Annotated in this window: 40 protein-coding genes and 1 tRNA gene; 18 read left to right on the forward strand and 23 right to left on the reverse strand. The window is 66.8% G+C overall.

The genetic code is table 11. The annotated features are described in order from the left end of the window. Window positions 1-43 precede the first annotated feature (43 nt). The 3 genes from JWN03_RS03800 (at window position 44) to JWN03_RS03810 (ending at window position 1,752) form a co-directional block, all read left to right on the forward strand. Window positions 44-126, forward strand: a tRNA-Leu gene (locus JWN03_RS03800). A gap of 634 nt (window positions 127-760) precedes the next feature. Next, entirely contained in the window at window positions 761-1,441 is a 681-nt protein-coding gene (locus JWN03_RS03805; RefSeq protein WP_297609738.1) for an Rpn family recombination-promoting nuclease/putative transposase, read from the forward strand. Next, window positions 1,438-1,752, forward strand: coding sequence for a hypothetical protein (locus tag JWN03_RS03810; RefSeq protein WP_297609741.1), 315 nt, complete (start codon window positions 1,438-1,440; stop codon window positions 1,750-1,752). Before JWN03_RS03805 ends, JWN03_RS03810 begins: the two co-directional genes overlap by 4 nt. A 167-nt stretch (window positions 1,753-1,919) precedes the next feature. On the opposite strand, the gene JWN03_RS03815 is transcribed toward JWN03_RS03810, so the two are convergent. The 6 genes from JWN03_RS03815 to JWN03_RS03840 all read right to left on the reverse strand — a co-directional run bounded on the left by JWN03_RS03815 (window position 1,920) and on the right by JWN03_RS03840 (window position 9,284). Beyond that, window positions 1,920-2,537 (reverse strand): TetR/AcrR family transcriptional regulator, encoded by a 618-nt coding sequence (locus JWN03_RS03815; protein ID WP_297609743.1) that lies wholly within the window; start codon window positions 2,535-2,537, stop codon window positions 1,920-1,922. A 105-nt stretch (window positions 2,538-2,642) separates the two neighbouring features. Further along, complete coding sequence (locus JWN03_RS03820) at window positions 2,643-3,383, reverse strand: ammonium transporter (RefSeq protein WP_297609746.1); 741 nt, start codon at window positions 3,381-3,383, stop codon at window positions 2,643-2,645. A gap of 26 nt (window positions 3,384-3,409) precedes the next feature. Further along, window positions 3,410-4,126: a hypothetical protein gene (locus JWN03_RS03825; RefSeq protein ID WP_297609749.1), complete on the reverse strand. Its 717-nt coding sequence runs from the start codon at window positions 4,124-4,126 to the stop codon at window positions 3,410-3,412. Window positions 4,127-4,441: 315 nt separating this feature from the next. After that, a complete protein-coding gene (locus tag JWN03_RS03830; protein WP_297609752.1) occupies window positions 4,442-6,904 on the reverse strand; it encodes a beta-glucosidase H in 2,463 nt (820 codons plus the stop codon). Between the two features lie 107 nt (window positions 6,905-7,011). After that, window positions 7,012-7,983, reverse strand: coding sequence for a formylglycine-generating enzyme family protein (locus JWN03_RS03835; protein WP_297609755.1), 972 nt, complete (start codon window positions 7,981-7,983; stop codon window positions 7,012-7,014). Window positions 7,984-8,006: 23 nt separating this feature from the next. Continuing rightward, on the reverse strand, window positions 8,007-9,284 hold the full coding sequence (locus JWN03_RS03840; RefSeq protein ID WP_297609758.1) for an MFS transporter: 1,278 nt from the start codon (window positions 9,282-9,284) through the stop codon (window positions 8,007-8,009). A gap of 138 nt (window positions 9,285-9,422) precedes the next feature. Between JWN03_RS03840 and JWN03_RS03845 the strand changes: the two genes are divergently transcribed. Together JWN03_RS03845 and JWN03_RS03850 are read left to right on the forward strand one after the other, a co-directional pair. After that, the gene (locus tag JWN03_RS03845; protein WP_297609761.1) at window positions 9,423-10,019 is read left to right on the forward strand and encodes a PadR family transcriptional regulator; all 597 of its coding nucleotides are present in this window, start codon (window positions 9,423-9,425) and stop codon (window positions 10,017-10,019) included. A 31-nt stretch (window positions 10,020-10,050) separates the two neighbouring features. Next, window positions 10,051-11,265: a glycoside hydrolase family 1 protein gene (locus JWN03_RS03850; protein ID WP_297609764.1), complete on the forward strand. Its 1,215-nt coding sequence runs from the start codon at window positions 10,051-10,053 to the stop codon at window positions 11,263-11,265. A gap of 75 nt (window positions 11,266-11,340) precedes the next feature. Here JWN03_RS03850 and JWN03_RS03855 read toward each other — a convergent pair whose 3' ends face one another. The 4 genes from JWN03_RS03855 to JWN03_RS03870 form a co-directional block, all read right to left on the reverse strand. Continuing rightward, a complete protein-coding gene (locus JWN03_RS03855; RefSeq protein ID WP_297609767.1) occupies window positions 11,341-13,104 on the reverse strand; it encodes a sulfatase in 1,764 nt (587 codons plus the stop codon). A gap of 239 nt (window positions 13,105-13,343) precedes the next feature. Beyond that, a complete protein-coding gene (locus JWN03_RS03860; RefSeq protein ID WP_297609768.1) occupies window positions 13,344-14,801 on the reverse strand; it encodes an MDR family MFS transporter in 1,458 nt (485 codons plus the stop codon). A 26-nt stretch (window positions 14,802-14,827) separates the two neighbouring features. Then, window positions 14,828-15,460 carry a hemerythrin domain-containing protein gene (locus JWN03_RS03865; protein WP_297609771.1) on the reverse strand — a complete coding sequence of 211 codons (633 nt, stop codon included), beginning with the start codon at window positions 15,458-15,460 and terminating at the stop codon, window positions 14,828-14,830. A gap of 61 nt (window positions 15,461-15,521) precedes the next feature. Further along, window positions 15,522-16,304 (reverse strand): SDR family NAD(P)-dependent oxidoreductase, encoded by a 783-nt coding sequence (locus tag JWN03_RS03870; protein ID WP_297609774.1) that lies wholly within the window; start codon window positions 16,302-16,304, stop codon window positions 15,522-15,524. Between the two features lie 96 nt (window positions 16,305-16,400). On the opposite strand from JWN03_RS03870, the gene JWN03_RS03875 reads away from it, so the two are divergent. Beyond that, window positions 16,401-17,018, forward strand: coding sequence for a TetR/AcrR family transcriptional regulator (locus JWN03_RS03875; RefSeq protein ID WP_297609776.1), 618 nt, complete (start codon window positions 16,401-16,403; stop codon window positions 17,016-17,018). Window positions 17,019-17,142: 124 nt separating this feature from the next. On the opposite strand, the gene JWN03_RS03880 is transcribed toward JWN03_RS03875, so the two are convergent. Next, entirely contained in the window at window positions 17,143-17,667 is a 525-nt protein-coding gene (locus JWN03_RS03880) for a hypothetical protein (RefSeq protein ID WP_297609778.1), read from the reverse strand. Between the two features lie 83 nt (window positions 17,668-17,750). Between JWN03_RS03880 and JWN03_RS03885 the strand changes: the two genes are divergently transcribed. From JWN03_RS03885 to JWN03_RS03895, 3 genes are all read left to right on the forward strand, one after another. Then, on the forward strand, window positions 17,751-17,951 hold the full coding sequence (locus tag JWN03_RS03885; protein WP_297609780.1) for a hypothetical protein: 201 nt from the start codon (window positions 17,751-17,753) through the stop codon (window positions 17,949-17,951). Window positions 17,952-18,015: 64 nt separating this feature from the next. After that, complete coding sequence (locus JWN03_RS03890) at window positions 18,016-19,416, forward strand: amidase (RefSeq protein WP_441342931.1); 1,401 nt, start codon at window positions 18,016-18,018, stop codon at window positions 19,414-19,416. Window positions 19,417-19,552: 136 nt separating this feature from the next. Continuing rightward, complete coding sequence (locus JWN03_RS03895) at window positions 19,553-19,753, forward strand: hypothetical protein (protein WP_297609784.1); 201 nt, start codon at window positions 19,553-19,555, stop codon at window positions 19,751-19,753. A gap of 37 nt (window positions 19,754-19,790) precedes the next feature. Here the strand turns inward: JWN03_RS03895 and JWN03_RS03900 are convergent, their stop codons facing one another. The 5 genes from JWN03_RS03900 to JWN03_RS03920 all read right to left on the reverse strand — a co-directional run bounded on the left by JWN03_RS03900 (window position 19,791) and on the right by JWN03_RS03920 (window position 24,106). Then, window positions 19,791-21,017 carry an MFS transporter gene (locus JWN03_RS03900; protein ID WP_297609786.1) on the reverse strand — a complete coding sequence of 409 codons (1,227 nt, stop codon included), beginning with the start codon at window positions 21,015-21,017 and terminating at the stop codon, window positions 19,791-19,793. Between the two features lie 66 nt (window positions 21,018-21,083). Continuing rightward, window positions 21,084-21,881, reverse strand: coding sequence for a slipin family protein (locus JWN03_RS03905; RefSeq protein WP_441342932.1), 798 nt, complete (start codon window positions 21,879-21,881; stop codon window positions 21,084-21,086). A gap of 203 nt (window positions 21,882-22,084) precedes the next feature. Next, window positions 22,085-22,642, reverse strand: coding sequence for an AAA family ATPase (locus JWN03_RS03910; RefSeq protein WP_297609792.1), 558 nt, complete (start codon window positions 22,640-22,642; stop codon window positions 22,085-22,087). 25 nt (window positions 22,643-22,667) lie between these two features. Further along, on the reverse strand, window positions 22,668-23,177 hold the full coding sequence (locus tag JWN03_RS03915; protein WP_297609793.1) for a hypothetical protein: 510 nt from the start codon (window positions 23,175-23,177) through the stop codon (window positions 22,668-22,670). 143 nt (window positions 23,178-23,320) lie between these two features. After that, a complete protein-coding gene (locus JWN03_RS03920) occupies window positions 23,321-24,106 on the reverse strand; it encodes an SDR family oxidoreductase (protein WP_297609795.1) in 786 nt (261 codons plus the stop codon). 91 nt (window positions 24,107-24,197) lie between these two features. Between JWN03_RS03920 and JWN03_RS03925 the strand changes: the two genes are divergently transcribed. Both JWN03_RS03925 and JWN03_RS03930 read left to right on the forward strand, forming a co-directional pair. After that, window positions 24,198-24,554: an ArsR/SmtB family transcription factor gene (locus JWN03_RS03925; protein WP_297609797.1), complete on the forward strand. Its 357-nt coding sequence runs from the start codon at window positions 24,198-24,200 to the stop codon at window positions 24,552-24,554. A 105-nt stretch (window positions 24,555-24,659) separates the two neighbouring features. After that, entirely contained in the window at window positions 24,660-25,775 is a 1,116-nt protein-coding gene (locus tag JWN03_RS03930) for a hypothetical protein (protein ID WP_297609800.1), read from the forward strand. 264 nt (window positions 25,776-26,039) lie between these two features. On the opposite strand, the gene JWN03_RS03935 is transcribed toward JWN03_RS03930, so the two are convergent. Next, entirely contained in the window at window positions 26,040-27,170 is a 1,131-nt protein-coding gene (locus JWN03_RS03935) for a glycosyltransferase (RefSeq protein ID WP_297609802.1), read from the reverse strand. A 197-nt stretch (window positions 27,171-27,367) separates the two neighbouring features. Here JWN03_RS03935 and JWN03_RS03940 point away from each other — a divergent pair, with 197 nt between their 5' ends. From JWN03_RS03940 to JWN03_RS03950, 3 genes are all read left to right on the forward strand, one after another. Beyond that, window positions 27,368-27,520 carry a hypothetical protein gene (locus tag JWN03_RS03940; protein WP_297609804.1) on the forward strand — a complete coding sequence of 51 codons (153 nt, stop codon included), beginning with the start codon at window positions 27,368-27,370 and terminating at the stop codon, window positions 27,518-27,520. 112 nt (window positions 27,521-27,632) lie between these two features. Then, entirely contained in the window at window positions 27,633-27,854 is a 222-nt protein-coding gene (locus tag JWN03_RS03945) for a hypothetical protein (RefSeq protein WP_297609806.1), read from the forward strand. Further along, window positions 27,851-29,074 carry a hypothetical protein gene (locus tag JWN03_RS03950; RefSeq protein WP_297609808.1) on the forward strand — a complete coding sequence of 408 codons (1,224 nt, stop codon included), beginning with the start codon at window positions 27,851-27,853 and terminating at the stop codon, window positions 29,072-29,074. Before JWN03_RS03945 ends, JWN03_RS03950 begins: the two co-directional genes overlap by 4 nt. 118 nt (window positions 29,075-29,192) lie before the next feature. On the opposite strand, the gene JWN03_RS03955 is transcribed toward JWN03_RS03950, so the two are convergent. The 3 genes from JWN03_RS03955 to JWN03_RS03965 form a co-directional block, all read right to left on the reverse strand. Then, the gene (locus JWN03_RS03955; RefSeq protein WP_297609811.1) at window positions 29,193-30,026 is read right to left on the reverse strand and encodes an FAD-dependent oxidoreductase; all 834 of its coding nucleotides are present in this window, start codon (window positions 30,024-30,026) and stop codon (window positions 29,193-29,195) included. Window positions 30,027-30,109: 83 nt separating this feature from the next. After that, on the reverse strand, window positions 30,110-31,642 hold the full coding sequence (locus tag JWN03_RS03960; RefSeq protein WP_297609814.1) for an FAD-dependent oxidoreductase: 1,533 nt from the start codon (window positions 31,640-31,642) through the stop codon (window positions 30,110-30,112). A gap of 130 nt (window positions 31,643-31,772) precedes the next feature. Then, the gene (locus JWN03_RS03965) at window positions 31,773-32,702 is read right to left on the reverse strand and encodes a phospholipid scramblase-related protein (RefSeq protein WP_297609817.1); all 930 of its coding nucleotides are present in this window, start codon (window positions 32,700-32,702) and stop codon (window positions 31,773-31,775) included. Between the two features lie 177 nt (window positions 32,703-32,879). Between JWN03_RS03965 and JWN03_RS03970 the strand changes: the two genes are divergently transcribed. The 3 genes from JWN03_RS03970 (at window position 32,880) to JWN03_RS03980 (ending at window position 36,223) form a co-directional block, all read left to right on the forward strand. Beyond that, a complete protein-coding gene (locus JWN03_RS03970) occupies window positions 32,880-34,097 on the forward strand; it encodes a hypothetical protein (protein WP_297609820.1) in 1,218 nt (405 codons plus the stop codon). 212 nt (window positions 34,098-34,309) lie between these two features. Further along, the gene (locus JWN03_RS03975) at window positions 34,310-35,659 is read left to right on the forward strand and encodes a M20/M25/M40 family metallo-hydrolase (protein WP_297609823.1); all 1,350 of its coding nucleotides are present in this window, start codon (window positions 34,310-34,312) and stop codon (window positions 35,657-35,659) included. Window positions 35,660-35,686: 27 nt separating this feature from the next. Then, window positions 35,687-36,223 (forward strand): YbhB/YbcL family Raf kinase inhibitor-like protein, encoded by a 537-nt coding sequence (locus tag JWN03_RS03980; RefSeq protein ID WP_297609826.1) that lies wholly within the window; start codon window positions 35,687-35,689, stop codon window positions 36,221-36,223. 108 nt (window positions 36,224-36,331) lie between these two features. Here the strand turns inward: JWN03_RS03980 and JWN03_RS03985 are convergent, their stop codons facing one another. Continuing rightward, the gene (locus tag JWN03_RS03985) at window positions 36,332-38,161 is read right to left on the reverse strand and encodes an AMP-dependent synthetase/ligase (protein WP_297609829.1); all 1,830 of its coding nucleotides are present in this window, start codon (window positions 38,159-38,161) and stop codon (window positions 36,332-36,334) included. A 304-nt stretch (window positions 38,162-38,465) separates the two neighbouring features. On the opposite strand from JWN03_RS03985, the gene ribA reads away from it, so the two are divergent. Continuing rightward, window positions 38,466-39,326, forward strand: coding sequence for a GTP cyclohydrolase II RibA (gene ribA, locus JWN03_RS03990; RefSeq protein ID WP_297609830.1), 861 nt, complete (start codon window positions 38,466-38,468; stop codon window positions 39,324-39,326). A gap of 5 nt (window positions 39,327-39,331) precedes the next feature. Here the strand turns inward: ribA and JWN03_RS03995 are convergent, their stop codons facing one another. Next, window positions 39,332-40,105: a GTP cyclohydrolase II gene (locus JWN03_RS03995; RefSeq protein ID WP_297609833.1), complete on the reverse strand. Its 774-nt coding sequence runs from the start codon at window positions 40,103-40,105 to the stop codon at window positions 39,332-39,334. A 70-nt stretch (window positions 40,106-40,175) separates the two neighbouring features. Then, on the reverse strand, window positions 40,176-41,717 hold the full coding sequence (locus JWN03_RS04000; protein ID WP_297609835.1) for a carbohydrate kinase family protein: 1,542 nt from the start codon (window positions 41,715-41,717) through the stop codon (window positions 40,176-40,178). Between the last annotated feature and the right edge of the window lie 616 nt (window positions 41,718-42,333).

The raw sequence follows: 42,333 nt of genomic DNA on the forward strand, positions 1-42,333 counted from the left end.
CCGGTTTCGGCGAGCGCTCGGCTAATCTTGTCGAGGTTCACCGGTCGGGGTGGCGGAATGGCAGACGCGCTAGCTTGAGGTGCTAGTGTCCTTAGGGACGTGGGGGTTCAAGTCCCCCTCTCGACACGGCAAGACCCCAATCCCTTTGCATTGCAAAGGGATTGGGGTCTTTGGTTTTCGAAGCCGTATCGACCCCTACAAGGGTTCGCGAATCGGTCGTAACTCGGCGAAGTGCCTAGAGTTCGACCGGTCCTGCCAGTGCGACCATCCGTCGGCGATGCTCGTGTGCGAGCCTCGGCATTGCGGTTTGGGTCCTTTGAGTCGAAGCCGTTCCGGGACATACTCTGCGGGGTCTGCCGGCAACCCGCCCGGCACCAGCCACACTTGAGCCTGGGCTGCCCACACCGAACGCACGAAGCGTCAATCCCTGACCGGGCGCCAGGATTCAGGCAGATCGAGCAGTTCGTACGCTGACGTCGCGCCGCCACTGATGCCGCCCGGAACGCGTTGGCGCAAACCAGCACCGCGCCAACGACTTCACCGACGACCGTCGAGGATTCGTGGGACGACGACTTCGATCACTACGGCACCAGGTCATCTATCGCTGCCGACTGACTCCAGCCAGCTCAGGTCCAAGAAATCAACGGGCCGAACCATCCAGGGTGAACAACGCCCCTGCATGGCCAGCACTCGCGCCGCTGTACCCCGAAGCAGCGAAAATCTGCGTGTCGCAGCCATTTTGGAGGTATTTTGCCCAGTCATGGGTGACTCGCCGTCTAATCCGCACGACGCCTACTTCCGTCAGGTGCTTGCCCGGCCCGCCGACGTCGCCGGTGAGTTGCGGGTGGTACTACCCAATGCGGTGGCGGCACGGGTGGATTGGGACACGCTGGTGCTGCAGCCTTGCAGCTTCGTATCCCAGCACCTGCGCTCCCGCTACAGCGACCTACTCTTCCGCACCCGCCTGGACGGGCACGACGCGTTCGTCTACCTGCTCATCGAGCACCAGAGCCGACCGGACCCGTTGATGGCGATGCGGATGCTGGAATACATGGTCGGCATCTGGAACCGGTACGTGCGCGAGCACCCGGATACCCACATCTTGCCCGCGATCATCCCGCTGGTCGTACACGCGAGCCCGCAGGGCCGGCGCTGGAACACCCCGACCGAGCTGGCCGAGCTGATCGACATCGACCCCGCCACCCGGGACGCACTCGGTGAGTACCTGCCACACTTCCGGTTCCTGCTCGACGATCTCACTGCGCACGAGGTGCCCGCGCTGTGCGCGCGTGAGCTGACGCCCGCCGCGCGGGTGATGCTGGTGCTACTGAAGATCGCCACCGGCAACCGGCACCTCGACACCGAGCTGCTACCGCTGCTGGAAGATCTGCGGGCACTGCTGGCCGCGCCGGTGGTACAGATGACCTCGAGTGCGTGGTGACGTACATTCTTACTGTCGGTGAAACCAGCGATAACGACCTGGGGCCTGTCATCGACCGGCTCGGTCCCCACGCCAAGGAGGTCATCGTGACAACAGCGGAACGACTCCGCGCCGAAGGCGAAGCACGCGGCCAAGCACGCGGCGAAACCCGAGGACGCGCCGAGACCGTACTCGAACTATTGGCACTGAAGTTCGGCCGACTGCCGGCCGGGATCACTGCCACCGTTCACGCTGCGGATGCGGCGCAGCTGCGACTGTGGGCCGCCCGGGTGCTCACCGCCGGCAGCCTCGACGAGGTCTTCCAGCAATAGCCCGCAGGCCTGATCCCACATCTATTGCGACTAATAGTCGGGCCCTGCTACATCTACTGCGCGGTGCCGCTATTGCCCGATGACCAGCAGTTTCCTCTGGTGGAATGCGTGGGCGTAGTGGCCGTGTCCCCGACAGGAACTACGAGCCTCGAACGAAATCCGGCCGGTCAGGAAGCGACAGGGCGGAGCTGTGCGGCGAGCAGGCGAGTGAAGGCACGCATACCTCCCACCATGTCGAAAGATTCGTCGACCAGCCACTGGTGTTCCAGGCCCAGGAAGGTGGCGGTGATCAGCGAGGCCGCGGCGTCTGTCTCGGCGCCGTCCGGGATTTCACCCCGGGCGCGGGCCTGAGCGACGAAGGCGAGGATGTCCGCGCGCAATCGTTCCAGCCGGGCCCTGGCCCAATCCACGGCCACCTCGGTCCCATCGTCGGCGGCGAGCGCGCACAGATGGGCCAGGCGGATGACATCGCGATGGGCGAGATTGCGCTCGGTAATGCGGATCAGCAGTTCGAGAGCCGCGTCCAGGTCGAGATCTGCGAATTCGACTGCACGCTCACCGGTTTCGAGATCCTTCTGACCGTGCGTTTCGAGAACGGCGGCCAGCAGCGCGCATTTATCGGGGAAATGGTGCAGCAGGCCGGGGCCGGACAGGCCCGCGCGTTTGGCCACCGCGGTCAATGAGGTTCCGGCGTAACCGCGTTCGGCGAAGGCTTCCAGGGCGGCGCGCAGGATACGTTCTCGGGTGGCGCGTCCGGCCTGGTCCGCCACAAGTGTTCGAGCCACGTCGCCTCCTCTCACCGATGCCCGCGGCCGGTCACTGGAGGCGACTGTAGCGTAGTGCTTGCGCCGCGACGGCCGGGGCCGCAGCGCAAACGCGCTATCGAGTGGTCAGTGGTGGCCGGACCCGCTAGCGGAACCGGTGATCAGCGGTTTGAGGGGAAGTGGCGGTATCCGCAGGTTGGCGTTGGGGACGCCGGTGCCGTTCGGATCGAGCAAGCCGTCTTTGTCGGCGTAGGAACTCTCGCCGGGCGCGGCCTGCACGGTGGTGAGGTATTTCCATAACCCGTTGACCAAGGCTGCCCCACCCAGGCCCATGGTGCCTACGAGCATGCCGCCGCCCGCGAACGCCATGATGGCGGCAGGGGTGGTGGCCAGGCACCCGGGGCCGACCACCAGACACGACCCCAGTCCGATCGCGGCGCCGACGAGTGCGCCCACCACGAATCCGCCGATTGTGCCGACCAGCGTGCCCGTGCTCATATTCGCAGCGAATTCATCGAGTGCGCGCTGATTCTCCATGGGAGAGGCGACCGGCCGCAGCCCGGTATCGGGTGTCAAGGCAAGGGTCCGCCCGTCGTCGCTGATCTGCTGGAGGATCGGGTGCCGGGCTCCGTCGAGCTCGAAAGTCAATGGCAGCGTGAGGATGTCGCGGCCATCGATGTCGCGCACGGACACCGACTGCGAGTCGGGCCCGACGGTGAAAGTGGCATTGTCGAGCACAGTCACCACCGAGTCGCCGACCAGGCCGGCGCGGTACTGTGCGTCCGGCGCGGCATGCGCGGGCACGGCGGCGATGGTCATCGCTCCCGCGGCGGTGAGTGCCGCGAAAGCCGTTGTGCGGAAATTCATTCCGGTCTCCCTGCTGGTCGTGGCGGTCAGTTCGCGTGCGCGGGCGAAGTAGCGTCCGTCGTGCCCGGGACGTACGGCGCGTACTTGCTCGTGCCGGGTGCGGCGTGCAGGGTGCTCCAGTAGTCGAAGGCAGCCGCGGCGGCGGTGGGCCCGCCCGCCAGGATCAGCCCGCTGAGCCCGCCCGCGGCGGCGACCAAGCTGACGATCGGCAGTACCGCGACCACACAACCGAGACTGAGCACCAGGCAGGACGCCCCGGCCAGGGCGAGGCCGACTCCGATACCGGCGACCGCACCGATCGTGGTGCCGATCAGGCTCCCGATCGAGGTGCCCAGGCTCACCGCATTGATGAGATCGTTCATGGCGAGCTGGTTCTCCAGCGGCGACGCAACGGGTTTCAACGCGGCGCGGTCCAGTCCGGTGAGGTCGGGGACCAGCCGGAGCGTGTGGCCGTCGGCAGCGATCTGCTGGCGCAGCGGCAGGTGCTGGCCGTCGAGGGTGAACGACAGCGGCACGGTGTCGACCGTCTGCCCGGCGTCATCGTGGACCGTGACCGATTCCTGATCGCCCGAGAGCGCGAAGGCCCCGTTCGTCAGTGTGGTGACTACGGCGTCACCGGCCAGGTCGGCGTGGTAGCTCACGGCCGGGGCCGCGCTGTCGGGGGACGCGGTGGCGGTGGCGGCGCTGCCGACGACACTGGCGGCCATCACAGCCGCAATCAGGGTTGCTGAATGAATGTTCATGCGTGTCTTCCTCATCTCGCACTCCGATCGGCGGACAGCACTGGGTGACCGCCGGTCGGTGACTTGTCCCGCAACTGCGGGCAATCGGCTACGAAGCGGAGAACGCGGATGCGGTGCTGCGGACACGGATTCGCGTGAGTCATGCGCGTTCTGCCGTCTTCGTGATGCAGGACACTAGCTTACTTAACTATCAGTAGGCCAGCTTTTCGCGCAGTGAAATCTCATCGAACTCGGAGTCGGAAATGCGCACAACGCAGACCACCCGCCGACGTCTAATGCGTTCGGCGGGTAAGTCTTTCGTGCTACTTGTTTGGCCTAGGCGATGCCGATAATGGTGAATGCCCTCAGGTCGGTACTACTGCGGCCGGTGTGAATCTCATAGCGCCCGGGCACGAACTCCCATGCGTGGCGGACCTCATCCCAGATCTGGAAAGCGCGCTGTGGCAGCGTCAACCGGAGTTCGGCCGCTGTTCCCGGTTCGGCGGTGGCCACCGCGAATCCCGCGAGCCAATGGCGTGGCCGCCGGACATCGGCTTCGCAGGGCGCCACATAAACCTGAACGATCTCCCGTCCCCATCGAGTACCGGTGTTACGCACTAGAATCCGCACCTCCCGATCGGATGCCTCGATCTCTTCGTAGCACCAATCCGTATATCCGAGCCCGTGCCCGAATGGATAGGCGGGCACGACATCATGTCGCTGCCAGGCCCGGTATCCGATGAAAATGTCTTCGTCGTAGCGCAATACGCCGTCTACCGGGTTCACCGCGGACACCGGTGCGTCGGCGAGCCGGACCGGCCAGGTGGTGGGCAGCCGTCCGCCGGGCTCGGTGCGGCCGAGCAGCACATCCGCCAGGGCGGCGCCGCCCTCCTGGCCTGGGAACCAGCTCAGCAGGATCGCGGAAACCTGGTCGTGCCACGGCATCTCGACCGGTGAGCCGCTGTTCACCACCACCACGGTGCGCGGGTTCACGGCGGCGACCCGGGCGACGAGTTCGTCCTGTCGACCGGGCAGCCGCAGATCGGCGCGGTCGAAACCCTCGCTCTCCTGCGCGGCGGTGGTCGCCACCACGACGACGGCGATCTCGGCTGCTGCTGCCGCGGCGACGGCGTCCGCGATCAGGGTGTCGTCGTCCAGGCGCGGTTCCCGCATCGCCAGCGCGAAGCTGATGCCCCGGATAGGCCCGATCGCACCCTGCGGTGTGGTGTCCAACAGGCTGACCGGCACCGACTCGCCCACGGCGAGGTCGATGGCGCCGTGCGGTGTGGGCGGGCCGGTGAGCGCTTCGAAAGGATCAGCGTGCTCGGGCAATTCGTGCTCACCGTCGAACAACAATTGATCGGCGACGGTGAGCCGGAACCCGCCGAGCCCGCCGATGCCGAACTCGTGCGGACCGGTTGCGCGCGGAGTGAAGGTGCCGGTGATCTCCACCGAGGCCACCGTGTCGTAGTCGGCGTCGCCGGGTAGGGCATTGTCGACCCAGCGCACCCGGCCGAGGCTGAGCGGCTGCTCGGCGAGAATCCGGCCGTTGCCGTCGCGGAGCACCGCGCGCAGGTCGAACCCCTCGGAGACCAGTACGAGTCCCTCGCTGGGGTCCGCGCCGACCGTATAGCTGAGCGCCACACCCTCGGGTAGCGCCGCCCGCAGTCCCTCGAGTGGCGAGATGACGCGTGCCGGGAACACTGTCGCCGACCCGCCGCCGAGCACCCGCGCGTCGCGGGCGGCGCTGCCGGTGAGCGCGATCGAGCCGATCTGTTCGGGAGACAGTGGCAGAGTTTGATTCTCGTTGCGCAACAACACCATTGATCGGGAGGCGAGTTCCCGGGCGGTCTCGATACCGTCGGGCGGGATGGGGCGCGCGGCGGCGGGCACCAGAGGCTCGGCGCCGTCGAGAAGACCCAGCCGTGCGGCCAGCGACAGTACGCGCCGGACGGCGTCGTCGACGGTCGTTTCGGCGACCCGGCACTCGCGCACTGCCTGCGCGAGTGCGGGGCCGAACACTGTGTGCGGCCCCGGCATGGCGATATCGGTGCCGCCCTCGATCGCGCGCACCGTGTCACGGGCGGCGAGCCAGTCGGAGACCACGACCCCGTCGTATCCCCATTCCGCCCGTAGCACGCCCACCTGCAGGTCGCGGTTTTCGGTCATGGTGGCGCCGTTGACCGAGTTGTACGCCGACATGAGCGCCCACGGCCGCGCGGTCGTGATGATCTCCTCGAACGGCGCGAGATACAGTTCGCGCAGTGCTCTTTCGGAGACATCGTTGTTCACGGTGAAGCGCTGGGTTTCCGCGTCGTTGGCCACGAAATGCTTGATGGTGGCCGCGACGCCGCACTCCTGCACTCCCGTGACGTAGGCCGCGCCGATGGCGGCGGTGAGCAGCGGATCCTCCGAGTACGCCTCGAAGTGCCTGCCGCTCAACGGGGATCGGTGCAGGTTGATCGTCGGTGCGAGGAGCATGTGCACGCCCTTGCGGTGCGCCTCCGCGGCCAGGACCTGCCCGGCCCGGCGCGCCAACTCCGGATCCCAAGTCGCGGCGAGCGCGGTCGGGCTCGGCAGTGTCAGTGCGGGATCGTCGGCGCTCCAGCCGCCGCCGCGCACGCCGACCGGCCCGTCGGACATCACCAGCGATCGCAGTCCGATCGAGGGCAGGGCGCACAGCGACCACACATCCTGACCCGACAACAGTGCGGCCTTGTCATCCAGATTCAGTGCGGCCAGCGCGGATTCGACAGCCGAACGCCTGCCGGTCGAACAGTCGATCTCGGAGAGTGTCATACGAGTGCTTTCTGGTCGGGGCGGAAAGAAACGAAATAGGGGCAACAGGTCATGGGCTCTCCTGGCGTTCGATTGGACGGCCTGCCGCGGCGGTCTCGTGCGCGGTGTCAGGTTCCAGGTGTCAGCGCGCATCGGAAGCCCGTATGCCCGGCGGAACTGTCCGGGGAGTTGGAGGAGCGTGCGGCGACGCGGTAGCGGAAGCAGTAGGAGTCGTGGCACATATGAGAGCCACCGCGGATCACCCGGTTCGGACCGGTTCGTGGCCCGGCCGGATCGACCGGCGTACCTGCCTCGTGGTGGGTGCCCCAACGGTCGGCGCACCATTCCCAGACGTTGCCGCAGGTATTGTAGAGACCGAATCCGTTGGGCGGGAAGGCATTCACGGGTGCGGTGCCGCGATATCCGTCCGCGGCGGTGTTTTTACCCGGAAAGCTGCCGCGCCAGATATTGCACAGGTATTCGCCGCCGGGATCGAGTTCGTCGCCCCAGGGATAGCGGGCCTGGACCAGGCCGCCCCGAGCGGCGTATTCCCACTCCGCCTCCGTCGGCAGCCGCTTTCCGATCCAATCGCAGTAGGCGCGGGCGTCATTCCACGACACGTGCACGACCGGATGATCGCCGCGTCCGTCCAGTTCGCTGCCCGGACCCTCGGGGTGGCGCCAGATGGCTCCGGCCACACCACACCACCAGGGTGTGCGCTCCGGGCGCGGGGCAGAGCGGCGCAGTGCGGCCGGCAGGAATCCCGCGAAGACATAGGACCATTCCAGCCGCTCGGCTTCGGTGCGATAGCCGGTCGCCTCGGTGAAGACCTCGAACTCGTTATTGGTGACGGCACAGGCGTCGATCAGGAAGGGGCGCAATCGAACCGGGCGCACCGGTCCCTCGCCGTCGTCGGAGTAGCCGCTGCCGTCCTCGGCGCCCATGAGGAACTCCCCACCCGGCAACGCGATCATCCCGGAGACGTCGCCGGCGGCAACGGACCGGCGCGTCGCACTGTATGCCGGGAGCGCCCCGGTCGCCGGGGCGATCGATCCGCGTCCGGGCGCGCAGCAACTCGGCTGTGCTCGATCCTCGGCCACTTCGTGCTCCTTCAGCTCGTGAGTCATCGCACTTTGACCGGCAGTACCGCGAACGCGCCGACCCCGGCGATCAAAGCGACAACCAGATACAAGGTGGTGTACCCGCAAGCCGTGACGATCCCGGCGGCCGCGAGGGGGCCGATGGTATTGGGCAGGGTCGCGGCGATATTGATGATGCCCAGGTCTTTGGCGGCAGTGCCGGCATCGGGCAGCACCTGGGTGACCAGCGCCTGATCGACGGCCATGAAGATGCCGAATCCGATGGTGAGCACGACGATCGAGCAGATGAGTCCGCCCACGGTGGCGGAGATGACCGGTATCAGCGCCGAGACCGCGATGACCAGGCCGCCGGCGAAAACCATCGGTTTGCGTCTGCCGATGCGGTCCGACAACGGTCCCGAAATGCCGATGGCGAGCAGGAATCCGGGCAGGCTCGCGATACTGATCACCGGGATCAGCCGGGTGGCCTCGTCCAAGGTGAGCCCGATGTAGTCCTCGATGATGTACAGCTGATAGTTGATCACCATGAAGTAGCCGCCGAAGAGCAGGATGCGGCCGAGGAAAACCCAGAAGAAGTCGGGATAGCGAATCGGGTTGACCCAGAACGCCTTCGCGAACACCGCCGGCGAGAAGCCCGGGCGCGGCGCCCCGCGGTTGTCGCGATCGGGATTCACGACCAGGAATACCGTGGCTGCCAGCAGTATCACGGCGGCGAAGAGCAGGTAGCCCAGCGAGATTCGGTGGGTGAAGACCGAACCGAGTGCTGGGCCGAGGATGCCCGCGGCGATGGTGCCCACCCCGGCGAGAGCCGAGTACCGGCCGCGCCGGTCGGCGGGCACCCGGTCGGGCTGAATCGCGGTGAGCGGCCCGTTGAAGGTGCTGAAGCCGATGTGCGCTACGACCGCCGCGGCCAGCAGCCACGCGATCGATCGCGACGACCCGGCCGCGACCAATGCCAGGCAGCCGACGAGGGCCCCGAGCAACATCCACGGTGTGCGGGCGCCGAACCGGGTGCGAGTGCGATCGGACAGCACACCGATCAGGGGCTGCGTAATCATGGATGCCGCCGCCACCGCGGCGTGTACGAGCGCCAGCTTCTCGACCTTGTGCACGCTGTCGAAGGACTGCACCTGTAGCGCCGCGAAGTATCCGATGGCGACGAAGGCAAGTTGGGGGCAGGCACTGGCGAACGGCACCGTCGCGAACAGGCGGCGCAACCGAGGAGCAGGGGCCGAGTCGTCGGCGGGCGGCGAATCGGGCAGCGCTGCGGGCGTCGACGGCGCGGTCGCAAACGGATTCATGCGGGATTCCTTCGGATGTGTGACGTCGCGCCGCTGATTCGGGGCGGTAGGGTCGATTGACGCGTTATGCCACTAGTGACATAGTCACAGTACTCAACAAGTGGAATACCGGCTACCCCTCAGGAAAAGGTGATCGTCGTGAAGCTGGAACTGCTGCTGCTGGGTGTCCTCGGGGTGCAACCCGCCACCGGATACGAGCTGAAGAAGTTCTTCGACAACCACGGACGCTTCATGCGCTCGAACACGCAGATGAGCCAGGTGTATCGGGCTCTGGGCGCCATGACAGAGCAAGGCTGGGTCGGCTACGAGGTCTCGCCGCGCCCCGGCCCCCAAGACGCGAAGACCTACCGGGTGACCCCGGAAGGAATGACCGTATTCCTGGACTGGCTCACCGGCCCGTACAACCCGCCCAGCAAATACACCGACCCCGACCTCCTGGTACGACTTACCTTCGCGGGCTTCATGACCGAGGAACAACTGCTGCGGCTCATCGACATCGAATTGACCGCGCGCCGCGATCAAGTCGCCCGCTTTCGCGACCGCGACCGCACGTTCACCCCGAGTGCGGGCTTTCCCTTCGACCTCGGCCTGGCCGTCCCGATCGCCGAGCGACTGCATCAGTGGGGCAGCGAGGACATCGACCGGCACATCGACCGGCTCGAACGACTGCGCGACGACCTGCGCGGCGGGCGCGTGCGTTCCGGCACGGAATCTGCTGCCGCGCATAACAATTAATGACCAACCCAGCGCTACGGGAGTTGCGACCATGAGCCTCGAACTAGCAGCCGAATTTCTCTGGGGCGCTTCCACCTCGCCGCACCAAACCGAGGGAAACAACCTCAACAGCGACTGGTGGGCCCTGGAGAACAGTGGCAATCCGCTGATCGGCGAACGCAGCGGCGACGCCGTCGACAGCTACCACCGCTACCGGGAAGACATGTCCCTGCTGGCGGGCGCGGGGCTCAATGCCTACCGATTCGGCGTCGAGTGGGCGCGGATCGAACCCGACCGCGGGCACGTATCCCGTGCTGCGCTCGCGCATTACCGCCGGATGATCGACGCCGCACTCGAACTGGGCCTCACCCCCGTGATCACGCTGCACCACTTCACCAATCCGCACTGGTTCTCCGAACTCGGCGGATGGGCCCACCCCGAGGCGATCGACCTGTTCGCCGATTACGTCGCCACCGTCGCGCCGATCCTGACCGATGTGGCCTGGGTGTGCACGATCAACGAGCCCAGCATGGTGGCGGTCATGGCGAGCGTCCAGCAGCGGTTGAAGGATCCGGAAGCCCTGCAGGGCATGACTTCCCGGATAATGCCTGACCCGGATGAACGTACCGGGCAGGTGCTGGTCCGCGCGCACCACGCCGCGACCGCCGTCCTGCGCGCGCACACCGATGCCGCTGTGGGATGGACCGTCGCACAACCCTCGTTCGTCGCCGCCGAGGGCTGTGAACGGCAGTTGGCCGAGGCCAACCGGATATGGGAGGACCCCTTCCTGGAGGCAGCCCGCGACGACGACTTCATCGGCACACAGGCGTACTCGGTGCGCACGGTGGGGCCGAACGGTCCACTGCCACAGCCGGATTCACCCGGCAACACGCTCACCGGGTGGGCCTACCGCCCCGACGCGCTTGGTATCGCCGTGCGCCGGGCGTGGGAGATCACCGGTGGCACGCCGGTGCTGGTCACCGAGAACGGCATCGCCACCGGCGATGACGCGCGGCGCATCGACTACACGACCGAGGCGCTGACACATCTGGGGCGGGCCATCTCCGACGGTGTCGATGTGCGCGGCTACCTGCACTGGTCGGCCCTCGACAACTATGAATGGGGCAGATGGCGGCCGACTTTCGGGCTGATCGCGGTCGACCGGCACACCTTCGCCCGGACCCCCAAACCCAGTCTGGCCTGGCTCGGAAACCTTGCGCGCCGCAATGTTCTACCCAGGCAAGCGGTCTCATCCGAACAACCCTGAGCAACCTGCTCGAGTTCTAGCGAGACTCGCTCGGCGGCAGCCGTTTCCGGCGTCGCCGAACGAGCGTCGCGATAGTCAGACGGCGGCGAGTTCCTCGGCGATCCGCTGCAGGACCGGGGTGGGCAGTAGTCCGGCGGCCACGGCGGCGAAGTCGATCAGCGGCATCGGGCCGAGCATCTGAAGCATCTCGGTATCGGTGATCGCCGGTAGGTGCCGGCGCAGGATCGCGGATGCGGCCGGGTCGGACAGGAGCAGGTGGATCGGTGTTCGCAGCGAGAGCCGGCCGGCCGGGAAGGAATCCGGGTCGGGCAGCGGCGTTGCGGTGCGCTCGGCCTGTTCACGCTGGGCCCGCACCAGCAGATGACGGGACTCGACCGGTCCGTCGGCCGGCAGCCCCAGGCGTTCGTACTGGCTCGGCGGGGCCTCGGTGTCGCGCAGGAGTCCGACCAGCAGTGTGGCCATGCGCAATTCGGCCTCGTCATCGACGATCGGAGTCTGCTGCTGCGGATCGACGGCCAGATCGAACAGCAGCGTGCCGTGTGGATACGGATTGATCAGAGTGCGCCCGTTCACGCGGAGCGTGCGTACGCCCTTGGTGAACCCGAAGGGCTCGGCCAGTTCCACATCCGTGAGTTCCTCGGGGCGGAAGCGGCCGCGCATGTGGGTGGGCATCAGGGTGTGCTCGTGTAGTGGTGTGTTGTCGGCGGAGACCGGCGCCCGCATGTAGACGTACCGGCCATCGGTGACGTTCACGTGGCCGCCGTGAATGCCGAACAGTCCCGCCTCGCGGATCGCGGTGTCCTGAGCGATCGGCAGCGGCGAGCCCTGCATGTCGGCGGGCCGGTCGACGCCGAAGTATTCGAGCACGGTCGGAGCCAGATCGATGGTCTGCACCAGCGCCTGCCGGCGTTCCCCGGCAACCTGCGCTCGGGGATCCCAGACGAACAGCGGGAGGTGGACGAGTTCGTTGTACCAGGGCTGCACCGACTTTCCCCACCAGCCCTTCTCTCCGAGCAGCAGGCCATGGTCGGTGTTGACGATCAACATCGTGTCGTCCCAGAGTCTGAGCTCGTCCATCGTGTCGAGCACGCGGCCCAGCGAGCGGTCGCACATGGACAGCAGTGCGGCGTATTCGTACCGGGCGTGCTGGACCTGCTCATCGGTCTCGACCACCCGCTTGTAGTCGGGCCAGTCGAAGTGCGGACCGGCATAGTTGTGCGGGTAGAGGTCCTTGTAGCGCTGGTGACTGAAGAACGGCTCATGCGGGTCGAAGGTCTCGATCTGCGCGAACCAGCGGTCGCAGTGCGCGTTGGTGCGGACGAATTCCAGCCCGGCGTCGAAGGTCAGCGTCTGCGGATGGCGGTCCTCGGTCCGCATATGTTGCCGATTGACCCAATCCTGGCGGTAGCCCGACATCCGCATGCGCTTCAAGTCCTCCGGGATCTCCGGATCCTCGACCTGCCCCTTCCACGGGTCGCCCTCCTGCCCGCGGAAGAACTCCCACGTGCTGTAGCGGCCGTGATACGTTGCGCCGCCGTCCTCCCAGTAATGCGGGTGGTCGCTGGCCAGGTGGGTGTGCACACCGTGCTGACCGAGCAGTTCGGGCATCGAGTCGTCGAACGGCTCCAGCGGACCCCAACTGCGGTGCAGGAAATTGTAACGGCCACTGTGGATTTCGCGCCGCGCCGGCATGCACGGCATCGAACCTGCATACGCGTTGTCGAACGTCGCCGTTCGCTGCGCCAGACGGGAGAAGTTCGGGGCGTGTGCCCAATCACCCCCGTAGGGCGGCAGCATCCGCCGGTTCAGGCTGTCGAACATCACCATGATCGCCTTCATGGGCGGTCTCCTCTCACGTGGCGCGACCGGACGAAACAACTGCCGGTCACGGTGGCTGTCGATTCCGACAGCTATACCACTCGTACTATATAACTAGTGGCATAGGGCGGGGCATGGGCCAGCAGTCCAGTCGACCAAAGCGGTGACCTCCTGTGTCGGCGTACCCCTGATCGTCGGCAACCAGTAGTTTCTGCTGTTAGCAGGCGCGGGCGTAATAGTCGTGTCCACCTGTCGACCGCCTAACGTCGCGATGTATCGGCACGCCGGGGCAGCAGCAACGCCGGTAGGACCGCGACAGCCCCGATAGCGAGTGCCCACCAATATGTTTGGGTGAACGCGTAGGTCAATTCCCGGGTGACTTCATCGGTTCGGAGCGTTCGGGTGAAAGCGTCGACCCCGGGGGCCCGATGTTCGATATTGCGTTGAATCAGCACCAGCAGCGCCGCGACACCGAACGAGCTGCCTGCGCGAATTCCGACGTTGGTAGCGGTTGTCGCCGAAGGGATTTGAGAGTGCCGCAAGGTCTGATAGCTGACGCCCATCGCGGCGGGCATGATCATGCCGTGCCCGAGGCCGATCACGAACACTGCTGCCACGACCAGGATGTCGCTGGTATCCGGCCCGATCTGGGTGAGACCGAGGATTCCGGATAGGACCACGGGCAGTCCGGCGAGGATCAGCGGTCGCGGGGAGTGTCTGTCGCTGAGCTTGCCGGTGATCAGCGTGGTCACGATCGCACCCAGTCCGAGGGGTGCGACCATCGCTCCGGAGCGCAGTGGGCTGTCGTTGTGGACGGTCTGAAAATACAGCGGCAGTAGCACGGTCAGACCGGACAGGGTGCCGATGTAGACGAACATCATCACGTTGACCGCGGCGAAGTTCCGATCCCGCAGCAACCGGACGTCGACCAGCGCTGCCTCACCCCTGCGGTGCGCGTGCCGGACGTAGCAGCCGATCAGCACGACTCCGGTCAGCACGCCGGCGATGACACGGATATCGGTCGGACTCGTCCCGCTGCCCGCCTGCGAGGCGCCGTACACCAGGGCGCCCAAACCTGGTGACAGCAGCGCCAATCCGAGGATGTCCAGTCGGGTGTCGTGGTCGCGGGCCGGATCGGCCGGCAGTAGCGCAATCGCTGCGATGACCGCGATCGCACACAGCGGAACGTTGATGAAGAACATCCACCGCCACGACAGGTGACCGAGGATCAGACCACCGACCGTCGGGCCGAGCATCGGCGCGAGCATCGCGGGCACCGCGACCGCGCTCATGACGCGCCCCATCCGGGCGGGTCCGGCGGCGCGGGCCAGCATCGTCTGCCCGATCGGCATGACCATGCCGGCACCGAAGCCCTGCAGCAGCCGGAACATGATGAGCGCGGTGATGTTCCAGGCCATTCCGCACAGCACCGATCCGGTGATGAACACCAGCAGCGAGCCGATCCACATCGCCTTCGGGCCGAATCGCACGATCGCCCACCCCGACAGCGGGATGCTGGCCGACAGCGCGAGGGTGTATCCGGTCAGCACCCATTGGATCGCCGTGAGCGAGGTATGGAACTGGGCGCCGAGGGTGTTCACGGCCACGCTGGTGATCGTGGTGTCCAGAATCGTCATGATCGCGCCGAGGACCACCACGATCACGAGCTTGCGCAGGGCCGGGTCGAACTCGGTCGATACCGGCGGAGCCTGTGTCATTTGCCTTGTCCCTCACCATCACCCGGCTACAGCCAGCCGCGGCGCGGGCGGGCGTAGCGGGGTTTCAGCACGTAGTTGTAAAGGGCGCGAATCGGGGTCGGCAGGAAGTTGAGCATCTTGGCCTGGGCCTCGGCGGGCGCGTCGTCGAGTGCCCACGGCAGGTACTCGGTCACGGCGCGAAGTCCGTTGCGCTTGCGCATTTCCGCACCGAAGGCCGCCCATCCGCGTCCGCCTACGGTGCGGTCGATGAGCGGCAATGCCACCTGTTCCTCGTGGGTGAAGTGCAGATCGAGCGCCGCGGCCAGTGCGTCCACGTCGAACCGCAACCCCCGGCCGCTGCCTGCGGCGGTCATTCCGAATTCCACCTTGCCCAGCAATTCCTCGAGGCCCTCGTGTTCGGACTCCATATCGTCGAGAATCGCCAGGTCTGCCGGATCGGTGACCGCGGCGCGCACCAGCGGCCACAACGCGACGTCCTCGGTGCTGTGATGGCGGTCGAGCTGGCGTCGGAACGTCTCCCATCCGATCTGCACGGACGGCTCGGTAAGACGATCTTCGGCTACGGCGGCCGTGAGGCGTATCAGGTCGCGCATGCAGGCGTCGTGGGCCAGATACATTCCGAAGAAGTCGATTGTCGTGGTCGGTCTGTGGTTGTTCATGGTGATCTGAAACCGTTCTCGTGGAGCGTATTTGGGCTATTACATGTTCAGGGACGAGTACTCACGGCATGACCGAGCCGCCCGCGACGTCGAGGGTGACGCCGGTGATCCATGACGACGCGGCGGAGGCGAGGAACAGCGTCGCGGAGGCGACGTCGTCGGGTGTGCCCAGCCGTCCGAGCGGGAAGCCGCGCAGCAGGTGCTGCCGTTGTTCGTCGGACATGAAGCGCCGCATGCGCTCGTGCTCGATCGTGGCGGGCGACACGCAGTTGACCCGAACCCCTTGCGGCGCGAGCTCTTTGGCCAGATGGCGGCTCATCCCGACCACGCCCGACTTGGCTGCCGCGTAGGCGGCCGAGGCCGGGGTGGCCTGCCGGGCCGAGGATGACGCCATGGTGACGACGGTGCCGCGGGCAGCGGTCAGCTCCGGCAGGAATGTCGAGATGGTCAGGAAGGTCGCCGTGAGGTCGGAATCCACCACGTACCGCCAATGTTCGGCGGTCTCCTCGCTCGAGGGCACCGGTCGGCCGTAACCACCGGCGAAGGCGATCACGATGTCGACCCCACCGAATCGGTCCAGGACCAGAGCGCGTACCCGTTCCAGATCGGGTTCGGACGTGCAATCGGCCACGGCCGGCAGGGCCCGGCCACCCGCGTCGGTAATCGCGGTCGCGACGCCGTCCAACGCGGCGTGGTCGCGGCCCACCACGGCCACCGCGACACCGTTGCGGGCCAGCGCGGCAGCGGTCGCCGCGCCGATTCCGCGGGAACCGCCGGTCACCACGGCGGTCTTGCCCGCCAGATCTGGATGGTCGGCCATCACTACAAGTTCCGGTGTAGTCACACCACTGTCCCTTCGCCGTACGGGTATCCCGTGACGATTCAATTTAGTTAGACTGTCTGTATGAATGAATCAGGTTCGCCAGGTACTGTCAAGGCCATGAGCCCACGCCAGTACAACCTGGGGAAGCGCACCGCGCAGATCGAGCAGAGTCGCCGGCAGGTTCTCGATGCCGCCCGGGCAGTGCTGGGTGAGGCCGATAGCTACACCGGATTCACGCTGGATGCGGTAGCCAAGCGCGCGGACGTGGCCCGCGCCACGGTCTACTACCAGTTCAAGTCGAAAACGGGCCTGCTGGAAGCGGTGTGCGATGATCTCGGCGTAGCCGGCGGCCTGTCCGAACTGGTCAAGGCATTCACCAATCCCGAACCACTCGCGGCGCTGGCCGAGTTCATTGCCTGTTTCGCGCGATTCTGGGAAGCCGACCGCCCCGCCATGCGGCGACTGCGCGCCCTGGCCGCACTCGACGCCGAAGTCCACGCGGTCATCAGCGCCCGCGACGAGCGACGCCGCGAAGGCCTGGCGGTATTGTCAGCCCCCTTCGCCACCACGGGTGGGAACTCACCGGACGACGACACCGATCAGCGGGTGCGTATCCTGTTGGCCCTCACCAGCTTCGAGACGTTCGATACCATGGCCGGACCGGAAGGCGATCTGTTCGACGCCGTCCCGGTGATCGCCGGGATCGCGGCCACCGTACTCGGAGCAAACGCATAGCTCGGACGAGCATTGGGAGTATTGCCCGGTCCTGGAACGCTCTGCCGCAGTGGAAGATTGTCGTGGCCGGTTAGGCCGGTGATATTGGCGGCGCAGTGGTCGAAGACCGCCAGGCCAGGGCGGGCTATGTCCTGGGCAGAGCGACTCGCTGGGTGTCGTTGGTGTCCAGAAGGTGGAGACCTCGGATCACTGCGGAGTCGACGTCGAGGTTGTCGGACCACCATGTTGCGGATCGAATCGGGAGGCCGCGCGGCCGGTATTCGTTCATGATCTCGACGTGGTCGGGCAGCGACATGAAGGCCTCCAACCCGCTGTCGCCGGTCCATACCGACAGCGAGCCGAGCTGACGGTGACGGGCGGGCCGAATGTAGCTCGTGACACCGACCGCGCCGTCGATTCGAATGAGCTGATCGGCCAGGCTCGTCCCGGCGAACCAGATCGCCAGTACGTCGGCGGTCTTGGCCGGCGTGAATTGGGTGAGGCTGAACAGGTACGGGCCCGCGGCCTGCGCCGCGGGCCCGCGCTGCCAGCCCAGCGTGAGCGTGAAATCGGCCGGTTCGCCACCACCGGCGCGGTTCCGCCGCCAGCTGTGCCGCACGAGCTGCGGCAGATGGCGGATATCGGTCCACGGGATCTTTCGCACGGCCATTTCCGAGTGTTCCTCTCCGGTTGTCCGGTAGCTGGTTCGCCCAGTATGGAGGTGTTCGGCAGCATGTCGAGGGTGTGCTCAAAGTGGCGCTTGCGGAGGACCGGTCGATCGTCACCGCCGATGTCGATGCACTCGCGACCGCGATGTATGGGGCGCTCGCCGCGGCCGCGCCGGCGATTACTCGTGCCGAGGACAAACAGGGTGCCCGTAATGCTATGGGACGCACACTGATCGAACCGCTCGAAGGCCTGCGCCCGGCCACGGACCACTCCACTCGCCCGTGACCTCGGACCGCACCCTTGCTGATGTCTATCTGTCGAGCAGTGCAGAACCTATGCTCGGCAGATGATGGACAATCGTCTAGATAGCTTCGGTGATGATGCGCTCGGCCGGCACGACGCGGTCGCCTTGGCCGAGGCGATTCGCACCGGCGCGACCACGGCCGAGGAATTGGCCGCGGCCGCGGTGGCCCGGGCCCAGCAGGTCGATCCGACGCTGCATGCGGTTGCCCACGCCATCTTCGACAGTCCGAGGTATGGCGAGGACAAGGCGGCTGCGCTGTTCGGCGTGCCGACCTTCGTGAAGGACAACACCGATGTGCGGGGCGTGCCGACCGATCACGGCAGTGAGGCGTTTCGCGCTCGGCCAGCGCGCAAGGACGGCGCGTTCACCCAGCAGCTGCTCAGTACCGGTGTGACGGTGCTGGGCAAGTCCCGGTTGCCGGAGTTCGGGTTCAGTCCCTCGACGGAATTCATGACCGAGGAGCCGGTCCACAATCCCTGGGACACCGAGTATTCGGTCGGCGCGTCCTCCGGCGGGTCGGCGGCACTGGTGGCTTCGGGGGTGGTGCCGATCGCGCACGCCAATGACGGCGGCGGGTCCATTCGGATTCCGGCCGCGTGCGCCGGGCTGGTCGGACTCAAGCCGAGCCGGGGCAGGCATATCGACGGCGAGATGGCGCGGACCATGCCGATCAATATCGTCTCCGAGGGCGTGCTCACCCGCACGGTGCGCGATACCGCCGCCTATCTCGCGGCCATCGAGGACTACCGGCGCAATCCGGCGCTGACGCCGATCGGCACGGTGCTCGGTCCGGCCCGCAGGCGACTGCGCATCGGCCTGGTGCTGGACACCATCATCGGCGAAGGCATCGACGAGCAGACCCGGGCGGCCGTCCTGCACACCGCGACGCTGCTGGAGCAGGCCGGGCATCGGGTCGAGCCGATCGAGCTGCCGATCACCACCCAGTGGGCGCACGATTTTGTCCAACTCTGGTCGCTGCTGGCCGATTTGGCCGCCAGCACCGGCAAGCTCACCTTCGACCGGTCCTTCGATTCGAGCAAGCTCGACGGCCTCACGCGCGGGCTGCGCGCCCATCACCGGGCCACGCTGCACCACACGCCCGGTGCACTGTGGCGGCTGCGCAAGACCGCGGACACAGTGGCGGGAATGTTCGCCAAGCACGAGCTGGTGCTCTCGCCCGTGCTCAGCCATATCACCCCGAAGCTCGGATACCTCAGCCCGACAATCGAATTCGATGAGCTGCTGCACCGGCTGATGAGCTATGTCGGCTTCACACCGATCAATAATGTGGCGGGCACGCCGGCCATCTCACTGCCCATGGGCATGGCGGCCGAGGGCGTCCCGATCGGCGTCCAGCTCTCGGCGGCCTACGGCGATGAGCGAACCCTGATCGAGACCGCCTACGAACTCGAAGCGGCGCACCGGTTCCCCACCCTGGCGTACTGAGAATTAGCCCGCGGTAACGGGGTGCGGCGGCCCGCAGTGGGGCCGGACACTCGGGGCGGACCGGCGGTGACGAACGCACCGCTTCCGGTTCTGGCATGCTCGTGAGAGGAAGTGGCCCAGCACAGGGAGATTCGACATGCGGCTCGGTTCATTGCTGGTGTTCGCGTGGCTGATCATCGGGGCGGTGGCGGCCGGGCAGCGCGACTACTTCACTCATATTTCCGATAACTGCGCCGACTTCGGCACCATCGGCCTGACCGTGCTCGCCGGGCCGCTGAACTACACCGGCCTCAATCCCAAGGTGACCAGTTGCGATCTGCCGCAGCCCAGTTCGTGAGAACAGCCGCTGTGCGGACCACCCTGTGCCGCAATGATCAGCGTGCGACTGCTGTTTCGGGCACGGCCGGGGCCAAGTGGCGGCCGCCGACCACGAGGGCGGCGGCCAGCGCCAGGCCGATGACACCGGAAATCAGCAGCGGAAGTTGTCCGGTGCCCTGCCATGCCAGACCGGCCCAGATCCCGGCAATCAGGACCGCGCCACCGGTGAGGCCCTGATACAGACCCTGCGCGGCGGCTTGGCGGAGCGGTGGGGCGAGGTCGGACACCCAGGCTTTGCCGACGCCATCGGTGGCGGCGGCGAATCCACCGTAGATCGGCAGCACCAGGAACACCCAGGCCGGTGAATCGACCAGGCCGAGTCCGATGTACCCCACCGCGAAGCAGACGAGCCCGAGCGCGAAGACCAGGTGGCGGGGAATGCGATCCGAGAGTGCACCGGCCGGGTAGGCGAGTCCCGCGTAGGCGATGTTGTAGCAGATGTACGCGCAGATCACCCCCGCCGTCGATAGGCCGAGTTCGTATGCGCGCAGCAGCAATAGCGCGTCCGCGAAGTTGACCAGTGAGAACACGGTCAGCGCGCCGATCAGTAGGCGCAGCCGCGACGGCAACGGTTCCGATGCTGCCGCGCCGGCGACCGCTGCCGGTGAAACCCTTGCCGGAGTGCGGTTTTCGCGGATCGCGGCCACCAGCACCACCGAAAGCACCGCCGGGACGACGGCGATCAGCAACAGCGGGCGGATGGCATGGTCGAATGCCTCGTAGAGTCCGAGGCCGATCGCGGGACCCAGGACCGCACCCGCCGTATCCGACGCGCGGTGGAATCCGAAGATCCGGCCCCGGTACGCGGGGTCGGCGTCGACCATCAGCAGCGCATCTCGCGGCGCGCCGCGAATTCCCTTCCCGACACGGTCGACCGCGCGCCCCGCCAGGACCAGCGGCCAACTGCCCGCGACCGCAAGCAGGACCTTTCCCACAGCCGCAAGGCCGTAGCCCGCCGCGATCAACGGGCGCTTGGCATATCGATCGCCGAGTCGCCCGGCGACGATCTTGGTCAGCGCGGCAATGCCTTCGGCCACACCCTCCACCACGCCGACCACTGCCACCGGGGCGCCCAGGGTGACCGTGAGGAAGATCGGCAGGATCGGGTACAGCAGTTCGCTCGCGGTGTCCTGGAGCAAACTCACCCCGGACAGCACTCGGACATTGGGTGTCAGCCACTTCGCCCGGCGGGCGGGCGGACTCGGGTCGCGCGGCCGGGTCATGGTGGACGAGTCTGCCAGTCCCGGAGGCGGACCGCTCGGTGATCGAGTGGGCGGCCGTAGTGACGGCTATTGCGTGGTGTCTCCTGCTCCGTTGTGCACCGGCACCGCAGGTACGGTCACCGGCGGCGATCCGGACACGATCGGGGTGGCGGCTGCGGTGGTTTCCCGGGCGAAGAAGGCCCCGATGTCGTTCATGGTGCTCATCAGCTGTGCCGGGAAGACCACGGTGGTGTTCTTGTCGACGCCGATCTCGATCAGTGTCTGCAGATTGCGTAGTTGCAGGGCGAGGGGATGCGCCATCATGATGTCGGACGCGTCGCCGAGCGCCGCTGCTGCCAGCGATTCACCCTCGGCCGCAATGATTTTCGCTCTCTTCTCGCGCTCCGCTTCGGCCTGCTTGGCCATGGCGCGCTTCATGCTGTCGGGCAGCTGAATGTCCTTGAGCTCGACCAGCGTGACCTCCACACCCCAGTCCAATGTGGTGAGGTCGAGGATCTCACGGATATCGGCATTGATGCTGTCGGTATCGGAGAGCGCCTGATCGAGGCTGTGCTTGCCGACCACCTTGCGCAGGGTGGTCTGCGCGATCTGATCGATGGCTGAGTACACATTCTCGATCGCGACAACGGATTTCTCCGCGTCCACCACCCGGAAGTAGGCGACCGCGGAAATATCGACGCTGACATTGTCGCGGGTGATGATGCCCTGCGACTGGATCGGCATGGTGACGATCCGCATGGACACCTTCATCAGCCGGTCCAGGATCGGAATGATCAGATTCAGCCCGGGTTCCCGGACGCCGATCACCTTCCCGAGCCGGAAGTGCACACCCCGCTGATACTGGAAAATCACCCGGATCGACATTGCTACCACGATCAGCAGCACGATCACGAGGACTACGACCACCCCGATGACGGCTTTCACGACTTCTCCTCACCAGAATCGGTGGCCGGCCGCCGCTAGAGGTGTCGTAGCTATTGGGATTTATGCACCGCGATTCGCCGGAAGCTATCCCGGCCGACTGCTTTCAGTATGCTCCCGCGGCATCCTCCGCGCTGTGCGGCCGGTCAGGCAGTTGGTTCGTGCCGCGGCGACCCGAGACGAGCGGTGATGTCGCCGTGGATCCGGTCGGCGATCGCCTCGAGCGACCAGCCGGAGTCGATTCTGGTCTCGGCGGCGAATCCCAAGGGCTGCCAGCCGTGATACCACTCCGCGAGCATGTCGGGCGAAACCTGCGCTGCCAGTGGTCGTCCGGCATGACGGATGAGGGTTTCTTCCAGGGTGAGGTCGAAGGCGTACAGCAGACTGTGCGCCGCGGCGGCGGCCAAGCGCTCGAGCATGGCGCCGTAGCGCTTCGTGTCCAGAATGCCCTCGACGATCACCACCAGGCCGCGTGTCAGGGCGAACAGTGCGATGTGCTCGATCAATTCCACGTTGAGGCGGCCTTCCGCCTCTGGCTCCCAGGTCATTTGGCGGCGCACCACATCCTGGGGCACCACCACACAGGTGCTGCGCGCCATGCGGTGCTGCACGGTGCCGGCGGTGGTGGATTTGCCCGAGCCCGAATTGCCGCGAATCACCACCAGCACACCGGAAGAAGCAGTAGGGGTGGCATCGGTGGTCATCGTGACCACCGTAGTGCCGTCCGATTCAGGAGCGGACCGGCAGGATGCGGCCGTCGGCAGTGTGGACGTGGATCAGCGGGTGTTCACCGGTGGGTGTGCGGACCAGAGCGAAAGCCAAACCGTTGGAGGCGATCGGCGCGGTGTAACTGTCGATGGTGGAGATGACGGTGAGGGTGGTCGCATCGGCCGCCGCTGTGCCGAGCACTGCGGACCAACTGGTGTCCGCACGTTCGCCATTCGCATCCGCATGCGGGACTCGGGACCTGCTCATGCGCAGCAGCGGCCGGTGCTCGGCCGTCCGGGCCGGGCGTGATCGAGAGGTGGGCCGGGGCGTGCCGGCAACAATCGACGGCGCGACCCACTCGCCGTCCTGGTTCGCGACGATCACAATGACGCGAAAGTCGCGGCTCTCCAGCAACACTGCGGCGGCGCCTTCCTCGTGCTCGATCATGGCGACGGGCTGAAATTGCTGGTCCAAAGCGGCGAGCCGGGCTTGGGCCGCGGTGAGTGCGGGATGTGACGGGACGGGATTCATGGGACTACCCCCTTCTGGCCGGGACGCCGGAGGGCCGAACCATAAATTCTAGGCACGGTCGCCGAGTGCTGCCAGTTGTGTGCCGAGACCGAAACAAACACGCGGCGGCGCAGATTCACCCCGCACGGCTCGCCACGGATTTGTCACACCGTCTTGATCGCACCGCCGTCGACCACATAGTCCGCGCCGTGGATGGCCGCCGCGAGTGGTGAGGCGAGATAGGTGACCAGGGCGGCAATGTGCCGGGGTTGCGCGAATTCGCCTGTGGTGACGCCCATCTCGCGGGGAATATCGCGCAGCAGCTGGGCCTGGGTGACGCCGCGGGCGGCAGCGAATTTGGCGCCGGTGCCGTCGGGGCCGGTCCACTGCTCGGTGAGAACCGGGCCGGGGGAGATGGTGTTGACCCGGACGCCGCGCGGGCCGAACTCCTCGGCGAGGCCTTTGCTGAAGGTGCTCACCGCACCCTTGGCCGCGGCGTAGGTGAGTGGCGAGGTATGCGGGATACGGGCGGTGATCGAGGAGAAATTGATGAGCCCGCCGCCGCGTTCGATGAGCGCGGGCAGGGCCGCGCGCGAGGTGCGGACCATGCTGAAGAAGTTGAGTTCGAACATCTCGGTCCACTGCTGATCGGTGGATTCCAGGAAGGTCGCGGGCAGGTCGTGGTCGCCGCCGCCACCGAGGTTGTTGACCAGCAGGTCGATCCCGCCCAAGGCGGCGGTGGCCTGTGCGATGAAGTCGGCCGGGCCTTCCGGGGTGGTGAGATCGGCGGTGATCACCACCGCGCCGGTGCGCTTCAGCTCATCGGTCGCGGTGCGCGCGCCCGCGGCGACGCGGACACCCTGTGCCACGAGTTCTTCCACGATAGCCAGGCCGATGCCGCGGCTCGCGCCCGTCACGACGGCGGTGGTTCCCTGCAGTTCCAGATCCATGAGTACTTCCGTTCCGTAGTTTGCTGACGGTTCGAAAGTACGAAAGATCTCCAACAGTTGCAATGTTAGAAAGAACTCATACAATCTAACTGTGACCGTTTATCACCCTGACCTGGATCGGCTCGCGGTCGAAAATGTCCTGGCCGCGCTGGGCAACCCCGTGCGGATGCTCATCGTGCGCGAACTCGCCGCCGCCGAGCAGGCTCGCACCTGCGGGAGTCTGCCGCTGTCCGTCACCAAACCCACCGCCACGCACCACTGGCGAGTGCTGCGCGAATCCGGTATTACGCGCGAGCGGCGGGAGGGCCGGACCAAACTGGTCGAGCTGCGCCGCGAGGAGCTTCAGGTGAGATTCCCGGGCCTGCTCGATGCCGTACTCGCCGCAGCGCTACCCATCGGCATACCGGAGCCGGAATCAGCCACGCACGTGGATGTTTCGACGCTGTAGCGGCCGCCGCGGGCATACGCCGAGAGTGAACCGGATACGCGCAATGCGTGATTCATGGTCACAATGGCGTGGATCGGCTTGCAGTACGCCAGGAGGGTTCGACTGATGAGTGATGTGCTTCTGACTCCGCCGGATGCGACGGAGGTGCGACTGGTGGCCCGCGGTGTGGCGACCGCCGCGCAGGGCGAGCAGGGGCTGACTCCCTTGCAGCAGTTGCTGATTCCGGCGCTGTTTCTGTCGTTGACAGGGCATGCGGTGGAGTTGGCGGACCTTGACCCGATCAGCCCGGAGGATTACGCGGCGGGCTTGACCCGGCGCAACAGGATCTTCCGGGAGCGGGTCATCCAGACCATGCTGCTGGCGGCACTGGTGGTGCGGCCGCTGCCGCCCACTGTCGCGGACAAGCTGCAGCAGTTCGCGGACGCGCTGGGCGTGGACGACGACATGATCCCGGTGGCCCGCAAATACGCCGAGGGTGCGGTGGATCTGGCGGCGGTCGACTTCTCCCGCAACGGATATCTGGGCGGTGTGGACACCAGCCGGCTGAGCGCGCTGCACACCAGCGAGCTGGACAGCTCCTGGAGCGCCGTCGTCGACGATCCCGCGCTGGCCGGCCGCTGGGCGCAGCTACGCGAACTGCCCATGGGCACCCTCGGGCGCGGTGTCGCCGACTTCTACCGCGACCGCGGCTTCGTCACTCCCGGCCTGCCCGGGTCCGCGCCGCCGCTGCTCGCCCAGCACGACTGGGTGCACGTCCTCGCCGGATACGGCACCACCCTCGAAAATGAGATCGAGGTGTTCGCCTTCATGGCGCGCGCCAATGACGACCCGCGCGCCTTCAGCCTCCTCGCCATGGTCATCTCGCTGTTCGAAACCGGTTACCTCCGTTCCGGGGCGGGCCTGTTCGAGGCGGACGCGGGCCACCTGCAATCCACCGGTATGGCGGGCCGCCTCGGCGACGCCCTGCGCCGCGGCGCCCTCACCACCGGCAGCCACGACTTCCTCGACCTGGACTGGTTCACCCTCGCCGACCGCCCGATCACCCTGATACGCAAGGAGATCGGCCTGGTCCCCAAGTCCGACTCGGCCCTCACCTCCGGCTCGGTGGGCCCCTGGCAACCCGGCGGAATCACCCCCTACCAACTCAACTCGGCTCGCACCGCCGCCCAATCCGACGACCGCGACTACATCCCCTGGATCCCCGACCCAGCCCGGGACTGACCCACCGGCGCCCACCCGGCCGGAGGGAACCCCGCGGGCACCGCGGCACGACGTCTCCCGCCGTCATCGCTGATCACATTGCTGCACGAACCGCACGGAACCACGCTGCCCGGGAATTCTCGGCGCCCGTGAAGCAGGCTTCGTGTGGGCGACCGGCGTCGACGGCTCGATGTTGCTGACGGAAATCCGGCGCCACCCGTAGGCAGGAAACCGCGGCTGCCGCGTATCTCCACGACGGTGGCGCCGGCACCTTCGGCGCGCGGATCATGCGGAGCCGAGTAGGTCGAGCATGCCGGAAACTGCTGCGGGCCAGGTGAATTGCTCGGCTCGGGTGCGGGCTGCCTGGCGGCGTTGCTGGAGGGGGCGGGCCAGGACGTCGGTGACTGCTCGGGCGAAGGCGTTGGGATGGTCGGCGGCTACTGCGCCGCAGTCGGCGGTAACGATGTCGGCGAGGGCGGAGGAGCGGCTGGCGACGACCGGGGTGCCGGCGGCGAGGGCTTCCAGGGCGGCGAGGCCGAAGGTTTCGTGAGGGCCGGGTGCCAGGGAGACGTCGGCGGTGGCCAGCAGGGTTGCCAATTCGGTTCTGTCGGTGATGAATCCGGTGAAGTAGACGGCGGCGAGGCCGTCGTGCAGGGGTGGGATGGTGCGGGCGCGGCGTTCGAGGGCTTCGCGGCGGGGGCCTTCGCCGGCCACGACGAGGCGGGCGTGCACGCCCTCGCGGCGCAGTCGGCCCAGGGCTTCGATACTGCGGTCGACACGTTTCTCCACCGAGAGGCGGCCGCAGTGCACCAGCAGGGCGTGATCGTCCGCGCCCAGGTCGGTGCGCAGGCGGTGGTCGTGGCGGTCGGGGGTGAACATGTCCAGATCGACCCCGAGCGGTACCAGCTCCACGTTCGGGACGTCGATGCGCTGGAACTCCTCACGCGCGAATTCTGTTGTGCAGACGACGATGTCGTAGTTCTGGGCGGTACGGCGATTGGCGGCGTCGGCGGCCCGGCGGGCAGCGGGGCCGGGCAGCACCTGACCCAGTAGCCGGTCGAGACGTTCGTGGGAGATCATCACTCCGGCCACGTCGCGGCGGCGCGCCCAATTGCCGAAACCGCGCAGTGTCAATCGATCCGATACTTCCAGTACGTCGGGGCGCAGTCCGGCCAGCACATCGGCCACCCGCCTCGGATGGGCCGCCCGGTAGCCGCCGGTCCCCGGAATTGCGGGCGCGGGCACCGTGATTCGCAGAACACCCGAGGGCAACAGCTCCTCGGCACGGCGCGGGCCGGGGACGATCAGCACCACCTCGTGTCCGGCGGCGACGTATCCCGCACCGAGGTGATGCAGTGCGGTGCGCAGCCCCCCGGAGCGCGGACCGTAGAAGTTCGCAAGCTGCACGATGCGCACTCGCTGATCGTGCAGGGCACCGGGTTACCTGCGGGACCCGGTGAACCAACGCCGTATGAACTCCAGCGGAAGAAGCTGCCTGCCGAAATCCGGTGCGTCATCGGCCGTTCGCCGGACCGGGTGCAGAGCAACATGATGGTGAAGAGTGGAACCACCGATGCGGACACGCACCGGCAACTGGTCCGACCGCTTGACCTGTGATCTTGCCACCCTTCATCCCACCGCGATTCGCGGCCGCAGTGCTGCCGTTCCATTCGGTGGTGCTGACCTCGCTCGGCGTCAATCCTCAGGTCACCATTATGGCCATGGCCTTGCGGGCGGCCGATGCGATCGGGGCCGGTCTGCGGTGAACGACAACGGTTTCCGCCGGAAATTCTGGACTGGCGCGGTGCAGGCGATCTTGGTAGACCTTGGTACACGAAAACCGGAGTGATCCGGGTCATTCGGGGAACAGGGGACATCGTGGAAGCCAGAGCCGAACTCGAGCGGGAATTGGGTGGGCCACTGGCTGCGCTCGATCTGCTGTCGGAAGCCGAAACCGCCGATCTGCTGCAGGTTTTCCGGCAGGCGCAGCGCACCGAGACCGCCGATATGGTGGCGGCCGTCGATAAAACCGTCGGTGCGCTGCCGTGGCCGCTGAGCACCGCGGCCAAGAAGATCATGTTCGGGAACAAGCTCGGATGAGCGATCTGGTCACCCGGGCGCAGATCACGCTGCTGTCCCGGACGCTGCACGTACCCGTCGAACGGCTCGAGCACCTCGAGAAGCTGGGTGCGAAGAACCTGCACGAACTGCAGGAACGCATGGCGAAAGTGATCTTCGCCCAGCACAATGCGACCTTCTCGCGACTGAGCATGCTGGTGCCGATCATTCCGCTGAGCATTTCGCTGCCGCTCGTGCAGCGCATTGTGCCGCCCCTGATCGCCGGGCGGGCGGCGGGTGCGATCGGTGTCGATCATCCGCGCAAGGCGGCCGAGGCGGTCGGCATGCTGAAACCGTCGTATGCCGCCGACGGTGCGCCGTATATGGATCCGCACACCGTCGGGCAGCTCGCCGATGTGGCGCCGCCGGGGCCGGTCGTCGAAATCGTGAACGAGATGCTGCGGCGCGGGGACTATGTGACCGCCGGGCCGTTCCTCGCCTATGCCACACCGGAATTGATCCGCGCGGTGGAGAAGGGCACCCACGACGACGAGGGATTGATCCGCTCGGCCGCGTACGCCTACTCCAGCGAGAGCATCAGCATGGTGGTGCGGCATCTGCTCGACGGGATCGAGCAGCGGATTCCGCGGCTGGTGCAGACCATTCTGAACGGCTCCACCGAGCTGCAACTGGCCGCGCTGTCGGTGTTCTCGCGCTGCGAGACCGATGTAATCGTGGGCATCGGCGACATCCTGTTCGACACCGGATCCACCGAGGACGTCGGGGAGCTCGTTCGCGCATTCATCACCGCCGGTGCGGTGCCGGAGACGATGCGGTTCATCGGTGAATTGAGTCCGGCCGCGCTGGATCTGCTCGCCGCCAATCCCGTGCTCGCCGAAACGGACACGATCGATGCCGTGGCGGCCGCGATCGACGGCAATGTCGAAGCGGCGGTGTGGCGCGGACTGCTGGAATTGGCCGAACGCACCGATCCGGTGATCACTCGCCGCATGGGTGGGAAGGTGTCGCACTTCGAGAGTGACGTGCTGGCGCGGCTGCCCGAGGTGCTGACCGCCGCCCACCTGTGGCCTCCGTTGCTGCGAGTGCTCGCGATCGCCGAGCCCGACGCACAATCGCGGATCGGCGACGCGTGGTCGGGGCTACCCGATGCCGAGCGGCACGCGGTGGAGCAGCACGTGACGGATCTGGGCCTGGGAGAACAACTGTCGGCGCTCACGGCCACCCTGCAGATCACGCACTGAGCGCGGCACTGCATTTCGTGCACAGTGATCGATCAGCAGCGTCTGGCGGGGCATTCGGTCCCGCAGTGCACTGACCTGCACGAACGCGGCGGCCAGGGCAACCAAGATCACCAGGAACTTACCGCGGCATCGCGCGATAGTAGCCCTTCGAGTGGGGGAATGCCGTGTAGAAGCCGGCTTCGTAACCGGGGGCGCGTAATCCGGGCAGGGTCATCATGTTCGCCATATGCCACAGGTCGGCCCCGGCCTTAATGGCCATGCGGTGCCCGTCGCCGGTGGCGGCGGGGGTTCCCCAGATCACCGGATCGGTGAGGCCGAGGTGGTCGCGCACCATGGCGGGATCAGCCTCGAAACCGCCCGTGGCCAGGATGATTCCGCGGCGGGCGCGAATTCGCAGTCCGCTCCCGTCGGCGGCGGTCGCCAGCACCCCGGTGATCACGCCGTCCTGGACAACCAATTCCCGTGCGGGAGTCTGCAACCGCACCTCGATACCCCGGCTGCGCACGGCCTCGGCGAGAGCGGCCCAGAGCAGGCCGCCGCCCATCTTGCCGTCCACCCCGATCCAGCCGGTCATCACATCGCTGCCCTCGAGTTCGGGATATTCGGGCGGCGCCGGGACCGCCGATCCGACAGCGATGCCGAGGCTTTCCATCCACTCGGTATTGCGGGCGGTCTCCCGCGCCCACGTCTGGACCACCGCCTCCGGCACCGGTCGCCCTGCACTGAGACTGCGCAGATACATGGCAGCGCGCTCCGGATCCCGATTGTCGAACCACACCGCCCCGGACACCCGGGTACTGCCGCCCTCCCGCCCGGCCGCCATCTTCTCCAGCACCAGCACCTGCGCGCCGGCATCGTGTGCGGTAATGGCGGCCGAGCATCCCGCCGCCCCGAAACCCAGTACGACAACGTCGGTTTCGAGATCCCAGCCGCGGGAGTCCGATTCGCTCATGACGGCACTGTCCTTCCGTTCGTCCTGCTGCGAACGGTCCCAGACCACGCCCCTCCCGAAAATGCCCCTCCCGCTGAGCGGGACTATTCAGACTGCGGGGTACCGAACCAGCGGGTGAGGGCTTCGGGGAGGCCGTCGGTGGAAGCGGTGTCGGCGGCCCAGGCGACTATGCCGTCCGGGCGGATGAGGGCTGCCGAAAGTGCGCGGGGCTGAGCCGGTTTGGCGGTCACCACGTGGATTCGGTCCGGCCACCGGGCGGCGAGGGTGCGCAGGGCGGGGGAGTCGGTCAGATCGAGGAGGATGCCGGTGCCTTCCGCGAAGTGCTCGCTCAGGCGGGTGCCGTCGGCGAGTTCGATATCGGGGGTCGCCGCGCCGGTGAGGGGGTGGGACCCGCCGAGGTCGTAGCGGTGCAGGATGCCGGAGATCTTCTTGGCGATCATGGTGGCGGCATCAGGGGTGGCGAGCAGTTCGGCGGTGACGGTGCGCAGCATGCGGCTGCGCGGGTCGGTGCGCATGAGAGCCACCTGTGCGCGAGTCCAATCCAGCACCCAAGCGCCGATGGGATGCCGCTCGGTGGTGTAGGTGTCGAGCAGCTCGGTGGTGGCCCAGCCGCGCACGACGCCTGCGAGTTTCCAGCCGAGGTTGACCGCATCGCCGACGCCCAGGTTCAGGCCCTGGCCACCGAAGGGGGAGTGCACGTGGGCGGCGTCGCCTGCGAGCAGGACGCGCCCCTTGCGGTAGTTGGGGACCTGGCGAGTGTTGTCGGTGAAGCGGGTCGCCGACAGCACTTTGGTAATGCGGACATCCACGCCGGTGACACGCCGGAAACTGCCTTCGAGTTCCGCGGCGGTGACCGGGGTGACGCGGTCGGCGGGCGGGCCGTCGAGCTCGACGGTCAGGAAGCGGCCCGGCATCGGGCCGTAGACGTAGATGCCGGTGGGTGTGGTGTGCCAGCCCGGCTGCATCTGCTCGGCGCCGGTCATCTCCACCATCGCCTGTCGTCCCGTGATCTCCGGCTCGAGGCCGGGGAACTCGAACCCGGCGAGCTTGCGGACCACGCTGCGCCCGCCGTCGCAGCCGACGAGCCAGCCGGCGCGCACCACACGGACGCCGCAGTCGACGGTGACGCCGATGCCGTCGTCGGCGAAGCCCGTCACCTCTACCCCGCGCCGCACCTCGACACCGAGTTCGGCGGCACGGCGAGCGAGCATGGACTCGATACCCTGCTGGGAGATGAACCAGTTGTCGGCGGCCGGACCGAGCTCGGCGAACGCGGGATCGGCGTAGTCGATATTGCTCGTCTCGAGCATGAGACCGGCGAAATGCCCGGCCGGAGGCTGCTTTCCGGCCGCCGGAGACGGCAGCCCGGCGCTGCGGCGGAACGCCGCGAATCGATCCATCGTCGCCTGCTGCTGTGCCTGCAGGTCGGGCAGGAAGCCGCGGCGGGCGAGCGCCTGTGCGGTCGGCACATTGATGGCGCCCGCCTTGACGGTCTGATCGGGTGCGGAAAGCCGCTCCAGCACGAGCACATCCACTCCGGCCAACCGCAGTTCGCAGGCCAGCATCAGCCCGACCGGTCCGGCTCCCACTACCACCACATCGTGTGTCTCGTTCATGAGAACCACTGTGCCGAGCAGCGATTACCTGCCGCTTGCACGGCACTTGCACCCACCGCGCCGGTCTTGCGCGGCCACCTGCCGCCGGGTCCGGTCAGGTGACGGACCGGCCCAGCGATCGGCAGGGTACTCAGTTCCAGCCGCGCGAATCCTGTTTCAGCGCGGTGTCGATGGCCAGGCCCGAGGCCACGACCATGGACAGCAGCGGCTGGGGGAGTTGGCGGTGGATCTGCACGACATAGTTGTCGGCGGTGGTGAACATGTTCTTGAGCAGGCCCTCCCACGTCTTGGTGATGCGGGCGACCTCCTCGCCGGTGTGGTCGTGGATGGCGAAATTCCAGGCCCGCCAGTTCTCGGCGCGAATGCCGCCGATTTGCTGGCCGTTCACCACAAAGGAGAAGTTGATCTTGCCGATCATGTTCTCCTGGACGATCTCACCGATCGGCGCACCATTGCCGTGCTCGATCAGGAAGCGCGACTTGAGAATCTTGGCGGGACGGGTGACCCGCAGCATGGTCTGGCCGTGCCCGTCGCGGATCTCGAGCTTGTGCGTCATGAACTGGTCGTAGCTGGACATGAAGCGCACGGCCTTCTTGAGCGCGCTCTGCCCGACCTCCACCACCGCGCCGATCTGGCGGCCGTTCTGGTCGAAAACGCTGTACTCATTGGCCATTTCGATGAGCTTGACCTTCTGGTTCACCACCAGAATCGCCTCGGTGAACACGGTGCCGCCGCCCGTCTGCGCCGCGCCCAGCCCGGCCTGCTGCTGCACCTGCCGCTGGATATCGGCGGGATTGTTCGCCGCGCCGACCTCGATCTCCCACGGGTGTGCGTCGCTGCGCTGCTGATATTGCTGCTGACCCTGCGGCTGCTGACCGTACTGCTGTTGGCTCTGTTGTTGCTGGCTGTACTGCTGCCCTTGCGGCTGGGGAATGTGCTGCTGTTGCGGCTTCACCGGTTGTTGCTGCGGCTGGGTGTGATTCGTCCATTGGCTGCCGTCCCACCAACGCAGGACGACGGAACCTGGACTCTCGGGGTACCAACCCGGGGGATGACTCATGGCCGCATCCTAACGAGGCACTGAGAGTCTGCACCTTTTGCCTTATTCGCCGCATCTGCCCGCCTATGATGAGCGGTCGAATACGGGGAGTCCTGCCACGGACTCCGAGGACGGGGAAAGTATGTCTGCCACAGTCGAATTCGCCTATGACGGAATGCCACCGACCCGGGCGGGCCTATGACCGATCTGGTGACCCGCGCACAGCTGGTACTCCTGGCAAGGACCCTGCACGTCCCGGTCGAACGGCTCGCGCACCTGGAACGACTCGGCGCGGCCCGGCTCCACGAACTGCAGCAACGCATGTCCGGCAAGCTCTTCGATCAGCACGCACCGGTTTTCGACCGCATCAGCGCCCTGGTGCCGATCATTCCGCTGAGCATCTCCATTCCCATCGTGCAGCGCATGGTGCCGCCGACCATGACCGGGCGCGCGGCGGGTGCGGTCGGCGTGGAGCATCCGCGCAAGGCCGTCGACGCACTGCTGCGGTTGAGCATCAACTACGCGGCCGACTGCGCGCCCTATCTGGATCCGCGCACCGTCGGACAGCTCGCCGACGACGCCCCGACCGCACCGGTCATCGGTATCGTCAATGAGCTGCTGCGCCGGCGCGACTACATCACCGCCGGGCCGTTCCTCGCCTATGCCACACCCGAATTGGTGCGCGCGGTCGAGGAGGGCGTCCCCGATGACGAGGGCCTGATCCAGTCGGCCGCCTACGCCTACTCCGGTGAGAGCATCAGCGCCATTGTGCGGCAACTGCTTTCGGGTCCCGGGCACCGCGTGCCGAAACTGCTCGGCACCGTCCTGAACGGGTCCAAGGAGCTGCGACTGGCGGCGCTGTCGGTCTTCGCCCGGTGCGCACCCGATGTCATCGAGGCCGTCGGTGACATCCTCTTCGAGGTCGCACCACCCTCGGCCATCGCCGACCTGCTGACCACCTTCCTCGTCGCCGACGCCACCGACGACCTGCTGCGCTTCATCGGCCGGCTCAGCCCCTCGGCCCTGACCCGCCTCGCCTTCAACCCCGTGATCGGCGAGAACGCCGAAACCCTCGTCGCGGCCGTCGACGGCAGCAGCGAACTGGCCCTGTGGCGCGGCGTGCTGGAGCCCCTGGCCCGCACCCCCGCCGAAATACGCCGCCGCGCCGGCTCCCGCCTCGCCCAGCTGGATCCCTCGACCTTGATCATGCTGCCCGCCATCGCCCAGGCGGCCCGCCTGTGGGCGCCACTGCTGTGGGTTCTGGCCGCCACCGACGTGGATGTGCAAGCCCATATCGGCGAGCTCTGGGCCACCTCCACCCGCCTGGACCCGGAAATCCTGGAACGCCGCATCGCCGACCAGAGCCTCGATTCCCTGCTCGCGACCCTCACCATGACCATGCGGATTCTGCGCTGACCGCCCCGCAGGCGAAGCCGCATCTCGCACGACCCTGCCGGCACCCTGCGATCGGGCGTGTTCAACGCGGCCGGTGCGGATGGAATGGCGGATGGAAACCCTTGCGCGAAGGATGATTCGAATTCGTGCGGGCGGGGCTCACCTGCGCGGCCGACACGGGGGCGGGGCGGGGCCCGGGGGCGGCAGGGCGGCGAGGTGGTAGGAAAGGGGACGTGTCCGAAACTGGCGAACCTCGCACGTCCCGCGCCGTCTCCGAGGTGGTGAACCTGGTCAGCACGCTGATCCGGTTCGATACCTCCAATACCGGCGAACTCGAGACCACCAAGGGTGAGCGCGAATGCGCGCAATGGGTGGCCGATCAACTGCATCAGGCGGGGTACACCACCGAGTATGTGGAGTCCGGCGCGGACGGGCGCGGCAATGTGTTCGCCCGTCTCAAAGGCGCGGACTCGAGCCGCGGCGCGCTGATGATGCACGGGCATCTGGATGTGGTGCCCGCCGAGGCCGGCGACTGGAGTGTGCACCCGTTCTCCGGCGCCATCCGCGACGGCTATGTGTGGGGCCGCGGCGCGGTCGATATGAAAGATATGGTCGGCATGATGCTGGCCGTGGCCCGGCAGTTCAAGATCGAGGGCACGGTGCCGCCCCGCGATATCGTCTTCGCCTTCCTCGCCGACGAGGAGAACGGCGGCCGCTGGGGTTCACAGTGGCTGGTCGACAATCGGCCCGATCTGTTCGCCGGAATCACCGAGGCGGTCGGCGAGGTCGGCGGTTTCTCGCTGACCGTGCCACGCCCCGACGGTAGCGAGCGGCGGCTGTACCTGGTGGAGACCGCGGAGAAGGGCCTGGGCTGGATGCGGTTGCGCGCCAAGGCGCGTGCCGGGCACGGTTCGTTCCTGCACGAGGACAATGCCGTCACCATTCTGGCGCAGGCCGTGGCGCGTCTGGGCACGCACACCTTCCCGCTCGTGGTGTCCGATTCGGTGGCCGAATTCCTGGCCGCCGTCACCGAGGAGTCCGGGCTGCAGTTCGATCCGGCCAGCCCCGATATCGAAGGGCAGCTCGCGAAGCTGGGCACCATCTCCCGCATTATCGGCGCCACCCTGCGCGATACCGCCAATCCGACCATGCTGCAGGCCGGATACAAGGCCAATGTGATTCCGCAGACCGCCGAAGCCGTCATCGACTGCCGTGTGGTGCCGGGGCGCCAAGCCGAATTCGAGAAGGAGGTCGACGCGCTCATCGGCCCCGATGTCGAACGGGAGTGGATCACCAAACTCGACTCGTACGAAACGACTTTCGACGGCCACCTGGTCGATGCCATGAACGACGCCATCCTGGCGCACGATCCGGACGGGCGCACCGTGCCCTACATGCTGTCGGGCGGCACCGACGCGAAAGCCTTCGCGCGGATAGGGATTCGCTGCTTCGGCTTCGCACCGCTGCAGCTGCCCCCGGAACTGGACTTCACCGCCCTGTTCCACGGCGTCGACGAGCGAGTTCCGGTGGCATCACTGGAGTTCGGGGCGAGCGTCCTGGAACACTTCCTGCTGAACTGCTGACGAGCCGACCTTTCGAGAGGACATCGCGTGCCCGACTACTCCTATAACCCCTATGCCCCGCTGCCGCAGCTGCCCGAGTTCACGCTCACCTCGAGCGATATCACCGAGGGGCAGCCGCTGCACCTGGATCAGGTCAGCGCTCTCTCCGGGGCGGGCGGCAAAGACGTTTCGCCGCAGCTGAGCTGGTCCGGATTCCCGCCGGAGACAAAGAGTTTCACCGTCACGGTATTCGATCCGGACGCACCGACCGCCTCCGGTTTCTGGCACTGGGTGGTGGCCAATATTCCCGCCACCACGACCAGTCTGGAAACCGGTCAGGGCAGCAAGGGCGGCAGTCTTCCCGCCGGCGCGGTCGTGCTGCGCAATGACGCGGGCCTGCACGAGTACACCGGCGCGTTCCCGCCCGCCGGGCACGGACCGCACCGCTACTTCGTGGTCGTGCACGCGGTCGGCGTGGACAAGCTCGACGTCGACGAGAGCGCCTCGCCCGCCTACCTGGGCTTCAACCTGTTCCTCAATGCCATCGGCCGCGCGACTCTGATCGGCACGCACGAGCAGAAGTAGAGTTTCCGGCCGTGCATCCCGGCCCAAAGCATGCCGGGATGACGGGCGTCTCGATATGACTGTGGCCCTGGACGATTCGTCCAGGGCCACAGTCATGTCAATTGCCGATCAGGACAGGTTCACGACATTGTCCGGGGCGGGGGTGGTGTAGAGCGCGGCGATCTCGGCCGCGTACTTGCTGGTGATCGGGTTGCGCTTGAGCTTGAGCGTCGGGGTCAGCTCCTCACCGCCGGGCTCCCAGCCCTGATCGATGAGCACAAAACGCTTGATCTGTTCCACGCGAGCGAGTTTCGCATTGGCGGCTGCCACCGCGGCCTGCACCTCGGCGATGATCTCCGGGCGCGCCGAGAGCGTCTTCAGATCGGCATCCGGAATGCCCAGCGCCTTGGCCCGCACCGCGGCGGTATCGGGATCGAGCACGATGAGCGCGGCGATGTAGGGCTTGGCCTCGCCGATGGCCACCACCTGGCCGACCAGTGAGGACGCCGAACTCACGGTGTTCTCGATATTGGTGGGAGACAGGTTCTTTCCCGCCTCGGTGATGATGAGTTCCTTCTTGCGGTCGACAATGCTGATGTAGCCGTCACCGTCGATGGTCGCCACATCACCGGTGTGCAGCCAGCCGTCGCCGTCGATGGCCTCCTTGGTCTTCTCCGGCATCTTGCGGTAACCGTGCGTGACGATATCGCCGCGCATCAGCAGCTCACCGTCCTCGTCGAGACGGATCTCGGTGCCCTGCAGCGGAATTCCGACGGTGCCCGGCTTGGGCTTGTGCAGCGGGGTGTAGGTGCCGACGCCGGAAGTTTCCGACATGCCCCACACCTCGGTCACGGTGAAGCCCAGGCCGAGCAGGTACTCGAGGGTGTCCGGCGGGATGGCCGCCGCGCCCGAGGCCGCGACCTTCAGTTCGCCGAAGCCCAAGGCCTCCCGCAGTTTCGACAGCACCAGGGCATCGGCCAGCTTGTGCTGCACATCCAGCAGCAGGCCGCGGCCGTTGCCGGACAGATCGGCGCGCGCGGCGGTGATGCCGACGCCGATGGCCCAGTTCGCCAGCGCCTTCTTCACCGGGCTGGGCTCGGTGGCGAGCTTGGCGTCGATACCGGCCTTGATCTTCTGCCACACCCGCGGCACGCCGAAGAAGGCGGTGGGGCGGGCATCGGGCAGGGCGGCGGCGATTTCCCGCGGGTCCGGGACGCAGGTCATCTGCACGCCGGTGAACAGGTTGGCGCAGTGACCGGAAATGCGGTCTGCCACATGGGCGGCCGGCAGATAGGACACCGACCGGTCATCGAGGCCCACCGTCAGCGGGCCCGCGACGAGCCCGACGATCTGCGCGACGACATTGCGGTGGGTCAGCTCCACGCCCTTGGACGGGCCGGTGGTGCCGGAGGTGTAGATGAGGGTCGCGATATCCTCGGACTTCACCGCCTGCCAGGCGGCGTCGAAATCGAAATCGGCTGCGGGAGCGGCCTCCACCTCGGCGAGCGTGAGGGTGCCCGCGGCAGATCCTTCGACCAGCACGATGTGCTCGAGCTCCACGCCCGCGCCGCGCACGGCGTCCAGGAAGGCCGGCTCGGTGATCACGATCTTGTTCTCGGCATTGGTGAACAGATGCGCGATCTGCTCGGCCGAACTGGTGTTGTAGATCGAGAACGGGGTCGCGCCCAGATGCAGGGCCGCGGTGTCGACCAAATTGAACTCGGGCCGATTGGTGAGCATGATCCCCACGGTGTCGCCCGCTGTGACGCCGAGCCCGGCCAGCCCCGCCGCAATGCTGCGCACGTGCTCCCCGTATTCGCGCCAGGTGATTTCCCGTGTGCCGCCGACGGTCCGGATCGCGATCTGCTCCGGACGCAGCGTCAGCGTCTGCTGGAACGCCGCCGGAATCGTGAAGACCGTTTTGCCCGATTTATGCGGATAGCCGATGTCTGTCGTCATAACCCTTTTCCGATTGCCTCTCACTTCACCCGCCACCCGCATGCACCCATTCGACCTGCGAGAACCTCGACGTCCGAGAAGACACCCAACCGACCCACGCACATGGCCACACGCCCTGCTGTGGCGCGGCTCACTCAGCTTAGCCAGAAAGTCGCCTCTGTGTCGCGCGCTACATCGGCGGCGAGCGCGCGAAACTCCGGGCCCACAGTCGCCCGACCCGGAGCGCGACCTATTGTCATCGCGACCCTAGTGGTGACGTGCACCACATACCGAACATCCCGTGCCATCACCCGATGAGCGGCCTATGACGGAGGATCGACCGGGCTTGACCACCACCACGAGGCCGCCGTTGCCGGGCGGAACCCGCGTTCACCGTCTCTACAGCGGACTGCGGCCCAAGAGCCCGCGCGCACTCGACCCCTTGCCGCTGGATCAGCTACCGGACAGCGCTCATCTGCTCACCCGCAAAGGCCAGGAATTGCGGGCCCGGGTGCTCCCGCTCGACGAGCCCGGCGACACCGGCCACGCCCTGATCTTCGGAGCGATCACCGACAACTGCCTCGTTCGACTGCATTCGCGCTGCCTCTACGGTGATGCGCTCGGCTCGCAGGATTGCGACTGCGGACCCGAACTCGAACGCACCATGGACCTCATTCAGCAGGCAGGGGCGGGAGTGCTGATCTACCTCGAACAGGAGGGGCGCGGCGCGGGCCTGATGACGAAAGCACGCGGATTGGGGCTGTGCGATCAGCTCGGGGTCGACACCTTCACCGCCTACAGCCTGCTGGGCGTCGAACCCGATTCGCGCTGTTACGAATCCGCGGGGCGCAGCCTTGCCGGGCTGGGATTGTCCTCGGTGCAGCTGCTGACGAACAACGAACGCAAGGTGCAGGCCCTGCAACGGGCAGGACTGCGCGTTCACGCGATTCCGCTGCACCCGCGCCCGCAAAGTACCAAGGCCGCAAAGTATCTGACCGCCAAACGGCGGCACGACAAACACAGTCTGCCTCGGCACTACAGATCCAGGACCCTGATCCCGGCCATGACCGCCGTTGTCGCCAGTGCCGCCGGACTGGTCGCATGGAACGGATTGCCGATGCTCGGCGGATTCATCGCATTGGCCTGCGCGGCGATAGCCGCTGTCGGGATCACGGGCGCACACTAGAACATTCAGGCCGTGCAAGGGTTGCTGGGTGCTCGGCGGCGGCGACCGGCGAGCAGGCTCAGCGTCCGCATCGCGCCCATCATGACAGCAACGATCACCACGCTCATCGTCCTGGACCGAAGCCAGCTGCGGCACTCGCGTAGCCGCAGCCGCGGCCGGTTGTAGGACGGAAGCTGATGGCCGCGTACTCGTTTCGCTTCCAGATAGCGGCGGGCACGCTCGCTGCGCGGCGAGGTGTGCAACGGCACCAGATCCACCTGCAGGCCCGCGGCGCGTACCGCCGCAACCTTCTCCGGATTGTTGGTGAGCAGTCGCACCGAACGCAGGCCCAGCGCCACCAGCATGGCCACCGCGTCGTCGTAGGTGCGCAGGTCGGCCGGATAGCCGAGCGCCAAATAGCTGGCGAAGGTATCCGCGCCGGTGCGTTCGCCGTGCTGATAACCGCGCGCCTTCGCGATCAGCCCAGCGCCGCGACCCTCCTGCTCGAGGTAGATCAGCACGCCGGCGCCCGCGTCTTGAATGAAGTCCAGTGCCATATCCAGTTCGCTACCGCAGTCACAGTCGTCGGAGCGCAGAACTTCGCCGTACAGGCAGCGCGAATGAATGCGGACCAGGCAGTTGTCGCGTAGCTCGTCGCCGAAGATCAATACGTGTCCATGCTCGTCGTTGTCCCCGACGGCCAGTACTCGCAACCTGAGTTTGCGGCCTTTGCGACCGACATAGTGCTGGGGGTCCGAGCGGCCCAGAGCGGCATGGGCCGTATTGTCGAGCCACGGCATCGCTTGCTCCCTACACCGGTGCGACCCGGTCGGGTGCGGGCGGCGAGCCACGCACCCACACTCCTCGGCTTCAGCCTGGCCGGTCCGGCTTTTCGCCAATCACGCTGTGCTCATTCAGGTTACCGCTGTCGAGGAATCTGTCGATCCTGGAAACCGACGGCATGGACTCGGGAATGTCGCGGCCCGGACTGCGCGCGGAGATTGCTGCGGTGGCCCAGCGGAAGTCGGCCTCCTGGGCCGCACGCTTCGTGGTCGTGAGGCGGTAGACGAGCGCGGCGGAGAATGCCGAGGACGCTCCGGCGGAACTGTCCCGCAGACTCACATGCGGCACGCGCAGTTCGATGGTCGACGATCGTATGGTGCAACCGAATCCGTCGACGATGCAGACCGCACCGACGCCGCGCCGCAACAGCCGTTCGGTGGATACCTCACATGAACTTCCCGGCCAGGTCGCCGCTACTTCCTCTGCGGTGCCGACCAGATAATCGACCGCTGCCAGGTGCTCGTGCAGGTGACCGGGCAGCACGGTCGGCGGCGAGGCATTGACGATCAACCAGGGACGCGGCCGCCCGATGTCGACGATGGCGAGCACCTCCGCGACAACATCGATGGCCTGTTCGAACGTCACGACCACGGCGTCGGAGCAGGTGAGGGCCTGGCGCATCGCGGCGCTGTCGAGATCGGCCGCCGAGAGTCGCAGCCGGTCCTGTTTGAAAGCGATGGAGGCGGATTCACCGGTGAGCAGCATGATGACGGTCGCCACCGGGGTGTGCGCTCCGAGGATGACCTTGAGCAGGCTGGTATCGACGTGCCGATCCCGCAGATAACTTTCGATCGCGCGCCCGTCCTCATCCGCGCCGATCGCGGCGATCAGCCGGGCATCCAGACCCAGGCGGGCCAGGGCGACCGCGCGATTGAGCCCCTTGCCACCGGGATGACGGCGGAAATCGCCCCAACTCGACGCGCCGGGCACGGGGAAGCTCTCGACCACATTGATCTGGTCGGTGGCGGCATCGCCGACGACCGCCACCGTGGGGCAGGAACGCGCCGCTGGATCGTGACCGGCATCGAGGCGGGCCATGCCCGCGATATCGAGTTCCGAACCGGAGCTGAGCAATTCGGCCAGCGCCGTGAACGCCCGCACCTCCGGGTTGTCGCGGAGTGTGCGCACGGTCGGCGCGGCCGGCGGCTCGGCAACGAGCAGCGCGTGATGCAGCCGTTGCCACTGTTCGGTCAGGTAGCGGCGGCGTTCACCGAGATCCGGTCCATACAGCCGATCGAGGTCGATGCCCGCGGGCGGAAGGTCGCGCAGCAGACCCAGGCGCAATTCGGCATCGACGATCAATTGCTGCGTCGGCGGCAGCCGGCGTGCCACATGGCTGATCACCTTCGGCAGCGCCGCGGCCGTCGTCATACCGCTCAGGTGTGCGTACCGCCGCACCACGCTCAACTGCAGCAGGGTGGTGGTGTCGATTTCGGTGCTGGCCAGCCGATCCAGACTCAAACCCGATCGCTTGCGCAGCCGGGTGAGGATCCCACGCACTGCCACCATGCCGGGGTCCTGCGTAGCCGCCAGAGAGTCGGCGCGACGCTGTGGATGGTTTCTTGTCATTCGCCCTCAACGATACCGATGAGCAGGTTTATCGCACAGGAAAACCGGCAATTCCCTTGTAACTTCGGCAATTGCCGGTACCTACCGGCAAATGCCATCCTAGTTTAGGCGAAATAACGCCTCCACCAGACGGTTTGGGAGGTTTCGGTGTTGGGAGCGATTCTCCTGATTCGACGATTCCACCGGGGCACCAGAGCGGCGGCCGGTGAGCCCGATACGGAGCAGGACGCCGAAGTCGCTGTGCGCTAGGCGGATTCGTCCGCCGGCAAATGCGAACCACCACACCCGTACCGTCGTCGCCGCTCGATCCACGTTCACCGTTCGTCGGCAACGACAGCACCGGCTGATCATCGCAATGCGATCAGCCGGTTTCAGGCATTCCGCACAACGGAAGCCGATGGCGACGGCGCTTCATTCTTTGGGAGAACCGTCGTGATCTATGAGAGCAGTCGTTCGATCACCAGTAGCACCAGTCCCGAATGGGCGCGCCGGCGCGCCGATCCGGGGGAACCGGCGTGGGTGTTGAGCTGGTGGCCGGAGGTGTTGTTGACCTTTCGGCAGGCCAGGGATGCAATGGAACTGGCCGAACTGTGCAGTGGGCCGGTGGAACCGGGCC

Source organism: Nocardia sp., from assembly GCF_025465275.1.
GTDB lineage: Bacteria > Actinomycetota > Actinomycetes > Mycobacteriales > Mycobacteriaceae > Nocardia.

What these genes read in the sequence shown, in the direction of transcription:
- JWN03_RS03805 (WP_297609738.1), top strand. Translation starts at nt 761, where the DNA reads ATGGGTGACTCGCCGTCTAATCCGCACGACGCCTACTTCCGTCAGGTG.
- JWN03_RS03820 (WP_297609746.1), bottom strand. Translation starts at nt 3,383, where the DNA reads ATGAATTTCCGCACAACGGCTTTCGCGGCACTCACCGCCGCGGGAGCG.
- JWN03_RS03825 (WP_297609749.1), bottom strand. Translation starts at nt 4,126, where the DNA reads ATGAACATTCATTCAGCAACCCTGATTGCGGCTGTGATGGCCGCCAGT.
- JWN03_RS03830 (WP_297609752.1), bottom strand. Translation starts at nt 6,904, where the DNA reads ATGACACTCTCCGAGATCGACTGTTCGACCGGCAGGCGTTCGGCTGTC.
- JWN03_RS03840 (WP_297609758.1), bottom strand. Translation starts at nt 9,284, where the DNA reads ATGAATCCGTTTGCGACCGCGCCGTCGACGCCCGCAGCGCTGCCCGAT.
- JWN03_RS03850 (WP_297609764.1), top strand. Translation starts at nt 10,051, where the DNA reads ATGAGCCTCGAACTAGCAGCCGAATTTCTCTGGGGCGCTTCCACCTCG.
- JWN03_RS03855 (WP_297609767.1), bottom strand. Translation starts at nt 13,104, where the DNA reads ATGAAGGCGATCATGGTGATGTTCGACAGCCTGAACCGGCGGATGCTG.
- JWN03_RS03860 (WP_297609768.1), bottom strand. Translation starts at nt 14,801, where the DNA reads ATGACACAGGCTCCGCCGGTATCGACCGAGTTCGACCCGGCCCTGCGC.
- JWN03_RS03865 (WP_297609771.1), bottom strand. Translation starts at nt 15,460, where the DNA reads ATGAACAACCACAGACCGACCACGACAATCGACTTCTTCGGAATGTAT.
- JWN03_RS03875 (WP_297609776.1), top strand. Translation starts at nt 16,401, where the DNA reads ATGAGCCCACGCCAGTACAACCTGGGGAAGCGCACCGCGCAGATCGAG.
- JWN03_RS03880 (WP_297609778.1), bottom strand. Translation starts at nt 17,667, where the DNA reads ATGGCCGTGCGAAAGATCCCGTGGACCGATATCCGCCATCTGCCGCAG.
- JWN03_RS03890 (WP_441342931.1), top strand. Translation starts at nt 18,016, where the DNA reads ATGGACAATCGTCTAGATAGCTTCGGTGATGATGCGCTCGGCCGGCAC.
- JWN03_RS03895 (WP_297609784.1), top strand. Translation starts at nt 19,553, where the DNA reads ATGCGGCTCGGTTCATTGCTGGTGTTCGCGTGGCTGATCATCGGGGCG.
- JWN03_RS03900 (WP_297609786.1), bottom strand. Translation starts at nt 21,017, where the DNA reads ATGACCCGGCCGCGCGACCCGAGTCCGCCCGCCCGCCGGGCGAAGTGG.
- JWN03_RS03905 (WP_441342932.1), bottom strand. Translation starts at nt 21,881, where the DNA reads ATGTCGATCCGGGTGATTTTCCAGTATCAGCGGGGTGTGCACTTCCGG.
- JWN03_RS03910 (WP_297609792.1), bottom strand. Translation starts at nt 22,642, where the DNA reads ATGACCACCGATGCCACCCCTACTGCTTCTTCCGGTGTGCTGGTGGTG.
- JWN03_RS03915 (WP_297609793.1), bottom strand. Translation starts at nt 23,177, where the DNA reads ATGAATCCCGTCCCGTCACATCCCGCACTCACCGCGGCCCAAGCCCGG.
- JWN03_RS03920 (WP_297609795.1), bottom strand. Translation starts at nt 24,106, where the DNA reads ATGGATCTGGAACTGCAGGGAACCACCGCCGTCGTGACGGGCGCGAGC.
- JWN03_RS03930 (WP_297609800.1), top strand. Translation starts at nt 24,660, where the DNA reads ATGAGTGATGTGCTTCTGACTCCGCCGGATGCGACGGAGGTGCGACTG.
- JWN03_RS03950 (WP_297609808.1), top strand. Translation starts at nt 27,851, where the DNA reads ATGAGCGATCTGGTCACCCGGGCGCAGATCACGCTGCTGTCCCGGACG.
- JWN03_RS03955 (WP_297609811.1), bottom strand. Translation starts at nt 30,026, where the DNA reads ATGAGCGAATCGGACTCCCGCGGCTGGGATCTCGAAACCGACGTTGTC.
- JWN03_RS03960 (WP_297609814.1), bottom strand. Translation starts at nt 31,642, where the DNA reads ATGAACGAGACACACGATGTGGTGGTAGTGGGAGCCGGACCGGTCGGG.
- JWN03_RS03965 (WP_297609817.1), bottom strand. Translation starts at nt 32,702, where the DNA reads ATGAGTCATCCCCCGGGTTGGTACCCCGAGAGTCCAGGTTCCGTCGTC.
- JWN03_RS03970 (WP_297609820.1), top strand. Translation starts at nt 32,880, where the DNA reads ATGACCGATCTGGTGACCCGCGCACAGCTGGTACTCCTGGCAAGGACC.
- JWN03_RS03985 (WP_297609829.1), bottom strand. Translation starts at nt 38,161, where the DNA reads ATGACGACAGACATCGGCTATCCGCATAAATCGGGCAAAACGGTCTTC.
- ribA (WP_297609830.1), top strand. Translation starts at nt 38,466, where the DNA reads ATGACGGAGGATCGACCGGGCTTGACCACCACCACGAGGCCGCCGTTG.
- JWN03_RS03995 (WP_297609833.1), bottom strand. Translation starts at nt 40,105, where the DNA reads ATGCCGTGGCTCGACAATACGGCCCATGCCGCTCTGGGCCGCTCGGAC.
- JWN03_RS04000 (WP_297609835.1), bottom strand. Translation starts at nt 41,717, where the DNA reads ATGACAAGAAACCATCCACAGCGTCGCGCCGACTCTCTGGCGGCTACG.